This is a genomic window from Streptomyces spinoverrucosus (genome assembly GCF_015712165.1).
Classification (GTDB): domain Bacteria; phylum Actinomycetota; class Actinomycetes; order Streptomycetales; family Streptomycetaceae; genus Streptomyces; species Streptomyces spinoverrucosus_A.
Window position 1 is genome coordinate 1 of the sequence record NZ_JADPZX010000004.1, and the last position, 56,354, is coordinate 56,354.

The 56,354-nt window shown below is 73.0% G+C and carries 52 protein-coding genes and 5 pseudogenes (1 of these 57 running past the window's edge); 30 read left to right on the forward strand and 27 right to left on the reverse strand.

Annotated elements, in window-relative coordinates; genetic code table 11:
- Positions 1-306 precede the first annotated feature (306 nt).
- Both crcB (I2W78_RS39570) and crcB (I2W78_RS39575) read left to right on the forward strand, forming a co-directional pair.
- Positions 307-747 carry a fluoride efflux transporter CrcB gene (gene crcB / locus I2W78_RS39570; RefSeq protein ID WP_196465604.1) on the forward strand — a complete coding sequence of 147 codons (441 nt, stop codon included), beginning with the start codon at positions 307-309 and terminating at the stop codon, positions 745-747.
- Positions 744-1,139 (forward strand): fluoride efflux transporter CrcB, encoded by a 396-nt coding sequence (gene crcB, locus I2W78_RS39575; protein ID WP_196465605.1) that lies wholly within the window; start codon positions 744-746, stop codon positions 1,137-1,139. The genes crcB (I2W78_RS39570) and crcB (I2W78_RS39575) overlap by 4 nt, the downstream gene beginning before the upstream one ends.
- A gap of 64 nt (positions 1,140-1,203) precedes the next feature.
- On the opposite strand, the gene I2W78_RS39580 is transcribed toward crcB (I2W78_RS39575), so the two are convergent.
- Entirely contained in the window at positions 1,204-2,265 is a 1,062-nt protein-coding gene (locus I2W78_RS39580; protein ID WP_196465649.1) for a fatty acid desaturase family protein, read from the reverse strand.
- Between the two features lie 219 nt (positions 2,266-2,484).
- On the opposite strand from I2W78_RS39580, the gene I2W78_RS39585 reads away from it, so the two are divergent.
- From I2W78_RS39585 to I2W78_RS40990, 6 genes are all read left to right on the forward strand, one after another.
- A complete protein-coding gene (locus I2W78_RS39585) occupies positions 2,485-3,156 on the forward strand; it encodes a FadR/GntR family transcriptional regulator (protein WP_196465650.1) in 672 nt (223 codons plus the stop codon).
- Positions 3,157-3,200: 44 nt separating this feature from the next.
- Positions 3,201-4,211 carry an asparaginase gene (locus I2W78_RS39590; protein WP_196465606.1) on the forward strand — a complete coding sequence of 337 codons (1,011 nt, stop codon included), beginning with the start codon at positions 3,201-3,203 and terminating at the stop codon, positions 4,209-4,211.
- Between the two features lie 105 nt (positions 4,212-4,316).
- Complete coding sequence (gene aspA, locus I2W78_RS39595) at positions 4,317-5,726, forward strand: aspartate ammonia-lyase (RefSeq protein ID WP_196465607.1); 1,410 nt, start codon at positions 4,317-4,319, stop codon at positions 5,724-5,726.
- 45 nt (positions 5,727-5,771) lie between these two features.
- Complete coding sequence (locus tag I2W78_RS39600; protein WP_374222762.1) at positions 5,772-6,695, forward strand: glutaminase; 924 nt, start codon at positions 5,772-5,774, stop codon at positions 6,693-6,695.
- 90 nt (positions 6,696-6,785) lie between these two features.
- Positions 6,786-8,180, forward strand: coding sequence for a polyprenol phosphomannose-dependent alpha 1,6 mannosyltransferase MptB (mptB, locus tag I2W78_RS39605; RefSeq protein ID WP_196465608.1), 1,395 nt, complete (start codon positions 6,786-6,788; stop codon positions 8,178-8,180).
- Positions 8,177-9,532: a glycosyltransferase family 87 protein gene (locus I2W78_RS40990; RefSeq protein WP_230887176.1), complete on the forward strand. Its 1,356-nt coding sequence runs from the start codon at positions 8,177-8,179 to the stop codon at positions 9,530-9,532. Before mptB ends, I2W78_RS40990 begins: the two co-directional genes overlap by 4 nt.
- Positions 9,533-9,615: 83 nt before the next feature.
- On the opposite strand, the pseudogene I2W78_RS39610 reads toward I2W78_RS40990, so the two are convergent.
- Both I2W78_RS39610 and rho read right to left on the reverse strand, forming a co-directional pair.
- Positions 9,616-10,452, reverse strand: a pseudogene (locus I2W78_RS39610) (D-alanyl-D-alanine carboxypeptidase family protein); the annotation flags it as partial.
- Between the two features lie 126 nt (positions 10,453-10,578).
- On the reverse strand, positions 10,579-11,724 hold the full coding sequence (gene rho, locus I2W78_RS39615; protein WP_196465610.1) for a transcription termination factor Rho: 1,146 nt from the start codon (positions 11,722-11,724) through the stop codon (positions 10,579-10,581).
- Between the two features lie 367 nt (positions 11,725-12,091).
- Between rho and I2W78_RS39620 the strand changes: the two genes are divergently transcribed.
- A complete protein-coding gene (locus I2W78_RS39620; protein ID WP_196465611.1) occupies positions 12,092-13,300 on the forward strand; it encodes an MFS transporter in 1,209 nt (402 codons plus the stop codon).
- A gap of 10 nt (positions 13,301-13,310) precedes the next feature.
- On the forward strand, positions 13,311-14,072 hold the full coding sequence (locus I2W78_RS39625) for a class I SAM-dependent methyltransferase (RefSeq protein ID WP_196465612.1): 762 nt from the start codon (positions 13,311-13,313) through the stop codon (positions 14,070-14,072).
- Here the strand turns inward: I2W78_RS39625 and I2W78_RS39630 are convergent.
- From I2W78_RS39630 to I2W78_RS40995, 8 genes and pseudogenes are all read right to left on the reverse strand, one after another.
- Entirely contained in the window at positions 14,039-14,788 is a 750-nt protein-coding gene (locus I2W78_RS39630; RefSeq protein WP_196465613.1) for a GntR family transcriptional regulator, read from the reverse strand. The genes I2W78_RS39625 and I2W78_RS39630 overlap by 34 nt on opposite strands.
- 152 nt (positions 14,789-14,940) lie before the next feature.
- A complete protein-coding gene (locus I2W78_RS39635; protein ID WP_196465614.1) occupies positions 14,941-16,107 on the reverse strand; it encodes a serine hydrolase domain-containing protein in 1,167 nt (388 codons plus the stop codon).
- A gap of 89 nt (positions 16,108-16,196) precedes the next feature.
- A complete protein-coding gene (locus I2W78_RS39640; protein WP_196465615.1) occupies positions 16,197-16,601 on the reverse strand; it encodes a nuclear transport factor 2 family protein in 405 nt (134 codons plus the stop codon).
- Between the two features lie 9 nt (positions 16,602-16,610).
- The gene (locus tag I2W78_RS39645) at positions 16,611-17,579 is read right to left on the reverse strand and encodes an acetylxylan esterase (protein ID WP_196465616.1); all 969 of its coding nucleotides are present in this window, start codon (positions 17,577-17,579) and stop codon (positions 16,611-16,613) included.
- A gap of 194 nt (positions 17,580-17,773) precedes the next feature.
- Complete coding sequence (locus tag I2W78_RS39650) at positions 17,774-18,358, reverse strand: Rv1733c family protein (protein WP_196465617.1); 585 nt, start codon at positions 18,356-18,358, stop codon at positions 17,774-17,776.
- Positions 18,359-18,500: 142 nt separating this feature from the next.
- Positions 18,501-19,256, reverse strand: coding sequence for a ferredoxin reductase (locus tag I2W78_RS39655; protein WP_196465618.1), 756 nt, complete (start codon positions 19,254-19,256; stop codon positions 18,501-18,503).
- The gene (locus I2W78_RS39660) at positions 19,249-19,854 is read right to left on the reverse strand and encodes a sulfite oxidase-like oxidoreductase (RefSeq protein ID WP_196465619.1); all 606 of its coding nucleotides are present in this window, start codon (positions 19,852-19,854) and stop codon (positions 19,249-19,251) included. Before I2W78_RS39660 ends, I2W78_RS39655 begins: the two co-directional genes overlap by 8 nt.
- Positions 19,855-19,951: 97 nt before the next feature.
- Positions 19,952-20,044 (reverse strand): annotated as a pseudogene (locus I2W78_RS40995) (MarR family transcriptional regulator); the annotation flags it as partial.
- Positions 20,045-20,275: 231 nt separating this feature from the next.
- Between I2W78_RS40995 and I2W78_RS39665 the strand changes: the two are divergent.
- A complete protein-coding gene (locus I2W78_RS39665; RefSeq protein WP_196465620.1) occupies positions 20,276-21,058 on the forward strand; it encodes a putative protein N(5)-glutamine methyltransferase in 783 nt (260 codons plus the stop codon).
- An 89-nt stretch (positions 21,059-21,147) separates the two neighbouring features.
- Here I2W78_RS39665 and I2W78_RS39670 read toward each other — a convergent pair whose 3' ends face one another.
- Positions 21,148-23,226 carry a SpoIIE family protein phosphatase gene (locus I2W78_RS39670; RefSeq protein ID WP_196465621.1) on the reverse strand — a complete coding sequence of 693 codons (2,079 nt, stop codon included), beginning with the start codon at positions 23,224-23,226 and terminating at the stop codon, positions 21,148-21,150.
- Between the two features lie 307 nt (positions 23,227-23,533).
- Here I2W78_RS39670 and I2W78_RS39675 point away from each other — a divergent pair, with 307 nt between their 5' ends.
- The 4 genes and pseudogenes from I2W78_RS39675 (at position 23,534) to I2W78_RS39690 (ending at position 27,582) form a co-directional block, all read left to right on the forward strand.
- The gene (locus I2W78_RS39675; protein ID WP_196465622.1) at positions 23,534-24,406 is read left to right on the forward strand and encodes a hypothetical protein; all 873 of its coding nucleotides are present in this window, start codon (positions 23,534-23,536) and stop codon (positions 24,404-24,406) included.
- Positions 24,407-24,525: 119 nt separating this feature from the next.
- On the forward strand, positions 24,526-24,900 hold the full coding sequence (locus tag I2W78_RS39680; RefSeq protein ID WP_196465623.1) for a hypothetical protein: 375 nt from the start codon (positions 24,526-24,528) through the stop codon (positions 24,898-24,900).
- Between the two features lie 86 nt (positions 24,901-24,986).
- Positions 24,987-27,001: pseudogene (locus tag I2W78_RS39685) on the forward strand (FAD-dependent oxidoreductase).
- Between the two features lie 29 nt (positions 27,002-27,030).
- Positions 27,031-27,582 carry a PadR family transcriptional regulator gene (locus I2W78_RS39690; RefSeq protein ID WP_196465624.1) on the forward strand — a complete coding sequence of 184 codons (552 nt, stop codon included), beginning with the start codon at positions 27,031-27,033 and terminating at the stop codon, positions 27,580-27,582.
- 28 nt (positions 27,583-27,610) lie between these two features.
- Here the strand turns inward: I2W78_RS39690 and I2W78_RS39695 are convergent, their stop codons facing one another.
- Together I2W78_RS39695 and I2W78_RS39700 are read right to left on the reverse strand one after the other, a co-directional pair.
- Positions 27,611-28,144: a hypothetical protein gene (locus tag I2W78_RS39695; RefSeq protein WP_196465625.1), complete on the reverse strand. Its 534-nt coding sequence runs from the start codon at positions 28,142-28,144 to the stop codon at positions 27,611-27,613.
- A 168-nt stretch (positions 28,145-28,312) separates the two neighbouring features.
- Positions 28,313-29,293: a fibronectin type III domain-containing protein gene (locus I2W78_RS39700; protein ID WP_307784061.1), complete on the reverse strand. Its 981-nt coding sequence runs from the start codon at positions 29,291-29,293 to the stop codon at positions 28,313-28,315.
- Between the two features lie 351 nt (positions 29,294-29,644).
- Here I2W78_RS39700 and I2W78_RS39705 point away from each other — a divergent pair, with 351 nt between their 5' ends.
- Positions 29,645-30,349, forward strand: coding sequence for a glycoside hydrolase family 75 protein (locus I2W78_RS39705; protein WP_196465626.1), 705 nt, complete (start codon positions 29,645-29,647; stop codon positions 30,347-30,349).
- A gap of 55 nt (positions 30,350-30,404) precedes the next feature.
- Here the strand turns inward: I2W78_RS39705 and I2W78_RS39710 are convergent, their stop codons facing one another.
- The gene (locus I2W78_RS39710) at positions 30,405-31,166 is read right to left on the reverse strand and encodes an SDR family NAD(P)-dependent oxidoreductase (protein ID WP_196465627.1); all 762 of its coding nucleotides are present in this window, start codon (positions 31,164-31,166) and stop codon (positions 30,405-30,407) included.
- Between the two features lie 140 nt (positions 31,167-31,306).
- Between I2W78_RS39710 and I2W78_RS39715 the strand changes: the two genes are divergently transcribed.
- Positions 31,307-31,921, forward strand: coding sequence for a TetR/AcrR family transcriptional regulator (locus I2W78_RS39715; RefSeq protein ID WP_196465628.1), 615 nt, complete (start codon positions 31,307-31,309; stop codon positions 31,919-31,921).
- A gap of 72 nt (positions 31,922-31,993) precedes the next feature.
- Here the strand turns inward: I2W78_RS39715 and I2W78_RS39720 are convergent, their stop codons facing one another.
- The 10 genes and pseudogenes from I2W78_RS39720 to I2W78_RS39760 form a co-directional block, all read right to left on the reverse strand.
- Complete coding sequence (locus I2W78_RS39720) at positions 31,994-32,404, reverse strand: PTS fructose transporter subunit IIA (protein ID WP_196465629.1); 411 nt, start codon at positions 32,402-32,404, stop codon at positions 31,994-31,996.
- A complete protein-coding gene (dhaL, locus tag I2W78_RS39725; protein WP_196465630.1) occupies positions 32,397-32,996 on the reverse strand; it encodes a dihydroxyacetone kinase subunit DhaL in 600 nt (199 codons plus the stop codon). Before dhaL ends, I2W78_RS39720 begins: the two co-directional genes overlap by 8 nt.
- A 45-nt stretch (positions 32,997-33,041) precedes the next feature.
- On the reverse strand, positions 33,042-34,034 hold the full coding sequence (dhaK, locus tag I2W78_RS39730) for a dihydroxyacetone kinase subunit DhaK (RefSeq protein WP_196465631.1): 993 nt from the start codon (positions 34,032-34,034) through the stop codon (positions 33,042-33,044).
- Positions 34,035-34,541: 507 nt separating this feature from the next.
- Positions 34,542-34,811 carry a hypothetical protein gene (locus I2W78_RS41820; protein WP_374222763.1) on the reverse strand — a complete coding sequence of 90 codons (270 nt, stop codon included), beginning with the start codon at positions 34,809-34,811 and terminating at the stop codon, positions 34,542-34,544.
- A gap of 39 nt (positions 34,812-34,850) precedes the next feature.
- A complete protein-coding gene (locus tag I2W78_RS39740) occupies positions 34,851-36,122 on the reverse strand; it encodes an MDR family MFS transporter (protein WP_196465632.1) in 1,272 nt (423 codons plus the stop codon).
- Positions 36,119-37,950: pseudogene (locus I2W78_RS39745) on the reverse strand (ABC transporter permease subunit). The gene I2W78_RS39740 and the pseudogene I2W78_RS39745 overlap by 4 nt, the downstream one beginning before the upstream one ends.
- Positions 37,951-37,985: 35 nt before the next feature.
- Positions 37,986-39,494, reverse strand: a complete 1,509-nt coding sequence (locus I2W78_RS39750) for an ABC transporter substrate-binding protein (RefSeq protein ID WP_196465633.1) — start codon at positions 39,492-39,494, stop codon at positions 37,986-37,988.
- A gap of 74 nt (positions 39,495-39,568) precedes the next feature.
- The gene (locus I2W78_RS39755; protein WP_196465634.1) at positions 39,569-40,105 is read right to left on the reverse strand and encodes a GNAT family N-acetyltransferase; all 537 of its coding nucleotides are present in this window, start codon (positions 40,103-40,105) and stop codon (positions 39,569-39,571) included.
- Between the two features lie 135 nt (positions 40,106-40,240).
- Complete coding sequence (locus I2W78_RS41305) at positions 40,241-40,366, reverse strand: hypothetical protein (protein WP_269067032.1); 126 nt, start codon at positions 40,364-40,366, stop codon at positions 40,241-40,243.
- Positions 40,367-40,418: 52 nt separating this feature from the next.
- Positions 40,419-41,018, reverse strand: a complete 600-nt coding sequence (locus I2W78_RS39760; protein ID WP_196465635.1) for a TetR/AcrR family transcriptional regulator — start codon at positions 41,016-41,018, stop codon at positions 40,419-40,421.
- A gap of 162 nt (positions 41,019-41,180) precedes the next feature.
- Between I2W78_RS39760 and I2W78_RS39765 the strand changes: the two genes are divergently transcribed.
- Positions 41,181-41,828: a peroxiredoxin-like family protein gene (locus tag I2W78_RS39765; RefSeq protein ID WP_196465636.1), complete on the forward strand. Its 648-nt coding sequence runs from the start codon at positions 41,181-41,183 to the stop codon at positions 41,826-41,828.
- Positions 41,829-41,834: 6 nt separating this feature from the next.
- Here the strand turns inward: I2W78_RS39765 and I2W78_RS39770 are convergent, their stop codons facing one another.
- Both I2W78_RS39770 and I2W78_RS39775 read right to left on the reverse strand, forming a co-directional pair.
- Positions 41,835-41,975, reverse strand: coding sequence for a hypothetical protein (locus I2W78_RS39770; protein ID WP_196465637.1), 141 nt, complete (start codon positions 41,973-41,975; stop codon positions 41,835-41,837).
- Between the two features lie 119 nt (positions 41,976-42,094).
- Entirely contained in the window at positions 42,095-43,294 is a 1,200-nt protein-coding gene (locus I2W78_RS39775) for a hypothetical protein (protein ID WP_196465638.1), read from the reverse strand.
- Positions 43,295-43,385: 91 nt separating this feature from the next.
- Between I2W78_RS39775 and I2W78_RS39780 the strand changes: the two genes are divergently transcribed.
- The 12 genes and pseudogenes from I2W78_RS39780 to I2W78_RS39830 all read left to right on the forward strand — a co-directional run.
- Positions 43,386-44,363, forward strand: coding sequence for an ABC transporter substrate-binding protein (locus I2W78_RS39780; RefSeq protein WP_196465639.1), 978 nt, complete (start codon positions 43,386-43,388; stop codon positions 44,361-44,363).
- 104 nt (positions 44,364-44,467) lie between these two features.
- A complete protein-coding gene (locus tag I2W78_RS39785; protein WP_230887182.1) occupies positions 44,468-45,568 on the forward strand; it encodes a FecCD family ABC transporter permease in 1,101 nt (366 codons plus the stop codon).
- 71 nt (positions 45,569-45,639) lie between these two features.
- Positions 45,640-46,572 carry a FecCD family ABC transporter permease gene (locus tag I2W78_RS39790; RefSeq protein WP_230887183.1) on the forward strand — a complete coding sequence of 311 codons (933 nt, stop codon included), beginning with the start codon at positions 45,640-45,642 and terminating at the stop codon, positions 46,570-46,572.
- A gap of 17 nt (positions 46,573-46,589) precedes the next feature.
- A pseudogene (locus I2W78_RS39795) lies at positions 46,590-47,410 on the forward strand (ABC transporter ATP-binding protein).
- 56 nt (positions 47,411-47,466) lie between these two features.
- Positions 47,467-47,580: a streptamidine family RiPP gene (amiA, locus tag I2W78_RS41310; RefSeq protein WP_269067033.1), complete on the forward strand. Its 114-nt coding sequence runs from the start codon at positions 47,467-47,469 to the stop codon at positions 47,578-47,580.
- Positions 47,581-47,670: 90 nt separating this feature from the next.
- Positions 47,671-48,504, forward strand: coding sequence for a hypothetical protein (locus I2W78_RS39800; protein WP_196465641.1), 834 nt, complete (start codon positions 47,671-47,673; stop codon positions 48,502-48,504).
- On the forward strand, positions 48,501-49,982 hold the full coding sequence (locus I2W78_RS39805) for a CocE/NonD family hydrolase (RefSeq protein ID WP_196465642.1): 1,482 nt from the start codon (positions 48,501-48,503) through the stop codon (positions 49,980-49,982). Before I2W78_RS39800 ends, I2W78_RS39805 begins: the two co-directional genes overlap by 4 nt.
- A complete protein-coding gene (locus I2W78_RS39810; RefSeq protein WP_196465643.1) occupies positions 49,979-51,358 on the forward strand; it encodes a YcaO-like family protein in 1,380 nt (459 codons plus the stop codon). Before I2W78_RS39805 ends, I2W78_RS39810 begins: the two co-directional genes overlap by 4 nt.
- A gap of 10 nt (positions 51,359-51,368) precedes the next feature.
- A complete protein-coding gene (locus I2W78_RS39815; protein ID WP_307784062.1) occupies positions 51,369-52,565 on the forward strand; it encodes a nitroreductase family protein in 1,197 nt (398 codons plus the stop codon).
- Positions 52,562-54,301 (forward strand): ABC transporter ATP-binding protein/permease, encoded by a 1,740-nt coding sequence (locus tag I2W78_RS39820; RefSeq protein ID WP_196465644.1) that lies wholly within the window; start codon positions 52,562-52,564, stop codon positions 54,299-54,301. Before I2W78_RS39815 ends, I2W78_RS39820 begins: the two co-directional genes overlap by 4 nt.
- The gene (locus tag I2W78_RS39825; protein WP_196465645.1) at positions 54,298-56,049 is read left to right on the forward strand and encodes an ABC transporter ATP-binding protein; all 1,752 of its coding nucleotides are present in this window, start codon (positions 54,298-54,300) and stop codon (positions 56,047-56,049) included. The genes I2W78_RS39820 and I2W78_RS39825 overlap by 4 nt, the downstream gene beginning before the upstream one ends.
- A gap of 191 nt (positions 56,050-56,240) precedes the next feature.
- Positions 56,241-56,354: the beginning of a Y4yA family PLP-dependent enzyme gene (locus tag I2W78_RS39830; RefSeq protein WP_196465646.1), read on the forward strand. The gene runs 1,380 nt beyond the window's last position; the window shows 114 of its 1,494 coding nt (coding positions 1-114); its start codon is at positions 56,241-56,243; its stop codon lies beyond the right edge, outside the window.

The window sequence follows — 56,354 nt, forward strand, 5'->3', positions numbered from 1 at the left end:
GTGGCGGGGTGGCTTCGAAGTGATGATGGGCGCGGCATTGAAGTGATGGCGGGGGATGGGCTTCGAAGTGATGATGGGCGCGGCATTGAAGTGACGGCGGGTACGGCCTCGAAGCGACGCCAGGCGCGGTCCCCGATGTGACCGGGGCGCGGCCCCCGGGTTAGCCTGGCGTCCGGCCGCGTTGCGCGCGGCGCGGCGGTGGGGCCCGCCGTACCCGAACCGCGGCGTCGATGCCGCCAACGGTCCCTATTCGCGATGGCAGGTGCCCGCATGTCCGGGCCCCGGGCGAGTAGGAGACGTACGACCATGACAGCCCCGAAGCCCGAGCAGCTCGGCGTCCCCCGTCCCAGCCAGGCCCCCGTCCTCGTCGCCGTCGCCGTCGGCGGCGGGATCGGTGCGGCCGCCCGCTACGCGGCCGCCCTGTGGTGGCCGGCGCATCCCGGCGGCTTCCCCTGGGCGACGTTCTGGGTCAACGTCGTCGGCTGTGCGGTGATGGGCGCGTTCATGGTGATCGTCACCGAGGTGTGGTCCGGCGCCCACCCACTGCTGCGCCCCTTCTTCGGCACCGGTGTGCTCGGCGGCTTCACCACCTTCTCGACCTACGCCCTCGACATCCACAACCTCGTCGGGAGCGGCCACCCGCGCACCGCACTCGCCTACCTCGCCGCGACAGTGGCGGCGGCCCTGACGGCCGTATGGCTCGCCACCGCGGCCACCCGCGGGGCCCTCACCCGGAGGCGGCGATGATCGGGACCTGGCTGCTGGTCGTCGTCGGCGGCATGATCGGCGCCTCACTCCGCTACCTCACCGACCGCTACCTCACCGCCCGCGCGGTGCGGTCCCGGCACGACGCCCGCTTCCCGTGGGGCACCTTCGCCGCGAACGTCACCGGCTGCCTGGTCCTCGGCCTGCTCACCGGCGCCGCGACCGCCGGAGCCGCCGGTTCCCACCTCCAGGTGCTCCTCGGCACCGGCCTGTGCGGCGCGCTGACCACGTACTCGACCTTCTCCTACGAGACCCTGCGGCTCGCCGAGTCCGGGGCCCGCCTGCACGCGGCCGCCAACGTGATCGGCAGCGTGACGGTCGGGCTCGGCGCGGCGTTCCTCGGGGTGTCGATCGCCGAGGCCGTCTGGTCGTAGGGAGTGCGGGGGCGCGGACCACAGCCGCGCCACCGCGCCGAGGCAGCGTTCCGGTGGCTTGGTGTCAGTTGCCGCCGCTCCGCAGCGGCTCTCCGACACTCCTGAGGTGGCGCATCGCCTCTCGGTGGGAGGCCAGCAGCCCGGTCTGGTGGTACGGGATGCCCAGCTCGGCGCAGTACCGCTCGGTGATGACCTGGGCCCCGCCGAGCGCAGGCGTCGGCATGCTGGGGAAGAGATGGTGCTCGATCTGGTAGTTGAGTCCGCCCATGAAGGCGTCGATGAGCGCCCCGCCCCTGACGTTGCGCGAGGTGAGGACCTGGCGGCGCAGGAAGTCCAGCCGCGTCCCCTCCTCGATCATCGGCATCCCCTTGTGGTTGGGGGCGAACACCGAGCCGAGATAGATCCCGAACAGGCCCTGGTGGACGGCGATGAAAGCGAGCGCCTTGGCGGGGGACAGGACGGTGAACAGGGCTCCGAAGTACACCACGAAATGGACGACGAGCAGTGTCCCCTCCAGCGCCGGCCGTTTCATCGACGCCTTCCTCAGCGCCTTGAAGCTGGCGAAACTCAGATTCAGCCCTTCCAGGGTGAGCAGCGGAAAGAAGAGCGCGGCCTGGTGCTTTCCGATGAACCGGGGCAGCCCCTTTGCCTTGCGTGCCTGCCGCTGTGACCACACCAGAATGTCGGGGGAGACGTCCGGGTCCTTTGTCTCGTGATTCGGGTTCGCATGGTGCCGGGTGTGTTTGTTCATCCACCAGCCGTAGCTCATGCCCAGCAGCAGATTGGCGACCAGCAGACCGCCGGCCTCACTGGGGCGTCGGCGAGTGAAGACCTGCCGGTGGGCGAGGTCGTGGGCCGCCAGACCGAGCTGGCCGAAGACCACGGCCAGAAAAGCGGCGACGATCAGCTGGCTCCAGCTGTTCCCCAGCGCGAGAAACGCCCAGACGCCTCCCGTGAGAGAAAGGGCCACTGCCCCGAAACGCACGGTGTAATACAACGGCCGGCGCCGCAGCAGCCCGGCTTCTGTTATGCGGCGCGACAGTTCGGAAAAGTCGCTTCCCTTTTGCTGTTCGCGTTGTTCTTCGCGCGTGGACGAGTTCACCGGGAGCACCATTGGATTGGCCATGCGCTTCAGTATGTGAACCATTTCCCGGCGACAGAATGACGTCTTCCCCCCAAGTGGGGTGCGGGTAGCCCCACCGCCGGAACGGGGGGTCCACCGGTTTGCGGTGCCCTCGGGCCGCCGGCCACCGCTTGACACCACCCACCGACCACCCGGAGTATCACCCTCGTGAACCTGTCAGACAGCCAGACAGGTGGGATGGGCCCGCGGCGCGTCAGCGCCATGGAAGCGGTGCTCGCCCACCTTCGCGGCGCCATCGAGCGCGGCGAGTACGCGATCGGCGACAAGCTCCCCTCCGAGGCGGAGCTCTGCCGCACGCTCGAGGTCTCCCGGCCCGTGCTGCGGGAGGCCCTGCGCGCCCTGCAGACGATGGGGCTGACCGTGGCCAAGACCGGCAAGGGCACCTTCGTCGTCGCCAACAGCGTCGAGGACCCCACCTTCGGCGACTACTCGGCCAGCGACCTGCTGGAGGTGCGCCGCCACGTCGAGATCCCGGTCGCCGGGTACGCGGCGCTGCGCCGCACCCCGGAGAACCTCGACCACCTCGCCCACCTGCTGGACCGGATGGAGCGGGAGACGGACACCACCGCGTGGGTCGCGATGGACACCCTCTTCCACCTGGCTGTGGCCGAGGCCGCGCAGAACCCGGTGTTCCGCCGGGTCATCGAGGAGATCCGGGACGCGCTGGCCCGCCAGTCGGCGTTCCTGAACGAGCTGGGCGGACGGCGTGAGCAGTCCAACCGTGAGCACCGGGCGATCGTCGAGGCGCTGACCGACGGCTCCGAGCAGGACGCGGTCGAGGCCATGTCCCACCACCTCGACCGGGTCGAGACCACCCTCACCGACATCGTGCGCCCCGCGCGCACGGACACCTCCAGCGGATCCGGCGCGTGACCCGCGTACCGTCCCACCCCGACCCCTCAGTGAACCAGGCAGTGATGTACAGCAGCTCCGTCGCGGACGCACCCCTCGTCCGTGAGCCCCTCCACGCCCCCGTCGCCCACCTCATACGCGCCGGGATCGTCGAGGGCATCCACTACGGCTCCGTCGTCGTCCTCGGCGCCGACGGCGAGGTCCAGTTCCAGCTCGGCGACATCGAGGCGGCGTTCTACCCGCGCTCGGCGCTCAAGCCCGTCCAGGCCGTGGCCATGGTGCGCGCCGGGCTGCCGCTCGACGGCGAGCTGCTCTCCCTCGCCGCCGCCAGCCACTCCGGCGAGGAACGCCACCTCGCCGGCACCCGCCGCATCCTCGAATTGGCCGGACTCGCCGAGAGCGACCTGCGCAACGTCCCCGACCTGCCGTTCGACCCGGTGGTCCGGGACGCCTGGGTGCGCGAGGGCCGGATGCCCTCCCGGCTCGCCCAGAACTGCTCCGGCAAGCACGCCGCCATGCTGTACACGGCCAAGCTCAACGGCTGGTCCCTCGACGACTACCTCGACCCGGCGCACCCGCTCCAGCAGGCCATCGCCGAGATCGTCGAGGACCTCACCGGGCAGCGCGTCGCCCAGGTGACCGTCGACGGCTGCGGCGCGCCCCTCTTCTCCGTCTCCCTGCACGGCCTCGCCCGCGCCACCACCCGGATCGTCACCGCCGAGCCCGGTACCCCCGAGGCGCGTGTCGCCGACGCGATGCGCGAGCACGCCGAGATGGCCTCCGGCTCCGGGCGGGACGTGGCCGCGTTGATGCGGGCCGTGCCGGGGCTGCTCGCCAAGGACGGGTTCGAGGGTGTGCAGGTCGCCGCGCTGCCGGACGGCCGGGCCGTCGCCGTGAAGATCGCCGACGGGGCGAACCGGGCGCGGATTCCGGTTGTCGCGGCGGCGGTCGCTCGCGCGGGCGTTGATCCTGCGGTGCTCGGCGAGTTCGCGGGGGAGCCGTTGCTCGGTGGAGGCCGGCCGGTGGGGTGGGTGCGGCCGGTGCGGGCGTTGGACCCGGCGACTGCGTCCGTCTGATGTGACATCCGTTTCGTTCGCTGCTGCGGGCCGCCTGAGACTGGTCGCGCAGTTCCCCGCGCCCCTGGGAACCTCACCCTCACCCTCAGAAAGAAGAACCCCCTGATGACCGCCGCCACCCGCCGCGAGCACGACCTTCTCGGAGACCGTGACGTTCCCGCCGACGCGTACTGGGGGATCCACACCCTGCGTGCCACGGAGAACTTCCCCATCACCGGCACGCCGATCTCCGCCTACCCGCACCTCATCGACGCCCTCGCCGCCGTCAAGGAGGCCGCCGCCCTCGCCAACGAGGAACTCGGCCTGCTCTCCTCGGACAAGGCGGCCGCCATCGTCGCCGCCTGCCGGGAGATCCGGGACGGCAAGCTGCACGACCAGTTCGTCGTGGACGTCATCCAGGGCGGCGCCGGCACCTCGACCAACATGAACGCCAACGAGGTCGTCGCCAACCGGGCGCTGGAGCTGCTCGGTCAGGCCAAGGGCGAGTACGGGTATCTGCACCCCAACGAGGACGTCAACCTCGGCCAGTCAACCAATGACGTCTACCCGACCGCCGTCAAGATATCGACGGTCTTCGCGGTACGTGGACTGCTCAAGGCGATGGCTGTACTGCAGGACGCCTTCGCCCGCAAGGCCGTCGAGTTCCGCGATGTGCTCAAGATGGGCCGTACACAGTTGCAGGACGCGGTACCGATGACGCTCGGTCAGGAGTTCTCCGCGTATGCCGTCATGATGGACGAGGACCGCAGCCGTCTTGCCGAGGCCGTCGAGCTGATCCATGAGATCAACCTGGGCGCCACGGCGATCGGCACCGGACTGAACGCCCCCGCCGGATACGCCGAAGCCGCCCGCCGACACCTCGCCGCCATCACCGGCCTGCCGCTGGTGACCGCCGCCAACCTGGTCGAGGCCACCCAGGACTGCGGCGCGTTCGTCCAGATGTCCGGCGTGCTCAAGCGGATCGCCGTCAAGCTCTCCAAGAGCTGCAACGACCTGCGCCTGCTGTCCTCCGGGCCGCGCGCGGGCCTCGGCGAGATCAACCTGCCGCCGGTGCAGGCCGGTTCGTCCATCATGCCGGGCAAGGTCAACCCGGTGATCCCCGAGGTCGTCAACCAGGTCGCCTTCGAGGTGATCGGCAACGACGTCACCATCACCATGGCCGCCGAGGCCGGACAGCTCCAGCTCAACGCCTTCGAGCCGATCATCCTGCACTCCCTGTCCGAGAGCATCACCCACCTGCAGAGCGCCTGCCTCACCCTCGCCGAGCGCTGCGTCGCAGGCATCACCGCCAACACCGAGGCGCTGCGCGCGAGCGTGGAGAACTCCATCGGCCTGGTCACCGCACTCAACCCGCACATCGGCTACATGGCGGCCACCGACATCGCCAAGGAAGCCCTGGTCACCGGCCGGGGCGTCGCCGAACTCGTGCTGGAGAAGGGCCTGTTGCCGGCCGACCGGCTCGCCGCGCTGCTGAGGCCGGAGGTCCTCGCGGGCAGCGGCTCGCCCGCCGTCTGACCTGCGGATGCGCGCCGGGACCGGAGCGGAGGCACACTGGTGATCATGACGTCGTCGCTGAGCTACCAACCGGTCCTGGAGCGCATCGCCGAGGAGATCGAGCACACTCCGGGGCGCGGCCGCCCCGCCGACTACATCCCGGCGCTGGCCGCCCGCGACCCACGCAGCTTCGGCATGGCCGTCGCGGAACTGGACGGCACGGTGTACGGCGTGGGGGAATGGCGGGAGCCGTTCTCCGCGCAGTCCGTCACCAAGGTCTACACCCTCGCCCTCGACCTGGCCCGCGAGGGCGACGAGCTCTGGGAGCACGTCGGCCGCGAGCCCTCCGGCAACCCCTTCAACTCCCTGGTGCAGCTGGAGTACGAGAACGGCATTCCACGCAATCCGTTCATCAACGCCGGCGCGCTGGTCGTCACCGACCGCCTCCAGACCCGTACCGGCGACGCGGCGGGCACACTGCTTCAGTTCCTGCGCGAGGAGAGCGGCAACCTCGAACTGGACTTCGACCCCGAGGTTGCCGCCTCCGAGGCCGGGCACGGCGACCGCAACGCCGCGCTGGCCCACTTCATGGCCTCCTACGGCAACATCGACAACGCGGTGCCCCTGCTGCTCGACCAGTACTTCCGGCAGTGCTCGATCCGTGCCTCCTGCGCCGACCTCGCCCTGGCCACCGCCTTCCTGGCCCGGCACGGGGTCCGCGCCGACGGTTCCCGGCTGCTGAGCCGCAGCCAGGCCAAGCAGGTCAACGCGGTGATGCTGACCTGCGGCACGTACGACGCGGCCGGCGACTTCGCCTACCGGGTGGGCCTGCCCGGCAAGAGCGGAGTGGGTGGAGGAATCGTCGCCGTGGTGCCGGGCCGCTGCACGTTGTGCGTGTGGAGCCCGGGGCTCGACGAACGCGGCAACTCGGTGGCGGGGGTCGCTGCCCTGGACCGATTCACGACGCTCACCGGACTGTCGGTGTTCTGATCACACGGAGGTCATGCGCAGGCTAACCGCCGGAGGGCAACGCGTCGCTTTCCGGCCACCCGGCGTTGACACCCTGACCGAGTGTTGGCCATGGCTTCCTCCGTCGATCTCCGCCGCTGCCAGATGCTCGGTCTGGCCGGTACCGCCTTTCTCGCGTTGGGTGGTGAGACGGCCGGAGCCCTCCCGGTCCGCGAGCTGCTGTCGCCGTCCTCGGCCGGCGCCTCCCTCGGACTCGTCGGCGTCTACTTCGGCGTCGTCCTGCTGATAGCGGCCTGGGCGCTGCTCGGCCGGCTGCTCCGCGGCCCCGAACCACCCACACCCCGCTCCCTCCTGCTGGTCCTCGCCGTCTGGGCGGCCCCGCTGCTGCTCGCCCCGCCGCTGTTCAGCCGGGACGTCTACAGCTACCTCGCCCAGGGCGCCATGGTCGACGCGCACATCGACGTCTACACGCACGGCCCCTCCCGGCTCGGCGGCCCGCTCGCCGATGAGGTGTCCCCCGTGTGGCAGCACACGGCCGCCCCCTACGGCCCGGTGTTCCTCGCCGCCGCCTCCGCGCTGTCCGGCCTGACCCGGGGCGAACTCCCCGCCGGCCTCATGGGCATGCGCCTCATGGCGCTGCTGGGCGTCGCCCTGATGGCGGCCGCACTGCCCCGCCTCGCCCGGCACAGCGGCGCCGACCCGGCCGCCGCGCTGTGGCTGGGCGCCCTCAACCCCCTGGTGCTGCTGCACCTGGTGGCCGGCGCGCACAACGACGCCATGATGCTCGGCCTGCTCGGTGTCGGCCTGGTCGCGGCGCTGGGCCGCCGGCCCGTCCTGGGCGCCGTCCTCGTCACCCTCGCCGCACTGGTCAAGGCGCCCGCCGTGCTCGGTCTCGCCGCCATCGTCGTCCTCCAGATGCGCGCGGGCCGAAGCGCGGTGCGGGCGGTGCTGACGACCGCCGCCGCCTCGGCCGCCACCACGGTCGCCGCGACGGCCGTCGCCGGGACCGGATACGGGTGGATAGCCGCCCTCAACACGCCCGTCTCACCACAGAACTGGGCGCTCACCAGCCTCCTCGGCCGCGCCACCGGCGCCCTGCTGGAGCGGCTCGGCAGCGACCTCGCACCGCTCGCCGTCCCGGTCTGGCACATGATCGGCCTGGTGATCACCGCCGTCGCGCTGCTCGTCATATGGGTGCGGCTGCGCCCGCGCCCGGTGTACGCCCTCGGCCTGAGCCTCGCGGCGGTGGCAGCCTTCGGCCCGGCCATCCGGCCCTGGTACGCGCTGTGGGGACTGTTCCTGATCGCCGCCGCCGCGCCCAACACCTCGGTACGGCACCGGGTCGCCGCGGTCACCTGTGTGCTCGCCCTCGGTGTTCTGCCCAGCGGCGGCCCGGCCGACCTCGGGCAACTGGTGCTGGCCGTTTCCGGCGGCGTACTCGCCGTGGTCGTGCTGTGGCAGGCCCACCAGGCCGCGCACTCCCCGGTCCTGGGGCGTACGGCATGAGGACACCCCGCACCGACCGCGGGCGGCTGCTGCTCGTGCTGGTCCTCGCCGCCGCCGTCACCGTCTTCACCGCGACCGTGCCGCTCCTGCGCGACTGGTTCGACCTGCGCGTCTACCACGGCACCATCCACAGCTGGATCCACGACGGCGGCCGTATCTACGACTACCGGGTGCCGGGCACGATGTACGGCTTCACGTACCCGCCGTTCGCCGCCGTCGCCATGATGCCGATGGCCCTGGTCGGCATGCGGGCCGCGATCGTGATCGCGCTGCTGCTCAACCTGGCGGCCCTGACCGTGTCGCTGCGCGTGCTGACCGGCAGCGCCTGGCGCCGCCACGGCTGGTACGGCTGCGCACTGGCCGCCTGCGCACTCGCGTTGTACGAACCGCTGCGCGACACCTTCAGCTTCGGGCAGGTCAACGTCCTGCTGCTGGCGCTCGTCCTGGTCGACGCCTGGCTGCTCGCCACCGGGCGGGGCCGCTGGGCCGGCATCGGCATCGGCCTCGCGGCGGCCATCAAGCTCACGCCCGCCCTCTTCATCGGCCTTCTGCTGCTCGCCCGGCGCTGGCGGGCCGCCACCGTCGCGACGGGCGTGGCCGCCGGGGCGACCGGGCTCGCGGCCCTGGTGACACCGGAGGGGTCGCGCTTCTACTGGACGCACGCCATGTGGGACACCACCCGCGTGGGCCGGCTGGACTACGTCTCCAACCAGTCCCTGCAAGGCATCCTGGCCCGGCTGGACATCGACAGCCGCGCCGTCTGGGCGGCCACCGTGCTGCTGGTGCTGGGCGTGTGGGCGTGGCGCGCCCGCAGGGCCGTCGCGGCCGGCGACTGGTACGCCGCGTTCGCCCTCACCGGACTGACGGCCTGTCTGGTCAGCCCGATCACCTGGGTGCACCACCTCGTCTGGCTGCTGCCCGCCTTCGTGGTGCTGATCCGGGCCGGTCAGCCGCGGATCGCGGCCGTGCTGTACGCGGTGCTCTGCACCAGCGTGGTGTGGCTGTGGTTCGACGACGCGTCCGGCGTCGACGGGTTCCTCGGCAGCAACACGTACGCCTGGATCACCCTCGGACTGCTGCTGGCGTTGCCGGTCGGTCAGTCCTCGATGTGGAAGACCTTCAGCCGCAGGACCAGCACGACGGCCGCCGCGCCCAGACAGGCGGCGACCGCGATCGCCGCCGTCTCCGGCCAGCCGAGCTCGGGCCCCGGCGTGACCGCCGCGGCCACCGGCACGGGCACCGTCTCGGCACCCGGGCGGGGCCTGCTGCGCAGGGCTTCCAGCGAACCCACCGGGTCGACCCGGCCCGCCGCGCCGAAGCCCCAGTCGAGCAACGACCGGGCCTCCTCGTAGACGTCGAAGGGCCCGTCCGACTGGGGGTTCATCACCGACACGACCAGGGTGCGCCCGTCGCGTCGGGCGGCGGCGATGAGGGTGTGCCCGGCTTCGCTGGTGTAGCCGTTCTTGATGCCGATCAGGCCCGGGTAGCGGACCACGCCGTCGTCGCCGGTCAGCAGCCGGTTGGTGTTGCGGATGTCGTACGGCCAGCCGTCGCCCCCGGGGAACTTGGCCTCCTGGGTGGCGCAGTACCGGGCGAAGTCGGCGTTGCGCAGCCCCTCCCGGCCGAAGACGGCCAGGTCGTACGCCGACGACACCTGGCCCCGCGCGTCGTATCCGTCGGGTGACATCACCCGCGTGTCGCGGGCGCCGATGGCCCGGGCCTTGGCCTCCATCTGCCGGGCCGTGACGCGCCAGCCGCCGTTGAGCCGGGCCAGCACGCGCACGGCGTCGTTTCCCGAGCTGAGGAAGACCCCGCGCCACAGGTCCTCGACACGGTACGAGTGCCCCTCGCTGACGCCGACCAGACTGCTGCCCTCACCGACCTCGGACAACTCGCCGTACGTGACCCGGTGCCGGATGCCGCCGGGCAGCACGGGCAGCACGGTGAGGGCGAACAGGGCCTTGAGGGTGCTGGCGGGCGGCAGTTTGCGGTGCGCGTCGTGCGCGGCGAGCACCTCGCCGGTGCGGGCGTCGGCCACCACCCACGACCGGGCGGAGACGTCGGGGACCCCCGGCGCGCCGGGGCGCGGGCGCACCTGCGTGCCGGAGCGGTACAGCACGGCCGGCACGGGTGCCGTTCCGCGTGGTCCGCCCGGCGTTCCGGGGTCGGCCCCGGTCGGGGCGGCCGTCGCGACGGGCGCGAACGCGAGGGCGCCGACCATGCAGAGGCCACAGGTCGACACAGCCACCCGGGAAGAGAATCCGATCGTCATAGGATCAACCTAGGAATGGGCTCGCCTCGCGCCACGCGTCAGGGCCGAACGGACCCCGCGAGCACCCGGATGCCGCACGTGGACCCGGCGTGTCGCGTTTTCACGGCCCGGGATGCGTGGGGCTGCCTAGTCGGCCGGCAGCGTCGGCTGGATCCGACGCAGGAACGTGGCATTGTCGGGGGTCTGTCGCATCCGCTCCAGCAGCGTCTCCAGACCGGCCTCGCCGTCCCGGGTCCGCAGCGCCCGCCGCAGTCCGCGTACGGCGGTCAACTCGGCCGAGGACAGGAGCAGTTCCTCGCGGCGGGTGCCCGAGCCGGTGATGTCGACGGCCGGGAAGACACGGCGGGAGGCGAGTTCCCGGCTGAGCCGGAGCTCCATGTTGCCGGTGCTCTTGAGCTCCTCGAAGAAGAAGTCGTCCGCCCGGGAGCCGGTCTCGACCAGGGCGGTGGCCAGGATGGTCAGCGAACCGCCCTCCTCGGCCGACCGCGCCGCTCCGAAGAACCGCTTCGGCCCGAGCAGCGCTGCCGCGTCCACGCCGCCGGAGAGAGTGCGGCCGCCGGAGGCCGCCGCGTTGTTGTGCGCCCGGCACAGCCGGGTGAGCGAGTCGAGCAGGATCACGACGTCCTCACCGGCCTCGACGAGCCGCTTGGCCCGCTCGATCACCAGTTCGGCGAGCGCGATGTGCTGCTTGGGCGTGCGGTCGAAGGTCGAGGCGTACACCTCGCCCCGCACCGAGCGCCGCATGTCGGTGACCTCCTCGGGGCGCTCGTCGAGCAGCACGACCATCAGCCGGCACTCGGGGTGGTTGTCGGCGACGGCGGCCGCGAGCTGCTGGAGCAGCACGGTCTTGCCGGTCTTGGGCGGGGCCACGATCAGCCCGCGCTGTCCCTTGCCCACAGGGGAGACCAGGTCGGTGACGCGTCCGGTGAGGCCCGCCGACGGGTGTTCGAGGTGGAGCCGCTCGGTGGGGTGGAGGGGCGTGAGGTCCTGGAAGTGGCGGCGGCCCCGGGGCTGCCCGGGCGTGTGGCCGTTGACGCTTTCGACCTCGGTGAGGGCGCGCTGGGCGCCGCGTACGGCTTCGACGAGGTCGCCCTTGCGCAGCCCGTACCTGCGGATCAGGGCGGCCGGGAGCTGCGGATCGGTGGGCGAGGGCAGGCAGTCGGGGCCGCGCAGGTGTCCCTTGCCGCCCGCGTCGATGTCGAGGACACCGGTGACGACCTGGGTGGCCGGGGACGGCTGCCGAAGGGGCGGGTGTTCGAGTGTGATGGTCATGGTGGCGGTCCTTTCACGGACGCGGAGGCCTGCGGGAGGAAGGGAGCAGGGGGGAAGAGCCGCGCACGAGGCGTACGAACGTGCCTCCGGGCGGTGAGAACAGCACCTCGATGACGACCTGGAGGGCCCTGGACGAGGCGGTGCTGGGAAGCCGCTGCACCGGCCGACAGAAACCGGCGGGTGCCTCACGGGCTGAGGAAGGAACTGGCACTGGCGCCACAACGGGGCGTACACAAGTGCTGCCCGCACCCTACCACGTGACGTGCCTCTGCTGCTGTGACATGCGCCTCGATGCCTCGCGGGCAGCCGGCGTGCCGAAGTGGTTGGATGGCGCGGATCAACGTGGGTCGTGGAGGGCGTGCCGGGGATGGGGCAGGGGCGGTCGCTGGGGCGGCGGTTCGGATGGCTGTGGGGCGCCTACGCGGTCAGCACGCTGGGCACCTGGCTCGCCTTCGACGCGTTTCCCCTGATCGCCGTTCTGGTGCTGCATGCCGGGCCGGGCGAGGTGTCGGCGCTGGCCGCGGCCGGGCTGGTGGTGGGGGCCGTGGTGGCGGTGCCGCTCGGGCCGTGGATGGAGTTCCGCCGCAAGCGGCCGGTGATGGTCGCGATGGACGTGGTCCGGTTCGCGGCGCTGATGACCGTACCCGTGGCGTTCGTCCTCGGTGAGCTGAGCCTGGCCCAGCTGCTGGTGGTGTCGGTGGTCGTCGCGGCGGCGGACATCACCTTCACGGCGGCGAGCGGGGCCTGCCTGAAGGCGCTGGTGCCGCCCGGGGATCTGATCGTCGCCAACGGGCGTTTCGAGGCCACGATGTGGACCGCCTCCGTGGTCGGTCCGCCGCTCGGCGGGTTCGCCGTCGGGGTGTTCGGCCCGGTCGTGACCGTGGCGGCCAACGCGGTCAGTTTCCTGCTCTCGGCGGTGGGGATCCGCGCGATGGGCGGCGGGGAGCCGCGCCCGGCGGCGAAGGGTGAGGCATCGTCCCGGCTCCGGGCCGCCGACCTGCTCGACGGCTGGCGGTACATCCTCACCGACCCGGTGCTGCGCCCCCTGTTCTGCAACGCCGTCCTGGTCAACGGCCTGATCATGGCGGCCTCGCCACCGCTCGCCGTCCTGATGCTCGGTCCCCTCGGGTTCCCGCCCTGGCAGTACGCCCTCGCCTTCGCGGTGCCCTGCCTCGGCGGGCTGGTCGGCTCCCGGCTGGCCCCACGGCTCGTCGCACGGTTCGGGCAGCGCAGGATCCTGCTCACGGTGGGGACACTGCGCCCGTGCTGGCCGGTCGGGCTGGCCTTCGTCCACCCCGGCGTGACCGGGCTGCTGCTCGTGTGGGTGGTCGAGTTCGGGCTGATCACCTGCATGGGCGTGTACAACCCGGTGCTCGCCACCCGCCGGCTGGAGCGGACCCCGGCGGACCGGGTCGCGCGCACCCTGTCCGCCTGGTCCGTCTCGGTGAAGCTCACCATCGCGGCCCTCACCGCCCTGTGGGGCCTGCTGGCCGCCCTCACCAGCCCCCGCACCGCGATCGCCCTCGCCGGGCTACTGATCCTCGCCACACCACTCCTGCTGTCCAGGCGGGACTAAGCTGAAGCCGATGTTCAGCCCCCAAGGTCCCAGCCTGCGTGAACTGCTCGTCCAGGCGTTGTCGTCGGTCGAGCGCGGCTACGACCTGCTCGCCCCGAAGTTCGACCACACCCCCTTCCGTACGCCGGAATCGGTGCTCGACGCCGTCGCCTCGGCGCTGCGGGGGATCGGGCCGTTCGAGGACGGGCTCGACGTCTGTTGCGGTACCGGCGCGGGCGTCGGTGTGCTGCGGCAGGTGTGCGAGGGGAGCGTCACGGGGGTCGACTTCAGTGCGGGCATGCTCGCGGTCGCGCGGGAGCGTGTCCCGTCCGGCCCGCCTCGGGTGTCGTGGGTGCGTGCGGACGCCCGGGCCCTGCCGTTCCGCCCCGCGTTCGACCTCGCGGTGAGCTTCGGCGCGTTCGGGCACTTCCTGCCGCGGGAGGTGCCGGGGCTGTTCGCGCAGGTGCACTCCGTGCTGCGGCCGGGCGGCTGCTTCGTGTTCCCGGTCGTGGCCCCGCCCCGGGCGGGCTCCCTGACGTACTGCATGCTGCTGGGCTTCGATCTGGTGATGCGGGTGCGCAACGCCGTATGGCGGCCGCCGTTCGTCATGTACTACCGGGCCGTGCGGTTCGAGGACCTGCTGCGGGAGCTGGAGGGCGCCGGGTTCGAGGTGGATCTGCACGCGCTGCCCGAGTTCGGCCGGCGGCGGGACGGGAGCCCGCGGGTGCGGATGGTCGTGGCCCGACGCCTTCCCGTGGATCACCCGACAGCCGCCGGGAGCGTGAACTCGTAGACCAGTGTGTCCCGTTGGGCGTCCACGACGAGGTCAGTGACCTCCAGTGGCCGCTCGTACTGGTCGTGCACCAGGCGTGTCACCCGGACCGAGGGAGTGTCGGGGAGGCGGGTGATCGCGTCGCGGTGGTGCAGGGTCAGCCCCGCCCTGCGCATCCAGTCGTAGGCTCGGCGCAGTTGGGCCGAGGCGGTGCCGTCGGCGCGGTCGCGGTAGCGGGCCAGCTCCTCGACCTCGGACAGGGCCACCGCCGAGAAGGAGGTGACGGCCCGGCGCAGGCCGCGGCCGTCGGCGGAGGCGGACTCGTAGCGGTGCATCAGCGTCGGCCGGTGCGGGGCCAGCCCGAGAGCCGCCGCGTGCTCGGGCGGGGGCGTCTCCCAGGTGACGGTGGCCCGGTCGACGGCGCGCGGGTCGGCGGCGCGCCGGGCACCGACCGGGAAGGCCGACGAGGTCACGTGCTCGACCGGCGGGCCGGGCAGCGTGGCGTGGCTGCCGCGCCGGTCGGTGGCGACCAGGCCGTCCCGGCGCAGCACCTCCAGCGCCTGCCGTACGGTCTCCCTGCTGACCCCGAAGTGCTCGGCCAACTGCCGTTCGCCCGGCAGCCGTTCGCCGGGCGGGATCGTGCCGTCGCGGAGTTCGCCGAGCAGCTCCGTCGCGACCCGCCAGTACAGGGGCCGTTCGTCGGGGTGCGGGCGGTCGTGCGGGGTGGTGCGGGCCATGCCGCGCCCTCCTGTTGGTGACGTGCCGTAGCCGTGCGGGCTCATTGCGCCACCAGATCTAGCATTGGTCTAAACCACCAGGGAAGACCGGTCCGGCGGTTCGGCCGAAACCGACTGTGCGGGAAGCCGCCGCAGGAGGGCGCACAGAGTCCTCAGAGAGCGCCGTACAGGGCGTTCACCAGCGCCATCTTCCGTGGGTCGTCGGCGATGTGCGGTCCCATGCGGTTCATCACATAGCCGAGCGACACGCCCGCCTCCGGGTCGGCGAGCCCGCAGGATCCGCCGAATCCGTCGTGCCCGACGGCACGGGGATTGGGCCCGTACGAGCCGTTCGGCCCGCTGAGCCACAGCCCGAGGCCGACCTCCGTCTCCCCGTCGAACCCGGCGCCCAGCACCAGGTCCCGGCAGCTGCCCTGCCCCTCGCGCACTCGCTCGGCCGCCTCCGGGGAGAGGAGGCGACGGCCCTCGTACGTTCCCCGGCCCGCGACGATCCCGTACAGGGCCGCCACCGCCCGCGCGGTGCCGTGGCCGTTGGCCGCGGGTATCTCGGCGGCCCGCCACTCGGGCGTGTTGGCCTCGGTCGCACCCACCGCCGGGTTGGTCAGCGCGGCGAGCGCGGCCGGCGCCAACTGGCTGAAGACCGCCGCCTGTTCGCTGCTCGACGCGACCCGCCGATGCGTCAGCTCCGCCGCCCGCCCGGCGTCCTGCTCCGGCAGCCCGATGCCGAAGTCGATGCCGAGCGGCCCGGTCACCTCACGCTTCAGGAACGCGCCGGGCAGCAGCCCCGAGACCCGCCGGACGACCTCCCCGACCAGATGGCCGTACGTCAGCGCGTGGTACCCCGACCGCGTCCCCGGCTCCCACCAGGGCTCCATCGCCGCGAGCCGACGGGTCGTCACCTCCCAGTCGCACAGGTCGGCGAACGAGTGCGGTTCGCGCGGGCCGGACAGCCCGGCGCGGTGGGACAGCAGATGCCGTACCAGCACCTTCTCCTTGCCCGCCGCGGCGAACTCCGGCCAGTACGTGGCCACCGGCGCGTCGAGGTCCAGCAGCCCCCGGTCGGCGAGGATGTGCGCGCACAGGGCCACCGGGCCCTTGGACGTCGACCACACGTTGACCAGCGTGTCGCGCTCCCAGGGCCGGGTGCGGGCCGGGTCGGCCCAGCCGCCCCACAGGTCGACCACGCTCATGCCGTCGACCATGACGGTGACGGCCGCGCCCAGCTCCTGACGCTCCCGGAAGTTCTCCTCGAACGCCGAACGCACCGCCGCGAAGCGGGCGTCGCAGTGGCCGTGGATCTGTGGCTCGCGCTCGGACATGCAGCCTCCGTCGTTCGTAGGAAGCCCGGTCCGCGGCACTGCGGACCGGGGCTCCATGAACGTACCGACTGGTCGGACGGCGCGGTAGGTCAGCGGAAGAACAGTGTCCCCGCCGGCTCCAGGTGGCCGTCGACGGTGTGCCAGTAGTCCCGCGTCTCGACCGCCAGCCCGTCGGCGCCGAACCGTACGAAGACGCACCCGGCGAGGGTGGCCGGCTCGCCGCCCTCCTCGGACAGCACCCGGAACTCGGCCACCGCCACCCCGTCCTGGCCCACGACCGGCGCCGAGAAGCGCACGTCGGTGACTCGCTCGTCGGCGAACGACCAGCGCAGATACGCGGCGAGTGCGGCGCGCCCGCGGTGTGGCTCGCGGAACGGCATGGAGCGATGGACGCACTCCTCGGCGTACAGCGCGAGCAGCGCGTCCACGTCGTGCGCGGCCCAGCCTCGCTGCCACACGCGGACGAACCGCTCGGCGGCCTCCCGAGTCTCCATCACGGCCCCTCAGGCGTACGACCGCAGCCAGCGCATCCTGGCGACCTCCTGGAACGGGCCGCCGCCCTCGTGGTCGTTGAAGTCGTACACCTCGATCGCCTTCTCCTCGTGCGCCCAGGCGTTGAACGCGGCGAAGACCGTGGACGGCGGGCACGTCTGGTCCTCCAGCGCCGCCGAGAACAGGGCGGGGGCGCTCGCGCGGGCGGCGAAGTGCACGCCGTCGAAGTAGGACAGCGTCCGCAGCACCTCCTCGCTCCGGCCGCGGTGCGTCTTGAGGTAGAGGCCGATCTCCCGGTAGGGGTGACGGTCCGTCAGGGTGGCCGCGCGCGGGTAGTCGCACAGGAACGGCACGTCGGGTGCGACCGCCGCCAGGTCCGGGACCAGGCCACCGACGGCGAGGGAGATGCCGCCGCCCTGGCTGCCGCCCAGAGCGACGGTCCGGGCCGGGTCGGCCAGCGGATGCGAGCGGGCCGCCTCGACGGCCCGGACCGCGTCCGTGAACACCCGGCGGTAGTAGTAGTTCTCGGGCGCGTCGATGCCGCGGGTCATGAAACCGGGGTACGCCGGCGCGCCGCCCACCGGGTCCGGGGTGCCGCCACCGCCGCCCCAGGCGCTGCCCTGGCCGCGGGTGTCCATCACGAAGTGCGCGCGGCCCGTGGACGCCCACAGCAGACGCTCGTGCGGCAGCCCGCGCCCGCCCCCGTATCCGACGTACTCGACGACCAGCGGCAGCGGTTCCTCAGCGGCGGCGGGCAACGTCAGCCAGCCCTTCACCGGGTGACCGCCGAACCCCGCGAACGTCACGTCGAACACCTGCACGGTGGTCAGGCCGGTGTCGACCGGCTCGAACCGGGCGTCCAGGTCGTGCTCGCGGGCCTCCTGCAGCGTCTTGGACCAGAAGGCGTCGAAGTCCTCGGGTTCTGCGGAGGAGCTGCGGTACTCGCGGAGCTCGTCGAGGGGGAGGTCGAACAGGGCCATGCAGGACCGCCTTGGGTGCGACGACGTTGGTGATCACACCGTACGCGGGTGGTCGGACCACTCGCCAGACCCCGCGCCCGCCGTTGGCCTCGCCGAGGGAGGGCCGGGGAGGTTGCCCTTGAGGTGGTGGACGACGTCCAGGCCTTGTGCAGCAGCCAGCCCCCTTCCGACGGGTCGTCGCCAGCGACCGTGCGTCAGGCCCGCCGGCGGGTCCACTGCGGTTCCGTGTGCGCCCACGCGCGCTCCCACTCGGCCATCCGGTGCCGGTTCGCCGACCGGCGGACGGCCGCTTGGCCGAGCAGCACCACGGCGACCGTGCCGGCCGTGGCGCAGACCCCCATGGTCAGGCTGTGCTGCCAGATCGTCGAGTCGCTCGGGGGCGGCGGCACGCTGCGTCCGCGCCCGTCGAACCACACGTCGACCGTCTCCCCGGGCCGCGTCCCCGCCGGAACCCGCGCCGTGCCCGTCCGGGAACCCTCGCCGGGCTCCGTCCAGCGCACGGTCGCGCGGTAGGAGTACTCCCGGCCGCCCTGCACCGCGGGCAGCGTGTCGGGGATTCTGCCGACGACCTCGGCACGGACGTGCCGCCGGTCCTCCCGCTGGGCCGCCGCGGTCTGTCGTGCCTCGCCGTGGGCCCACCAGCCCGCCAGCGCCCCGGCCAGCGGCGCGCCCAGGAACAGCAGGACGGCGACGACCAGCACCGTCCACGCCTCGACGACGTCCGACCTGCGTCGCAGCGGATTGCGCCGCCAACGCCAGCCGCGCACCCGGGTTCGCATCTCCGCCTCCTCGCCGTCACCGGAGCCGGGGGAGCCGTACGGGCGCCCTCGGGCCCATGCACGCGTGCGAGTGCCACACCCCTCTCGTACCCCGTCCCACGGACTTCGTTCATCGGGACGGGGCGGCGAGGGGAGCCGATGCTCAGCCGAAGCGTTCGATCCGTATCCGGTCCACCGGCTGGCCCGCCGCGACGAGCAGGCGGGAGGCGTGCTCGGCGAAGGCGTTCGAGCCGCACACATAGGCCTCCCACCCGCCGGGAGGCGCCGCGTCCAGCAGCGGGGCCACATGCGCCGCGGTCATACGACCCACCGGTACGCCCCGTGGCGCCGCGCGCGTGAAGACGGGCGTCGTCTCGGCGCCGTACTCCCGCGCGTAGATCAGCTCCTCGGGACTGCGCGCGGACACCAGCAGCCGCACCGGCACGGACAGGCCGCTCGCCCGGTGGTGCCGCACCATGGACATCAGCGGTACGACACCGGATCCGGCGCCGACGAGCAGCGCGGCCCGGTCGGCCGGCCAGGCGAAGAAGCCGCTCAGCGGGCCGCGCACCTCGACCCGGTCACCGGGCCGGGCCTCGGTGTGGAACCAGCCGGAGACCTCACCGCCCTCGACGTGGTCCAGGGTCAGCTCGATGTGCCCGGAGTCGTCCGGTGCGGACGCGATCGAGTAGTGACGCTGCGCGGTGTAGCCGTCGGCGGCGGTCAGCCTGAGCATCAGGTGCTGGCCGGGCAGATGCCCCGCCCAGGCGGGCACCGCGAACCGGAAGGTGGCCGCGCGCGGGGTCTCGCGGCGGATCTCGGTGAGCGTGGCGGTCTGCCAGTGGCCCGCGGTGCCGTTGCTCACGGCGATCCGGCCGGGCACGGCGAACCGCGTCGGGGGAGTGAACGTGTCAGTCACCGGAGTACCGCTGCTCCTCCCACGGGTTGCCCCGCGCGTGGTAGCCGTTCTGCTCCCAGAAACCGGGCTCGTCGTGGTCGAGCAGGCGGATGCCCGCGATCCACTTGGCGCTCTTCCAGAAGTACAGGTGTGGCACCAGCAGCCGAGCCGGGCCACCGTGCTCGGGCGGCAGCGGCCGGCCGTCGTACTCCCAGGCGATCCAGGCCCGCCCGCCGGTGAGGTCGGCCAGCGGGAGGTTCGTGGTGTACCCGGTGTGCGCGTACGCGACGGCGTGCGTGGCGGCCGGCAGCGGGCGCACCTGCTCCAGGAACGCGTCCAGCGAGACACCCCCGAAGCGCACTCCGAACTTCGACCAGCTCGTCACGCAGTGGATGTCACCCTCGTACGCCGAAGCCGGCAGCGCGTGCGCCTGCTCCCAGTCCCAGGTGCGGGGCGCCTCCACCAGGCCGTCGACGCGGAAGGTCCAGTCGGCGGGGGCGAGGTCGGGGGTGACCTCGGCGGACAGGACTGGCCAGTCGTCGCCCGTGTCGTACTGCCCGGGCGGCAGCCCCGGGTTGTCGACGCGCGGGCGCCCGGTGAAGCCTCGGGTGACGTTCATGCGGGTGGTGCCTCCAGACCGCCGGTGCGGCGGCCCGCGGGTAGAGCGTGATCAGTGCGTACGCATACAACCGTACGGGGTGCGCGGACATGCCCCCTCAGCCGTCGGCGCCTGTGGCGTTGTACCGCTCCAGATATCCGGCGAACCGCCGCAGGTCCTCCTGTGGCCAGTCCGCGAGCCGCTCCCGGAAGCCGCCAGGCGGCTGGCGGTCGCACTACGCCCTGGACAAGTGAACGATCGCCGTCCGCCCGTGGGGTAGGGTGGCCGTCCGGCTGAGGGCGGTCCCAGCCGTGCGTGACCGAGGGGGTGAGACCCATTACCGCTGTGTCAGGTCGGGTGCTCTCCCCTCATGTCGGCGCGGATCACCGGCAGTAGACGACCGAGAGAGCGCCCTTCGGCTTCCGAAAGGCTCTCAATCCGTATGCCCCTACCGCTTTCCCCCTCCCGTTCCTCCGTGGTCGCCGCGCTGCGTGCCGCGGGCTGTGTCTTCGCCGAGGACGAGGCGGAGCTGATCCTCGGCGCCGCCCGCACCCCGGAGGAACTCGCCGCCATGGTGGACCGCCGCACCACCGGACTGCCCCTTGAACTCGTCCTCGGCTGGGCCGAGTTCAGGGGCCTGCGGATCGCCGTCGAACCCGGCGTCTTCGTACCCCGCCGCCGCACCGAGTTCCTCGTCGAACAGGCCCTCGCCGCCGCCCCGGACGCCTCGGTCGTCGTCGACCTGTGCTGCGGCTCGGGCGCGGTGGGCGCCGTCCTCGCCGCGGCCCTGGGCCGGATCGAACTGCACGCCGCCGACATCGACCCGGCCGCGGTGGACTGCGCCCGGCGCAATGTCGCCCGGTACGACGGCCGCGTCCACCAGGGCGACCTGTACGCGGCGCTCCCCGGCGAACTGCGGGGCCGCGTCGACATCCTCGCCGCGAACGTCCCCTACGTCCCCACCGCCGAGGTCGGTCTCCTGCCCGCGGAGGCACGTGACCACGAACCGTCGGTCGCCCTCGACGGCGGCGCCGACGGACTGGACGTGCTGCGCCGGGTGGTCGCGGGGGCGGCCGAGTGGCTCGCGCCCGGCGGCTGCCTGCTGACCGAGACCAGCGAGCGTCAGGCGCCGGATGCCGTCGCCGCCTTCACCGGGGCCGGTCTGACGACCCGTCTGGCGGTCTCGGAGGAGCTGTACGCCCATGTGGTGATCGGGACCGGCTGATCCCGTCCACAGCAGGACGGCCGGCCGGTCCACCTGCGCGGGGTCGAGCCCGTGGCAGGAGACCGGGCGGCCGTCGACGCGTCGCGGCGTCAGTCTTCCGTCTGCGCCCGGGCGATGAGTACGGCCACGTCGTCGTGGTTGTCGGGGTGGTGCAGGGTGCGGACGAGGAGGTCGCAGACGTCCTCCAGGGGGAGGGCCGGGTCGTCGAGGATGCTCAGCAGGGTGTCCAGGCGTTCGTCGATGGAGTGGCTCCGGGTCTCGACCAGACCGTCCGTGTAGAGGACGAGCTCGTCGCCGGGGTTGAGGTCGAAGACGGTGGTGGTGAACTCGACGCCGCCCACGCCCAGCGGCGCCCCGGTCGGCAGGTCGAGCAACTCCCGTGACCCGTCGACGCGGACGCGGACCGGCGGAAGATGGCCCGCGTTGGCGATCCGGCAGCACCGCTGACGTGGGTCGTGGACGGCGTAGAGGCAGGTGGCGATGGAGTGGTCCAGGCCCTCGGTGATCCGGTCGAGGTGTTCGAGGAGCACCGCGGGGTCGAGGCCGAGGGACGCCAGGGTGTTGGTGGCGGTGCGCAGCCGGCCCATCGTCGCCGCGGCGGTGATGCCGCTGCCCATCACATCGCCCACGACGAGTGCGGTCTTGCCACCGCCCAGGGGAATGACGTCGAACCAGTCGCCGCCGACCTCGGTGGCGGCACCGGCCGGCTGGTAGCGGGAGGCGACTTCGAGGCCGCCGGTGACGGGCGGGTGGCTGGGCAGCAGGCTGCGCTGGAGCGTGAGGGCGGTGTCGCGGGCGTTCTGGTACCAGCGGGCGTTGTCGATCTGCACCGCCGCACGGGCGGCCAGTTCCCGGGCGAGCAGGACGTCGTCCTCGCCGAACGGCAGCGGGTTGTGGATGCGCTTGAGGTCGAGCGCGCCGAGCACCTCGCCGCGCGCGATGAGCGGGACGGCGAGGTACGAGTGGACGCCGACGCGGGCCAGCAGGGCGGCCGCGGCCGGGGAACGGGCGATGCGCGGCAGGTCCTCGTCCTTGACCTGCGGGACCATCACCGGCCGGCCCGTGCGTACGCACTCGGTGACCAGGCGGTCGGGGCCGTAGCGGGCCACCTGTCCCGGCGGGTCGGCCGCCCTGAGGGCGTCCGGTGCGTCGTCCGCCCGCACGGCCAGGGCCCGGATCACGGCCGGCTCCGACGGGTCGGGGCTGCTGCGGCGGCCGCCCACCACCGAGTCCAGCAGATCCACGGCGGCCACGTCCGCCAGCTCCGGTACGGCGACGTCGGCCAGTTCACGGGCGGTGCGCTCCAGCTCCAGCGTGGTGCCGATGCGGGCCGACGCGTCGGCGATGAGCGCCAGCCGCCGCCGCGCGGCCTCCGTCTCGACGCCCGCCCGGTACTGCTCCGTGACGTCCACGACCGACAGGGCGACGCCCAGCACCGCGCCGCGGGCGTCCTCCAGCCGGTACAGCGAGACCGACCAGGCGTGGTCCTGGTGCGGGTCGGCCGGGGTGCGGCCGACGGTGGGATGGTCGACCAGGGGCTGACCGGTGTCCAGGACGTGTTGCAGCGCGGATTCCAGGGGCGCCGACTCCAGCATCGGCAGCACCTCGCCGATGGTACGGCCGATGTGCTCCTCGGCCGCGACGCCGTTGATCCGCTCCAGCGCCGCGTTCACGGACACGTAGCGCAGGCCGGTGTCCAGGACGGCCAGCCCGATCGGTGACTGCGCGATCACCCGCGTGGACAGCGCGACGTCCTGCTCCAGTCGGCGCACGGTCGTCTGGTCGGCGGCGAGGCCCAGGGCGTAGACGTCGCCCCGGTCGTCCATCAGGCGCATGTTGCGGAACTCCACCAGGCGGGTGCTGCCGTCCTTGCGGCGCACCGGGAAGGCGCCGGCCCAGCCCCGGCCGGTGGCCATGACGTCCGCGAACAGCTTCTTGACCAGGTCGAAGTGCTCCTCGTGCACCATCACCCGGGCGGCGTAGTGGCCCAGCGCCTCGTGCGCCGGGTAGCCGAACAGCTCCTCGGCCTGGGGGCTCCACAGGACGATGCGGCCCTTGGCGTCCAGTACCACCGAGGCCACGCCCAGCACGTCGAGCAGGCCGCTGGGCCGCGCCGGCTCACTGCCCGGCTCGGTCCCGTCGGCCACCGGTGGCCCGGTTGCACCCATCCCACGCACCGCCTTCACCTTCCGCACGGCACGCCGTCCCGTGCCGACTCCCCTGGCCGTACCGCGCTCAACCATCTCTCTCTTACGCCACGACCGCCCTACTCCACCATCCCTCAACATGACTGGGGGTGTCTGGCGATGGGGTGGGGTGGGGGTGGTCCATCCGAGGGGGCGGGCGGGTGAGGGAGCCCGGGAGCAGCGGTCGCCCGTAGGACAACCCCCGTTCTCTCATTGGTCTGTACATGACCATCCAGCGCCGCCACACTGTTCCGCCAAGCGCACCCACCCCCCGAACCGAGGAGCCTCCATGCCCTCACGCCGCCCGCGGCAACGTTGTCGCACGCTCTTGGCCGGGCTCGCCGCCTGTGCCCTCACGCTGCTCGCCGCCCCCTCCGCCACCGCCGCCGACACCTGGACCGAGGTCGGCTCCGACCGGGCCGATCCGCTCACCGAGAGCCAGGGCCTGACCTCGGTCGAGGTCCCGGCCGGCAGCCCCAACCGGTACACCGGCATCGGCACCATCCCCTCCTCCGTCAGCAGCCGCGGCTGGAACCACGTCGGCGACCCCGACGCCTCCTACGACGGCCACTACATCGAGCCGTACCAGCGGGACTCGGGTACCACCAAGATGTTCCGGGTGCAGTCGCCGGGCGGCACCTGGTCGGAGTACGTGCACACGCTCAGCGCGGGAGAGGCGCTGAACAACTCCTGGGTCGCGATCTCCCCAGGCGGCCAGTGGATGCTCGCGGGCGAGTACGGCACCATGAACCGCCTCCTGGTCTTCCCGACCCCCGGCGTCAATCCGGGCACCTCGCCCTCGGCCAACCTCCCGCAGGCCTCCACCGTGCACCTCGACCACGCCGTCCGTGACGTACAGGGCTGCGACTTCACCGGCCCGACCACACTGCTGTGCTCCTCGGACGACCCGGCCGGCACCCTCTTCGGCATCACCAAGCCGCTGCTCCAGATCGACCTGTCCGCCGCACCGAACGGCGCTTCCGACGTGTCGGGCCACGTCACCGCACTGCGTCAGCTCCCGCTGCGCAGCGGCTGCTCCGGCACCTACGAGACGGAGGGCATCGACTACGACCGCCGCACCGGCACCCTGCGCGTGATCGTCCTGTCGCCCGGCTTCTGCATCGTGACCGACAGCAAGACGTACCGCTTCACGAAAAGCTGAGCCGGCGCTCCTCTCGGGGCTGTACATCCCGGAATGTGGTGGTTTTCTGGGAGTGCGGCACGGCGCTGCGCGGGAACCCGCTGCCGTACCGCAGTGCGGCCACGAGAGGAGTCACCACGATGGACAGTGAGCGACTGCACCCGGAATCCGTCTCTCTGGAGATCAGCGGATGCAGCAAGGAGGACGCCCGGATCGTGTTCGACACCCTGTGCGCGTACTTCGACTCGGACCGGTGCTCCGACGACGTACCGCGCGAGTGGCACGAGGTCCGGCCGACGGTGTGGCTGGGCACCTTCGAGGTCTCCGCACCGCACGAGGGCGCTCACCCCGCCACCCCCCGGCTCTCGGCCTCCGTCGAGGCCGACGCGCACGGCGGCTACTGGGCGATCGACCGCTTCCGCACCACCCTGCACGACCTGTTCACGGTGCACGACCTCGCCACGGCCTCCGGCGACCAGGAGCGGGAGCTGCACGTGCGGCTGGAAAGCCGGTGACTTGGCTCCCAGTCATTGTGCAACTAGTTGCATAAACCGTGCGCGGTCCTCTACAACAGAGGCACGTCACCGCGCACGGAGGGGCCATGAGCCGATACCCGCACCTGCTGAGCCCGCTCGACCTGGGCTTCACCACCCTGCCCAACCGCGTCCTGATGGGCTCCATGCACGTCGGCCTGGAGGAGGCCGAACGCGGCTTCGAGCGCATGGCGGAGTTCTACGCCGCCCGGGCGCGCGGGGGAGTGGGCCTGATCGTCACCGGCGGCATCGCGCCCAACGACGAGGGCCGGCCCTACGAGGGCGGCGCCAAGCTCACCACCGAGCAGGAGGCCGATCAGCACCGGCAGATCACCGAGGCGGTGCACCGCGAGGGCGGCCGCATCGCGCTGCAGATCCTGCACTTCGGCCGGTACGCCTACCACCAGGACCTGGTCGCCCCAGCCCGCTCCAGGCACCGATCAGCCCCTTCCCGCCCCGTGAGCTCACCGACGAGGACGTCGAGCGGACCGTCGACGACTACGCCCGCGCCGCCCGCCTCGCCCGGCAGGCCGGCTACGACGGCGTGGAGATCATGGGCTCCGAGGGCTACCTCATCAACGAGTTCATCGCCACGCAGACCAACCAGCGCACCGACCGCTGGGGTGGCTCGTACGAGAACCGCATGCGCTTCCCGGTCGAGATCGTCCGGCGGGTGCGCGAGGCCGTCGGCGAGGACTTCATCCTGATCTACCGGCTGTCGATGCTGGACCTCGTGCCCGGCGGCTCCACCCTCGACGAGGTGATCACGCTCGCCAAGGCGGTCGAGGCCGCCGGGGCGACCATCATCAACACCGGCATCGGCTGGCACGAGGCCCGCATTCCCACCATCGCCACCTCGGTGCCGCGCGGCGCCTACACCTGGGTCACCAAGCGGCTCATGGGCGAGGTGTCCGTCCCGCTCGTCACGACCAACCGCATCAACACCCCCGAGCTGGCCGAGGAGTTGCTGGCCGACGGGTGCGCGGACATGGTGTCCATGGCCCGCCCGATGCTCGCCGACCCCGACTTCGTCGCCAAGGCCGCGGCGGGCGAACCGGACGCCATCAACACCTGCATCGGCTGCAACCAGGCCTGCCTCGACCACACCTTCAGCGGGCAGATCACCTCCTGCCTGGTCAACCCGCAGGCCTGCCATGAGACCGAGTTGGTCCTGTCCCCGACGCGTCGGCGCAAGCGCGTCGCCGTGGTCGGCGCGGGCCCGGCCGGCCTCGCCTGTGCCGTGAGCGCCGCCGAACGCGGCCACGAGGTCACGCTGTTCGACGCCGCGAGCGAGATCGGCGGGCAGCTCAACGTCGCCCGCAAGGTCCCCGGCAAGCAGGAGTTCGACGAGACACTGCGCTACTTCCGCCACCAGCTCGACGCGCGCGGCGTCGACGTACGCCTCGACACGCGCGTGACCGCCGCCGACGTGTCCGACTACGACGAGGTCGTCGTCGCCACCGGCGTCAGCCCACGCACGCCGGACATCCCCGGCGTCGACCACCCCAAGGTCCTCGGCTACCTCGACGTGCTGCGCGACGGCGCCCCTGTCGGCGACCGCGTCGCGATCCTCGGCGCCGGCGGCATCGGCTTCGACGTCGCCGAGTACCTCACCGACGGCGGCGACAAGGCCCACGAGGACCCGGCGACGTACTTCCGTCAGTGGGGCGTCGACATGACCTACGAAGGCCCCGGCGGCCTCGCCGCTCCCGAGCGGCCGGCCCCGCCGCGCACGGTCCATCTGCTCCAGCGAAAGACCACCAAGGTCGGCGCCGGCCTCGGCAAGACCACCGGCTGGATCCACCGCACCGAGCTGAAGCACCGTGGCGTCACCATGGTCCCGGGCGTGCGCTACGACCGCATCGACGACGCCGGACTGCACGTCACCGTCGGCGAGACCAGCACGGTCCTGGAGGTCGACACCATCGTGCTGTGCACCGGGCAGGAGCCGCGCCGGGACCTGTACGAGGAACTGGTCGCCGCCGGGCGCAGCGCGCACCTCATCGGCGGGGCCGACGTGGCCGCCGAGCTGGACGCCAAGCGCGCCATCAAGCAGGGCACCGAACTGGCGGCCGCGCTGTAGTCATGGGGGCCGTCCCTAGGATGGCCCCCATGTCACTCCCGCACGCGATCCTCACCGCCCTGCTCGAAAAGCCGTCCTCGGGCCTGGAGCTGACCCGCCGCTTCGACCGGTCGATCGGCTACTTCTGGTCGGCGACGCATCAGCAGATCTATCGCGAGCTGGGAAAACTGGAGGCCGACGGGCTGATCCGGGCCCTGCCGGCCGAACAGCCGGTGCGCGGGCAGAAGAAGAGCTACGAGGTGCTGCCCGCGGGTCGCGCCGAACTGGCCCGCTGGACCGCCGCCGCACAGGACCCGAGGCCGCACCGCGACCCGCTGCTGCTGCGGCTGCGGGCCGCGGCCGTGGTCGGCACCGAGGGGATCGAGGCCGATCTGCGCCGCCATCTCGACCTGCACCGGCTGCAGTTGGCGGAGTACGAGGAGATCGAGCGGCGCGACTTCCCGCCGGGCAAGGACAGCCCCCAGGACCGGGTCCAGCACCTGGTGCTGCGGGCCGGTATCGACCTGGAGACCTTCTGGACGCGCTGGCTGGAACAGGCCCTGGAGGAGTTCGCCGAACTGCCCACGGAACAGGGGCAGTAGGCAGGGCCGGAGCCGGCGGAAGTCTCGCTCAGAGCCGGTACGGCTTCGACTTGCGGCGCAGGAACCAGACCGTGGCGATCACCCCGGTCCCCACCAGCGCCCCGCCGCCCACGAGCGTCAGTGTGCCGTAGTTCCGGGTACCGCCGCCGACACCGCCGATCACACCCCGCGTGGGCGAGGGCGTGGAGGTCGCCGAGATGGTCGGCGTGGACCCGGCGGCGACGATGACGGACTGGGTGCCGGCGGTGTTGCCGTTGGAGCACATGACGACGACCGTGTACGTGCCCGGCCTGACGTTCGACCAGGCCGCGCTCTGCAACGCGGTCGTACCCGAGATCGGCACCTGGCGGCCCTGGGCGAAGTTGGCCTGGCCGCTGCTGAGCAGCGAGGCGGTGCCCCACCTGCCGTTCAGCAGGGTGCATGAGCTGGTGGTCACCGAGACCGTGGAGCCGCTCGTGCTCACCGAGATCCCGGAGACCGCGGCGGCCGGCCCGGCGACCAGGGCCAGCGGCAGCGCGGCGGCTGCCACGGCCGCCCCTAGCAGAGGCTGAGAAGTACGCATGGGACTGCCCTCCGGCGGCACGGTTGGCGGTACATCCCTTGCGCCGCCGAGGTCGGGGAACGCCCGTGCTGCCCTCAGGGGAAGCCAACGTGTCCCCGTCCCGTCCCGCATGCGGACCGCACCCGGACAGGTGACGGACTGCGGCGTCCGGGGGATGTCCGCGGACTCTCAGCGATCCCCGCCGGTCGTGACCGTCCGCTCCGCCGAGAAGCCACCCCAGGTGCCGTCCGGCAGCCGGGCGCGCAGCCGCACCCGATGGCTCACCCCGGCCTCCTGCCCGACGTAGAAGCTGTACGTCGCCCTGCCCCGGGGCGGGGTCCCGCCCCAGACGAGGGAGGTGGCCGGACGGCCGTCGAGCTGGATCTGGTACTCGGTGATCACCCCGTCCACCTCGGGCGGCAGCCACGACAGGTCGATGTGGTACGCCCCCTCGGCGCGCCGCGTCGTCGCACGGAAGTCGGTCGGCGCGGTGTCCCGCCCGTCGTCCGTGCCGGGCGCGGTGGTCAGCCGGACGGCGGCGCCGGCGGGGGAGACGTTGTCCGCCGCGTCCCGCGCCCGGACGGTGAAGGAGTAGCGGGTGCCCGGCCGCAGCCCCGTCACCACGGCCGCGGTCTGATCCCCGCCCACGCTGTGGATCTTCGTGTCGCCCTGGTAGATGTCGTACGACACCACGCCCCGGTCGTCCGTCGACGCGGTCCACGACAACTGCACCGCCCGGCTCCCGGCGGCCCGCCCCCGCGCCTCACCCGGCCGTGAGGGGGCGGAGGTGTCGGCTGCGACGGCGGCGGGTGTCCTCGCCCGCACCTCACGGCTGCGCGGCCCGAGCCGCCCCTCGGCGTCGCGGGCCCGCACGGTGAAGACGTACGTCGTCGACGGCTTGAGCCGGGTGACGTCCACCATGTGCTCGGAGCCGGGGACCTCCTCGACCTTGGTGGCGTCCCGGTACACCTCGTAGACGCTGACGTCACCCGTGGACACCGCGTTCCACATCACATGGACGCTGGTCGCGCTGCCCGCCGCCGCGGTGACCCCGGTCGGCGCGCCGGGCAGCCGTCCCTCGTCGCCGTCCGCCGTACCGCCCCAGCCGCAGGACGAGACGAGCAGGAGCATGCCGAGGGCCAGGGCAGCGGGCACGGGAAGACGTCGCACGACTCGGCCTCCAGGGACGGCATGCCGGCAATGGTCCGGACCAATATGGCGCGGCTGACGCGATCACATCAAGAGGGCGGTGTGTACGAAGCACCTCGCGCGGTTCCGTATGCTGAAGTGCGCACGGCCGAACTCACCCTGAGGGATGGGGAGTTCTGTGCTGAAGGCGCGGTCCGCTGTCGTCGCTGATCCCGCGCCGGCCGGGAGGCCGGAGTCGACACGGGCTCGGGCCCCCGGCCCCTGGTGCGCGTGGCGTGCACCGACCGGACCCCTCGGGTGGCCCCATGATCGGGGACAGCATCAGATGGTGCTGAGTGACGGTCAGTGTCCCCGGCAGAGAGTTTCCTCATCGTGCGTGTCCAGTTCCTCGCCTTCGCCACGGCAAGTGTCGCCGCCCTGCTCGCCCCGGCGACACCCTCGACCGCCCACCCGCCAGAGGAACCCCGATACCGGCACGACAGACCGACCGAGGAGGCCGTCCGGGCGGCCGACCTGCTGGCCAAGGTACGGGACTGCGCCCCCGTCTCCCGGGGCCGCTACCGCACCGACGCCGACAGGCCCGCGACCATCCCCGTCTGCGGCACCGAGGACGCCGTCTTCTGGACGGCGGACATGGACATCGACTGCGACGGCCGCCCCGGCCGCCGCTGCAACCGCCGCGCCGACCCGTACTTCGCCGCCAGTACGGCCTTCCAGGCCTCCGACGGCCGCCACCTGAACGCCGAACGCCTGCCGTACGTCGTGGTACCCGTCCCGAGCCGCATCTGGGACTACCGCGAACACGGCGTGCGCGGCGGATCGGTGGCGGCCGTCATCCACCGCGGCCGGGTGCAGTACGCGGTCGTCGGTGACACCGGGCCGCGCGAGGTCATCGGCGAGGCGTCGTACGCCGCCGCCCAGGCCCTCGGCATCCCGTCCGACCCGCTCGTCGGAGGAACGGACTCCAGCGTCACCTACATCGTCTTCAAGGGCTCGCGGGTCTCACCCTTGGAGAGCAACGCTGCCGCCGTGGCGGAGGGGGAGCGGCTGGCGCGGCGGTTCGTGGGTGGTGGGTGAGGCCGCACTTGGCGGTTGCGTGACCGTCGAGCCCGGTCTGGCGGTCGAGTGACCGTCAGACCGCGGACCAGCCGTCGTCGACGGGCAGGATCACACCGTTGATGTTGCTCGCCGCGTCCGAGGCGAGGAACACGATGGCGGCGGCCTGCTCCTCGGGCTGGGCCAGCCTGCCCACGTTGACGAAGTGCGGGCCCAGGGCCGTGGGCCCGTGCGCGCCCTGCTCGGCGTCCACGGAGATGCCGGTGCTGGTGCCGCCCGGGGCGATGGCGTTCGCGCGGATGCCCTGCTTCCGGTACATCACCGCCAGGGACTTCGTCAGGCCCGCCACCCCGTGCTTCGAGGCCGTGTAGGCGGCACCGGCCGCGCTGCCGCGCAGGGACGCCTCGGACGCGGTGTTGACGATCGCACCCCGGCCGGCGGCGAGCATGTGCGGCAGCACCGCCCGGGTGAGCAGGAACGGGGCGGTGAGGTTGACCCGGATGACCCGCTCCCACTCCGCGTCGCCGACGTCCGCGAGCGCCGACATGCGGTCCATGATCCCGGCGTTGTTCACCAGTACGTCCACCCCGCCGAAGCGCTCCACCGCCGTCCGCGTCACCTCGTCGACGACGGCCTGCTCGCTGAGGTCGCCCGTGACGGCGACGGCGGAGCCGCCCGCCTCCGCCATCTCCTTGACGGTCGCCTCCGCGCCCTCGGCGTTGAGGTCCGCCACCACGACCCGGGCGTCTTCGGCGGCGAAGGCCAGGGCGGCGGCGCGCCCGATGCCCGATCCCGCTCCGGTGACGATGACGCTGCGGCCGTCCAGTCCAGTGGTCATGGGGTTGCTCCTCGGGGTTGGGGGAGGGCGGCGAGCCCGGCGTGGGCCGTGCGGTCCTACCGTACGACTTAATGTCTCTGAGTGACATAAAGTCGTGGTGGAGAATTCCGGTAGACCGATCACCGGCACGGGAGGATCCGATGGCCGCAGCCCACGGACGCACGGGCAGACCACCGCTGAGCGAGGAACGCAAGGCCGAGATCCGGCTGGAAATCGCCCGCGCCGCGGTGAACCTGTTCGTGCGTCAGGGCGTCCACGCGACCACCGGCGAGCAGATCGGCCAGGCGGTCGGGGTCTCGGCGCGGACGGTGTGGCGGTACTTCCCGAGCAAGGAGAGCTGCGTACGGCCACTGTTCTCGGCCGGGATCGAGCTGCTCGCCGGATGCCTGCGCGACTGGCGCCCGGGACAGCCGCTGGTGGCGGCCTTCGACCGGGCGCTGGCGGGCGAGCCGGAACTGGTGGCCGGTCCCGAGCGCACGATCCTCGGCCCGCTGGTACGGCTGACCCGGACCGAGCCGGGCCTGCGCGCGGTCTGGCTCCAGACGTACGACGAGGCCGAACCGGCGTTCGCCCACGCCCTCGCCGAGCGGGCCGGGCTGCCGCTCGACGATCCGCGGGCGGCCATCCAGGCGGCGATGTTCAACGCGGCGCTGCGGGCGGCGGTGGAGCACTACGCGTGGCGGGGCGCGGCGGGAGATGATCTTGAGGCGACGGTGCGGTCGGCGTTGGCCGTCGTCGCGGAGGGGCTGCGTTGAGGTGGCGCGGCGACGGAGGGGGACGAGCGGGACGCGGCCGCCCGTTCAACCTCCGCCGCCACTGAAAGAGGCTCAGACCTTCCGGTAGCTGTACGCCTCCGAGGCCGCCGCCGCGACCCCGTCGAGGTCCGCTCCCGTGGCCGCCGTGACGACCGCGGCGACGGCGCCCTCCAGGAACGGACAGTCCACCAGGCGGGTCTGCGCGGGCAGTTCGTCGCCCTCGGCGAGCAGCGCCTTCACGGTGAGGACGGCGCTGCCGAGGTCGGTGAGCACGGCGACCCCGACGCCCCGGTCCACGGACGCGGCCGCGGCGGCGATCAGCTCCGCGCTCGTACCCAGCTCGCCGCCCTCGGTGCCGCCCGCCGGAGCGACGGGCACCGCCGCGGCGCCGCCCGCGAGCCCCTTCGCCAGCTCGGCCACGGACACTGCGACCTGCGCGCTGTGCGACACCAGCACGATCCCGACCAGCTTCTCGTCACTCACCGGCGGCCTCCGCGAGCCCCGCGACGAGCAGCGCCGACGACGTGGCGCCCGGATCCTGGTGCCCGATGCTCCGCTCGCCCAGATAGCTGGCCCGGCCCTTGCGGGCCTGCAACGGGATCGTCGCCAGCGCACCCTGCTCGGCGGCGTCGCGCGCCGCGCCGAACGAGTCACCGAGCGCGTCCACCCCCGGCACCAGCGCGTCGATCATCGTCTTGTCGCCGGGCGCGGCCCCACCGAGCGTCATCACGGCGTCCACGCCCGCCCGCAGCGCGTCGGCGAGCTGGGCCCGGTCGACCTCGGCGGCGTCGCCGAGTGCCTTGCCGGTGCGGCGCAGCAGCGTGCCGTACAGCGGTCCGGAGGCCCCGCCGACCGTCGAGATCAGCTGCCGCCCCGCCAGGATCAGGACGGCGCCGGGCGTGTCCGGGGCCTCCTTCTCCAGCGCCGCCGTCACGGCGGTGAACCCGCGTTGCAGATTGCTGCCGTGGTCGGCGTCCCCGATGGGGGAGTCGAGGGCCGTGAGCCGTTCCGCCTCGCGGTCCACGGACGCGGCGGTCGCCGTCATCCAACGGCGGAAGAAGTCGGCGTCGAGCACGGGGTCTCCTTGCCTGGTAGATGCCTTGATCGTCTCTCCGCCGTCTCACATACCCCAGCGCAGTCCCGGGGTCGCCACCGGCGCGTCCCACAGCCGCAGCAGCTCCTCGTCGACCTGGCACAGGGTGACCGAGGCGCCGGCCATGTCGAGGGAGGTCACATAGTTGCCGACGAGGGTACGGGCGACGGCGACCCCGCGCTCGGCGAGCACCCGCTGCACCTCGGCGTTGAAGCCGTACAGCTCCAGCAGCGGCGTCGCGCCCATGCCGTTGACCAGGACCAGGACGGGATTGCGCGGGCTCAGGTCTTCCAGGACGGCGTTCACCGCGAAGTCGGCGATCTCGCGCGAGGTCATCATCGCCCGCCGCTCCCGGCCGGGCTCGCCGTGGATGCCGATGCCCAACTCCAGCTCGCCGGGCGGCAGATCGAAGGTGGGGGTGCCCTTGGCGGGCGTGGTGCAGGCGCTCAGCGCCACGCCGAAGCTGCGTGCGCTCTCGTTGACCTGCCGCGCGATCGCCTCGACCCGCTCCAGCGGCTGCCCCTCGTCGGCGGCGGCCCCGGCGATCTTCTCCACGAACAGCGTGGCCCCGGTGCCCCGCCGCCCGGCGGTGTAGAGGCTGTCGGTGACGGCCACGTCGTCGTTGACCAGCACCTTGGCGATCTGGATGCCCTCGTCCTCGGCGAGCTCGGCCGCCATGTCGAAGTTGAGCACGTCACCGGTGTAGTTCTTCACGACGAACAGCACCCCGGCTCCGCTGTCCACGGCCGCCGCGGCCCGCACCATCTGGTCCGGCACGGGGGAGGTGAACACCTCTCCGGGGCAGGCGGCCGACAGCATCCCGGGGCCGACGAATCCGCCGTGCAACGGCTCATGCCCCGAGCCGCCACCGGAGACGAGCGCGACCTTCCCCTCGACGGGCGCGTCCCGCCGTACGATCACCCGGTTCTCCACATCGACGGTCAACTCGGGATGAGCCGCCGCCATGCCTCGCAGGGCGTCCGCGACGACGGTCTCCGCAACGTTGATGAGCATCTTCATGGGTACCTCCTGGTGAAGCTGGCAAATGGGCTCACGACTTGCGTTTTTGCAGGTCAGGGCGGGGTCAGGTCGGTAGTCGATCTTGGCGGTCGGAAGCGGGCCGGCGGGGAGGCTCCTGTCGGCAGTATCGACCTTGCGGCAGCGAAGGTCACGTGCGCGGAGGCTCCTGGGCGTGCCCGGTGCTCTGGCGGACATGCTGATTGCACCGTTTGGCGGCCACAATGGGGGCGGTGTGGCGTGCGGCCGGACTCTGCGGTCGCCATCAGGGGCAGCGCGGTCCAGTGCGCGTTGGCCGACAACTGGGCGGCGCCTGCCGTGACCGCCCTCGGTCCGCGCCCTCTCGACGTTCACACCCGCACGGGGCGTACGAGGCGTCCACACCGAGGGCGACGCGAACCGCCGGCTTCACCGCCGCCCCACCGAGGACGCGTCGGTCGACCCGGCGGTACAAGCCGGGGAGCCGACGTTCTCAGCGCTGTGCCCGGGGAAGTCAGCGCGGCGTCCCGCTCACCGGACCGACACTTCCACCGTCCCGGTGACACACGGCGTGCCGTCCTCCTTGAGGATCGACGCGTCGAGCAGCACCCGTACCCCCTCGTCGGAGTCGGTGACCGTGCGGACCGTCGCCGTCCAGGTGAGCGGTTCGTCGGCGACGGCGGTCGCGACCACAGCGGGCGCCACTTCACGGAACTGTCCGGTGGTGAACGCCAACGCGTGCTGCTGGCCCGCGCGTTCGCCCAGCAGCGGTCCTGGCGAGCCGACGAACCACCTGGACATCCGTCACAAGGTGGAACTGCTCCCCAGGCCCGATCACCGTCAGCGTGCTGCTTCCGGCCCGCGCGGCAGCAGCGCCACCGCCAGTGCCGGTACGGCGGCGAGGACCAGCCACGGCACGGCGGCCGGGAGGCCAAGGTCGAGGAGTGAGCCGGTGGCCGAGCTGCCGATGAGGACGATCAGGCCGGAGACGGAGGACAGCGCGCCGGTGTAGAGGCCGATGCGGCCCTCCTCGGCGAGGTCGGGTACCCAGGCGCGGGCGGCGGGCACGACCAGCATCTGGCCGACGGTGAGCAGGACGACGTACCCGGCGGCGGGCAGCAGTCCGGCAAGTCCCGTCCAGCCCGCCGGGCGCGCCGCTGCCACGACCGCGAACCCGGCCGCGATCAGCAGCAGGCCACCGGCCATGGAGCGGCGCAGGTCGAGCCGGTCGCCCGCCCACCGGGTGACCGGGAGCTGCGCGCACACGACGAGCAGGGACGACAGGGCGAACAGCCAGGACAGCGGCGCCTGCGAGCCCGTCGCGCGTTCCACCTCGTCGGGCAGGGCGAGGTAGAGCTGGTTGTAGGCGAGGAGATAGCTGCCGTAGGCGCAGCACAGGGCGAGGAAGCGGCGGTTGCGCAGCAGCACGCGCAGGCCGCCCCGGTCCCGTATCCGCACCCGGCCGGGGATGTGCTGCGGCATCAGCCACGCGTGCCCGGCGAGGACGAGAACGAAGACTCCGGCCCCGGCGAGGCAGGCCGTACGGAAGTCGACGGCGAGCAGCAGAGCGCCGAGCAGCGGTCCGACGAAGGCTCCGGCCTGGCCGGCCGCGGACAGCAGCGCCAGCACGCGGGTGCGGGAGCCGTGGCCCTCCTCCTCCCACACCACCGCCTGGCGGGCCACCTCCGACTCCACGGCCGGTGAGAACAGCGCGGCGGCGAAGCCGATCAGCAGCACCGAGCCGATGACCGACCAGGTCGCCTCGGCGAACCCCAGCCAGGCGAACCCGGCGATCCGCAGTACACAGCCCACCAGGACGACGGGCCGCACCCCATATCGGTCGACGAGCCAGCCCCCGACCACGAACAGCCCCTGCTGGCTGAAGGTTCGCAGCCCCAGGACGAAGCCGACCAGCCAGCCCGCCATGCCGATCGCGGTGCCGAGGTGCTCGGCGAGGAAGGGCAGTACGGCGTAGAAGCCGACGTTGAAGGCGAGTTGGGTCAGGATCAGCAGCTTCAGGAGCGGGGAGAGGTGCTTCCAGGTGCGCTCGCGGGGGGCCTTGGGGCCGGTGGCGGAGCGGTTGGGGAGAAGGCGGGAGAACAAGTCGGTCATCGTCCGGGGGTGTTGGTGAGAGAGGGGGAGGCCAAGGCGACGGCGGGCTGCGATTCCGCCGGTTCGGGCTTCACCGGCGGTACGGCCGGTGGGCCCGGCCTGCGCCGAGGCCGGGGCAGCCGCACCCCGCCCGCCGCCGTGACGGCCAGCGCGCCGAGGAGGGCGAGGACGGCTGCGGGGCCAGGACGGCCCAGGGGGCGCGTTCGACGTACGGCTGGTTCTCGGCGAGCAGCAGGCCCCACTCGGGGGACGGCGGCTGGGAGCCCAGACCGAGGAAGCCGAGCGCGGCCAGGCTCAGGGCGATGCCGGGCAGCCGGAGCAGGGCGTGGCGGACGACGGGCGGCAGGACGGCGGGCAGCAGTTCGTGCCAGAGCAGGTACCCGGGGCCGGCGCCGAGCGCGCGGGTGGCGGTCAGGTGAAGGGTGGCGCGTTCCTGTCGTAGGAGGGAGGAGGTGTGGGCGGCCAGCGGGGCCCATGCCACGACGGCCACCGCCAGCGCCGGTGTCCACGGGCCGCTGCCCGCGACGCCGGTGACGAGGAGGGCGGCCAGGACGGGGGGTACGGCGTTGACCGTGTCGACCAGCGGCCCCGACAGGCGGGGCAGGAGGCCCAGCAGGACGCCGGTCACCAGGGCGGCGGCGCTCACCGCGAGGGCGATGCCGAGGGTGCTGAGCGCGCCGTGCGCGATCCGCGCCAGCACGTCCCGGCCGAGCGCGTCGGTGCCGAACGGGTGCTCCCAGGAAGGGGCTTCGAGACGGGCGAGGGTGTCCAGCGCGAGCGGGTCGCGGGGCAGGCCGAGCGCGACGACGGCGGCGAGCAGCAGCCCGTAGACGAGAGGGGCGACGCGTGGCGTCGGCGGGGTGGGCCGGTGCAGGGAGTGCAGGGCGCCGTCGCGCAGCGCGGGCCCGATCAGCCACCGCACCCCCAGCCTGGCCAGCAGCGCGACGGCGGCCGCGAGGACGACCAGCGCGAGCGTGCCGGTCTGCAGGACGGGCAGGTCCTGGGCGAGGGCGGCACGCAGCGTGAGCCGTCCGAGCCCTGGGATGTCGAAGATCTGCTCGACCGCGACCGAGCCGCCGGTCAGACCGACCACGAACAGCCCCAGGTTGGGCAGCAGTCCGGGCACACAGCGGCGCACCGCCTGCCGCGCCACGGAGCCCGGTGGGACGCCGCGCGCGGCGGCGGCCAGCGCCCACGGCTCGGCGAACGCGGCGGGCAGCAGGTCGTCCAGCATCCGCCCGAGGACCGCCCCGGCGGGCAGCCCGAGCGCGAGCGACGGCAGGATCATCCACTGCGGGCCGTACCAACCGAGCGCGGGCAGCCAGCCCAGCTGTACGCCGACGACCGACGCCAGCACGGAGGCGACCAGGAACTCGGGCAGCGCGGCCAGCACCGCCGAGCCGGTGCCACCGGTGCCGCGCCCGCCGAGCCGCCGCCGGGAGCCGAGCCACAGGGTGCGCGCACACACGGCCCCGGCCGTGGCCACGGCGACGACGACGGCTCCCGCCATCAGCAGCAGGGACACCCCGAGGGCCTGGCCGGCGGCGGGCAGCACCTCGGTGTCCGACACCCAGGACCGGCCGGCGTCCCCCCGCAGCAGCCCGCCCAGCCACCGCCCGAGCAGCGCCAACGGGCCGTCGTCCAAGCCGAGCTGCTCGCGGATGGCGCGCAGCGTCTCGGGGGTCGGGTCCCGCTCGGCCGAGCGCGCCTTGAGCACGGTCAGCGCCGGGTCGGTGCGCGACAGCCACGGCAGCAGGCCGATCGCACACACAAGGGCGGCCGTCAGTACGGCCCGCCACAACAGCGTGAGGCCGCCGCCCCGCGCCAGAACGCGCAGGGCGGCGGTAGGCCTGGTCAGGGGGATCAGCTCCGGGTCCCGATGCCGACGAACTCACGCTCGTACGGGTCGAGGACGGCGCCCTTGACGGACGTACCGATGCCCGTGACGACCTTCAGGTGCACGAGGGGGATCACCGCGTCCGTGCCGAGGATCGCGGCCTCCGCCTTCATGGCCGCGTCCTGCCGCTTGGCGGGGTCGGTCTCGGCCTGCGCGGTGGTGACGAGCTTGTCCACGTTCTTGTCGCACAGGAACGACAGGTTGTTGGAGCCGTCGCAGGTGTAGTCGCCGTCCAGGACGGTGACCGGGTCACCGGTGTCCAGCATCATGTTGCGGGAGTAGACGGCGGCGTCGAACTTGCCTGCGAGCAGGTCGCTTTCGAGTCGCGCGTACGTACGCACCTCCAGCTTCACCTTGAAGCCGGCCTTCTGAAGCTGCTGCTGGAGCACCTGGGCGGCCTCCGGCAGTTCGGGCCGGTCGTTGTAGGTGGCGATGGTGATGCTCTTGCCCTTGGGGTCGGCTGCCTTCGCCAGGCCGGTGGGCTCGATCCGCTTGCCGGACGCCCAGGTCAGGGCCGGGCCGTAGAGACCCTGGGCGGGCTCGGCGTACCCCTCGTACACGCCCTTGGCGATCACGGAGGTGTCGACCGCCTCGCGCGCGGCGGCTCGCAGCCCCGCGTCCTTGAAGACGCCCGTCCGGGTGTTGAGGTACAGGCTGGTGTTTCGCGCGGTGTTGACCTCGTGGGCGGTGTCCTTGTCCAGCGAGGCGACCTGGGCGACGGGGACCGCCTCGGCGATGTCGACGTCACCGGTGCGCAGGGCGTTGGCGCGGGCGGTGCCGTCGGAGACGAACTTCGCGTCGATGCCGGACGCCTGGGCGCGGCCGCCCCAGTAGTCGTCGAAACGGTCCAGGGTGGCCGCGGTGTCACCGGTGATCTTGGTGAGCGCGAAGGGGCCGGTGGCGGTGCCGACCGGGCTCACCTTGCCGTCCTTGCCGTAGGCCTTGGGGGAGAACACCGCGAGGCTCGGGTTGGTCAGCCGCAGCGGCAGCACGGGGTCGGCGTCGGCGGCGGTGACCTTGACCTGGTCGTCGCCGACGGCCTCGGCGGTGAGCTGCACGCCGGATATGGCGGTGGGAGCGGGGTCGGCCTGGGCGGCGTGGGTGAGGGCGGAGGCGACGGCCTTGGCGGTGACGTCGCTGCCGTCCTGGAACTTGGCGTCCCGCAAGGTGAACAGCCAGCTCTTGCCGTCCTGCTCACTGCTCCACGACTCGGCGAGCGCGGGTACGGCGGTGCCGTTGGCGTCGAGCCGGGTCAGCCCCTCGGCGACTCCGAGCCGGGAGAGGATGAAGGCGTCCTGGCTGCCGTACGGCGAGTAGTTCTCCGTGGGCTGGAAGGCGAGCGCGACACCCAGACGGCCGCCCTCGCCGGAGCCGGAGGAGTCCGAGGACGCGTCGTCGCCGGAGGAGGAGAAACAGCCGGAGAGCAGCGGAGCGAGCAGCAGACCGGCTATCAGCCGAAGGCGGGGAGATCTCATGGTCCTCGTTCTGTCTTTCCAGGGCCGGGCACGTCGGCCGGCCTCGACCGACATCCTATGAACATGATTTTCGTTTAAACAAGTGGGATCTCGAAGTGCACGACGCCGCTGCCGCCGCCGGGCATCTCCTCCCGCTCCTCGCACACGACCTTGCCCAGCGTCTGCCACAGCCCCATCGCGCCGGGGGAGTGCGGGTACGTGTGCAGATACACGGCCTGGTAGCCGCCGTCCGCCCGGGCGAAGTCCAGCAGCCCGTCCACCAGCCGCTTGGCCAGCCCGCGCCGCCGGTGCTCGGGGCGCACGTACACCCGTCGCAACTGGGCGGTCACCCCCGACGGATACCGCTCGGCCAGCCACTGCGGGTTCGGCGGATGGGCCGGCCCGCGCGCGTCGAGCGCGGCCGTGGCCGCCACCGTCCCGTCCTCCTCGGCCACCGCGACCAGCAGGGTGTGCCGGGGTGGGGCGACGTAGAAAGACTCCGGATCGACGATGTCCGCGTGCCAGCGCGGCACGTACCCGGTGCCGAAGTCGCGGTACACCGTGTCGAGCATCACGGCCCGTGCGTCGTCGAGGTCCTCGGCCGTGGCTGTTCTGATGTGGTAGTTGAGCACCTGCAAATGATATGCAGGTGCTCAGATGCTCACTAATGGGAGGGCCGGTGCGAGGTAGGGGCGGAACGGTCCCCGTCCAGAACCCCTACTGGCGCATGTGCTTTCGGTCAACGGCTCGCCGGACGGCCCCCGCAGTCAGCAGAAGAAGTCCCAGGCCGATGACGGAAGGCCCGGGCCGGGCAGGACGTACATGGCCACGCCGACCATGGTCAGGGCGGTGCCGATCGACATCAGTACGACGCCGGGTCTGGACGGGGGCATGCTGCTCCTCGGTTGTCGGTTGTCGGTTGGCGCGGGTGCGTAGTCGCCGCCGTCAGGATGGTGCCCGGCCGCCGAGCGAGGAGAGCGCCGTGGTCACCGTCTGGCTCAGGTCGCGCTTGTTCGCCCCGGCGCGGGAACGGAGGTTGACGCCGTACGCGAGGAGCGCGAGTAGGTCGGCGGAGGAGTTGGGGTCGCAACCGGGGGAGAGCCGGCCCTGGGCCTCGGCGGTGGTGAGCGCCGCGTGCATCGCGTTGCGCAGTTCCTGGTGGTGGTGGTCGAGGAGGGCGCGGACCTCGGGGTCGTCGTTCTCGGAGCCGGCGTGCGCGTTGGAGATCATGCAGCCCCAGCGGGCGTACTCGCCGGAGCAGCGCGTTTCGATGAGCCCGTCGAAGAACTCCGCGACCGCGGGCAGCCCGCGCTCGTCGGCTGCGAGCCGCCGGAACGCCGGCCGGGACCGCCGCTCCATGTAGCGGCGCAGTGCGGCGAGGTAGAGCTCCCGTTTGCCGCCGAACGTGGCATACAGGCTGGAGCGGTTGAGGCCGGTCGCGGTCACCACGTCCTGGATACCGGTCGCGGCCATGCCCTGCCGCCAGAACAGCCGGACGACCGTGTCCAGGGCCGCGTCCGGGTCGAAGTGCTTGATGTCCGGCACGCCTCACTCCACAAACTTGAAACAGGGGTTCCAGGATACTGCCCAGTCCATTATCTTGGAATGGTCGTTCTCAGTTGTGTGCCGGCTGTGTTCCAGTTGCGTTCCCAGTTGCGTTCCCAGTTGCGTTTCGAGTTGTGTTCCGACCAGGAGGACTGACTTCCCATGACCCTCAACGCCGAGCTGCGCGCCTTCTACGCGTCCCGTCAGCGCCAAATCCCGGCCGAGATACGGGAGATCATGCGGCGAGCCGGCCAGGAACTCGCCGAGTCGGGCCAGCTCGATCGCGCCCTCGGCGTCGGCGACCGGGCCCCGCGCTTCAGCCTCCCCTCGGCGACCGGGGAGACGGTGTCGCTGGACGGCCTCCTCGCCGACGGCCCGGTGGTGCTGACCTTCTACCGAGGCGCCTGGTGCCCGTACTGCAACCTCGCTCTGCGCTCCCTGCAGCAGCACCACGACGCCATCACCACCAGGGGCGCCCGTCTGGTGGCCGTCTCCCCGCAGATCCCCGACGAGTCCCTGTCCCTGGCCGAGAAGCACCAGCTCGCCTTCGACGTCCTGAGCGACATCGGCTCCGACACCGCCAAGCAGTACGGCCTCGCCTTCGACCTCCCCGACGACCTCGCCGCCGTCTACGACAAGCTCGGTTTCGACCTCCAGCGCGTCAACGCCGGGCACCCGCGCACTCTCCCGCTGCCCGCCACCTACGTCATCGACCGCGTCGGCGCCATTCGCTGGGTCTTCGTCGACACGGACTACACCCGCCGCGCCGAACCGGCCGACCTCCTCGCCGCCCTGGACCTCCTGGACTGACGCGCGTCAGGTGCGGGCGAGTTCGGTGGCGCCGAAGGACACGTCGAAGCGGTCGCACCAGATGCTCACGCCGGCGCGGCCGGACGGGGCGGCCCGGCCGTTGTCGACGCGTTCGTAGCGGGTGTTGAGCCCAGTTCCGATCTCCACCACGGTGGCGGTGGGGGTGGGTGGCGAGGAAGTCCGCCACCCACCTGTCGAACAGGCCGGTACGCAGGACGGCGCCGATCAGACTCGGCAGGTTGTCGAAGCGGGTGAAGTCGCGGTTGTCACCGGCCCACGGGATCGCCTTCCGCGCCGTCGTTCGGCGTGCGCAGCATCACGTGGCCGCCGTGATGCAAGGGTGTGTCCAACTTCAGTCGGGCCGCTTCGCCGCCGGTTCGGGCGTCGAAGACGTGGACTTCGCCGTGGCCGCCGCGGGTGACGGCTATCCAGTCCGTGCCCGGTGAGGCGGCCAGCGCACGGCGTTGGACGCCCTCCCAGGGGGTGCCGCCGCGGCGGGGTGCGCCGTCCATGGCGGGGAGGGGGACGCGGCTGGCGGTGTCGTCGGCGTTCAGGAGGATCAGTTCGTCGCCGTCCGGGTGGATGCGGGTGAACGCGGTGTGGTGTCGGGCGAGGGCCAGCCGGAAGACCAGGCCGGGGCCGAGCTCCGTCAGGATCGTGCGGTTCGTCTCCAGCTCGTGGCGCCACGCCTGGTTGGTCCATTCCGGCCAGCGCAGCGGGTCCGCGGGACCGCCCCGCAGCGTCGACCACAGCGCCTGTCGCCGGGGATCGAGCCGCAGGTACCAGCCCCGGGCGGGCGAACCCCAGGGGATCGTCTGCCCCGGCACGAGAGTGTCGCCCTCGCGGCGTGCCCGGTGCACGCCCTCGCCGGTGGCCGCGAACACCTGGCCCCAGTGCGGGGCTTGGGCGTCTCCGTGTCCGTCGTCCGGCAGCGGAAGGAGGGCGTGGGGTGTGACCGGAGGGCAGCCGGGCGGTGCCCCGAGCAGGTCGGCGAACCGGTGGACGGCCAGGCCGCCGGGCTCCCGGTGCCGCAGGACGACCAGCGGATCGCCGTTGCCCAGGACCGTCACCCCTGGTTCGCCGACGCGCGTGCGTACCCGGGCCGCGTCCGACGTGGCGAGGTCGACGACCGTCAGCAGGTCCGACCACGGTTCGGCGTTCTCGCCCAGACCTGTGGTGACGGCGACCCACCGGCCGGACGGGTCGCAGGCCAGGTGCTCGGCCGGCACGGCGACCGGAATCGCGGTCTCCACCAGTTCGTCGCCGTAGGGGTCGAGCACCAGCAGCTCGCCCCTGCGGTCGTCCACGCAGGCCGCCCGCCCGCCCGGCAAGGCCAGGAACCCGGCGTGCTCGGAGAGGTGACGGCCGGTGAGGCGGCCTGTCTCGGTGCCGTCCGGCACGGTCAGTACGTGGACGGAACCCCCCATGTGGTCGGAGACGAGCAGCAGGGGAGGGGCGGCGGTCATCGATGCCTCCAGGAGAACAGGGTGCTGTTGAAAACGAATATCATGTATCTTCGGGGCGTTCCGGGGTTCCTGAGAAGAAGCGAGGGCATCGATGCTGCGCTCACCGTCGAGATTCGTCCGAAGCTGGATCACCGCGGCGCTGGTGGGTTCGGTGCTGGTCGGGTGCGGCTCTTCCGCCGAACCCGCGAGCGACAAGGCTGCCGCGGCCGGCCCGAAGACCGACGTGTCCGTCGAACCGATCAAGGCGGCGCGGGAGTTGACCGACGCGGGCGGTGTCAAGATCTCCCTCGAGAAGGAGCCCGAGCGCATCGTCTGCCTGTTCGCGCTGTGCGACGACATCCTGACCGAGCTGGGCATCGTCCCCACGGCCACGAACAGCGCGCTCCTCGCCCACCCCGACTTCCTGGGGGAGGAGAAGGCGAAGCAGGTCGACGTCATCCCCGGCGGGTTCATCGCGCCCGAGGTGGAGGCGATCCTCTCCCACAAGCCCGACCTCGTGATCGGCCTGGAGGACACCCACGGCAAGCTCGCCCCGGCCCTGAAGGACGCCACCACCTTCTGGCCCATGCAGCCCGAGACCTGGGAGGACAGCGTGGGCTACCTGCGCGATGTCGCCGCGCTCACCGGCCGCACCGGCGAGGGCGAGAAGGCCGAGAAGACCTTCCGCACCAAACTTGCCGAGGCCGAGAAGGCCCCGAGTGACAAGACCGCGCTCATCATCTACGGCAGCGACGAGAACTTCGGCGTCGCCACCCCGGGCACGGACGTGGTCGCCGGGCTGTTTCCGAAGTTTGCGGACTACCCCTGGAAGTCCCGTGGCGTGGAGGGGAGTTACAGCCTCGAAGAGATCCTCGCCCGTGACGTCGACGTGCTGTTCGTCGAGACGCTGAGCTTCGGCGAGGCGGACGGCAAGCTGTCGGAGAAGCTGGCGAAGAATCCCCTGTGGGGCAAGATCCCGGCGGTGCGGAACGGGGACGTCCACGAGGTGAACTCCGAGGTGTGGGCCAAGGGACGCGGTACCCGTTCGCTGGGCATCGTCCTCGATGAGGCGACGGCCGCGCTGCGGTGAGCGCGCCCACCGCGACGCACCTCACGCCAGGTGACCCCGCGCTGGGCGCCCGGCGGTCCGTGCGCCCGGCGGGCGTATGGCAACTGCCCGTCCTGGTCGTGCTGTTGGTCGCGTCGTCGGCCTGCGCGCTGAGCCTGGGCACGCCCTACGTCCCGCTGCATCGGCTGCCCGGTGCGCTGGTGGAGGGGGACACCACGCTCGCCGGGATCGTGGTCAGCGAACTCCGCGTGCCCCGGCTGATACTGGCGCTTGTCGCCGGGGCCTGTCTGGGAGCGGCGGGGCTCGTGCTCCAGGAGGCGCTGCGCAACCCGCTGGCCGTCCCCGAGATGCTGGGTGTGTCGTCGGGGGCCGCGCTCGGGGTGGCCGCGCCGCTGGTGCTGGCGGTGTCCCTCCCCGCCGCCGTCCAGCCCCTGCCGGCCATCGGCGGGGCCGCGCTCGGCGGCGGACTCACGCTGCTCGCCGCCGGGTTGGGGCGCAGCCCGTCCGCCGTGCTGCTCACCGGCGCCGCCGTCGCCGCCGCGTTGCAGGCCGCGCTGCTCGTGCTGATGGTGATGGCCGACCAGCTCGACCTCCAGCTGATCTACCGCTACCTGCTCGGTTCCCTCTCGGCCCGTACCTGGGACGACGTCACCGGGTTGTGGCCGTGGCTGCTCGTCGCGGTCCCCGCGCTCGTGTTGTGCGCGCCGGTGCTCTCGGTGCTGCGGCTGGGGGACGAGGACGCCGAGGCGCTCGGCGTGCGCGCCCAGCGGGCACGGCTGGCCGCGCTGGCCATCGCCGTCGTGCTGATCGCGCCCGTGACGGCCGTGTGCGGGCCGGTGGCCTGGGTCGGGTTCCTCGCGCCGCACCTGGCGCGGTGGTTCAACCCCGGAGCGGACGCGGTGCGCTGGCTGCCCTGGTCGGCGGCGTGGGGCGCCGTCGTCGTGGCCGTCGCCGACGTCCCGGCCCGCCTCGCGCTGGCGCCCGTGGAGACCCCGGTCGGCGCTTGGACGGCCCTGCTCGGCGTGCCCGCCGGGGTCGCCCTGCTCCGCTCGGGCAACCGCAGGCCGGCGGCCTCGCACCGCACGGCGGGCACCGCTGCCGCTTCACGCGGCGAAGCGACCGCGTCGGCGGGCACCGCTGCCGCCTCACGCGGCGAAGCGACCGCGTCGGCGGGCACCGCTGCCGCCTCACGCGGCGAAGCGACCGCGTCGGAGGAGGTCCGGTGAGCCGGCGTTTCGTGGTGCTCGGCGCACTGGTCGTCGTATGCGCCGGTGTCGAACTGGTGGCCGGGCGGGGCATGTCCCCGGCCGCGGTCTGGGATGTCCTCGGCGGGGGCGGCGATACGACGGAACGGCACATCCTGCTCCAACTCCGGCTGCCCCGGCTGCTGGTGGCCCTCGGTGCGGGGGCGTGCCTCGGCGTGGCGGGCCTGGTCCTGCAGTCGGCGCTGCGCAACCCGCTGGCCGGGCCCGAGGTGACGGGAGTGACGCCGGGCGCGGTGCTCGGAGCGGTCACCGCGACCGGGCTCGGACTCGCCGGGTGGGAATCGCCCCTCGCGGTCGTCGTCGCCGCGTGTGCGGGCGGCTGCGCGGGGGCCGCGCTGCTGTGGCTGCTCGCCGGGCGGGGACGGAGCGACCCGGCGCAGACTGCCGTGCACGGGGTGCTGGTGTCGGCGGTGCTCGGCGGGCTCACGGCCATGGTGCTGCTCGTCGCGCCGGGTGAGCTCGGCAGCGTCGTGCAGTGGCTCGTCGGCACCACGGAGGGGCGGGTGTGGCAGCACTGGCACCTGCTGTGGCCGTGGGCGCTGGCCTGGGGAGTGGTGGCGTGGCTGCTGTCCGGTCCGCTGACCCTGTTGCGCTGCGGGGACGACATCGCCCTCGCAGCCGGGCTGTCCGCCAGGCGGGCCCGGACCCTCGCCCTGCTGTGCGCGGTGGCGCTGACGGCGGGTGCGGTAGCCGCCGTAGGGGCACTGGGGTTCGTCGGACTGCTCGTACCGCACGTCGCCCTGGCCGTCTTCGGCGCCGATCTGCGGCTGACCCTGCCCGGCGCCGCCCTGGTGGGCGCGGCCGTGGTGTGCGGGGCGGACGCTGCGGCACAGCTGTCCTCGCGACTGCTGGCGGCCGCGCTCGACTCCGGGCGGCTCACGCTGCCGGTCGGGGCCCTCACCGCCTGCCTCGGGGCCGCCCTGCTGCTGGTCGTCGTGCGCCGCGCGCCAAGCCGTACGTTCTGATGTCGACGGAGGACAGCATGACCGAGTCCGTGGGGATCCGCGTCGAAGGGGTCCGCTTCGGCTACCCCGGACAAGCCGTGTTGCGGGGCGTCGACATGACCGTCGAGCCCGGTGAGCTGACCGCCCTCATCGGCCTCAACGGCTGTGGGAAGTCAACCCTGTTGCGGCTGGCCGCGGGGCTGCTGCGGCCGGACGAGGGGCGCGTGCTGCTCGGCGGGGACGACCTCGCCCGGCTGTCCCGGCGCGCCACCGCCCGACGGGTCGCGCTGCTGCACCAGTCCGCACCGGCTGTCCCCGGCATGACGGTGCGTCACCTCGTCCGGCAGGGGCGGTACGCGGCGCGTGGCCCGCTCGGCATGCTGCGCGAGGGGGACGACCCCGTCGTGCGCCGCGCGCTGCGCGACGTCGGCGTGGAGCAGTGGGCCGAGCGGGACGTCGACGCGCTGTCCGGGGGTGAGCGGCAGCGGGTGCGGCTCGCGATGGCGCTCGCCCAGGACACCCGTGTCCTGCTGCTGGACGAGCCGACCACCTACCTGGACCTGCATCACCAGCTCGACGTGCTGCAGACCGTGGTCCGCCTGCGCGAGGAACGCGGCCTCACCGTCGTGATGGTGCTGCACGACCTGGCCCACGCCGCGCGGTTCGCCGAACGGATCGTCGCACTGCGCGACGGCCTTGTGGTGGCCGACGGGACGCCGAAGGAGGTCGTCACACCCGGGTTGCTCGCGGACGTCCTCCGGGTGGCCGGCCGGGTCGGCCGGGACCCCGAGGGGGCTGGCCGGTGTGTTACCCGGATCACCCTCTCCCAGCACTAGAATATGAAAATCATACTCATTAGAGTGGTCGGCGGCGCTCACCCGAACGCCGTATCTCCCTGACCGACAAGGAGAGTTCATGGACAACGAGCAGGTCTTCACGCCGATCGCCGACCAGGGCCAGCTGGCCCACGCCTCGGCCTCCCACTCCAACGCGCTCGTCGAGAACCCCTTCGACGACACCGAGGAGTAAGCGAGGGTCCAACCCTCGACCGTGGGCCCGCCCGTTGCCTTCCGGGCGGGCCCACGCCCACCAAGGCCCCTTCCTCACAGGAGGATCGACGTGTCCCGCAGCCAGCTCGTACCCGGTGTCGAGGTCGTCGCCGTACCCGGGCGGGGTCTCGCCGTCCGTACGGCCGAGGGGGAGTTCCTCGCCGTCAGGACGCAGGGCGCGGACGAGGACGCCCTGCTGTCCCGCCTCTCCGGTACGACCGCGGGTGAGCCGGACGACGAACTCGACCGCCTCGTCCGGGCCTTCGAGGACGCCGGGTACCTGGCCGACGGACCGCGGAGCCCGCGATGGCCCGCCGATCGCCGGGACATCCGGCTGCTGGGCGACCCGGTACTGACCGAACCGCTGGCCGCGCTCCTGCGCGCGCTGGGCGCCGAGCCGGCAACGGCGGCTTCCGACAGCACGGCTGACGACCTGTCCGCCGACGAGCCCGCCGCGGTCGTGTGGTGCCTCGACGGGCCCGTGCCCGAGGGACTGTGGGACGCCGCCGACCGGTTGCCCGAGCGCGGCATCGCCTGGCTGCGCTGCCACCGCGAGGGCTGGCAGGCGTACGTCGAGCCGCCGGCCGCCGCCCCGGGGGACGTCACCTCGGCGCACGTCCGGGCCCGTCGGCTCGCCGCCACCCCCGCGCACCGCGAGCTGGCCGCCTACTGGAGCGGGCCCCGTACGTCCGGCGCGCCCGTTCACCTCACCGCCCCGGCCGCGGGGCTGCTGGCCGCCCTGCTCGCCGACGACCTGAGCCGGTGGGCCACCGGCGCGCCCGACACCGGCGACCTGCCCGCCCGGCGCCGGCTCCGGCGCGTCGACCTGCGCACGCTGACCGTCACCGAGCACCCCGTGCTGCCCGTGCCCGACGTCGCCCCGATGCCGAAGAAGGCCGGATGACGCCGTTCACCGTGGCCGTCGCGGCACTCGCCACCGACGTCCATCTCCCGGACGGCGACGGTCCCTTCCCGGCCGTCCTCATCCGTACGCCGTACGACCGGAGACGGCACCGGGCCGAGCTGCGCGGCTGGGCCCGCCGCGGGTTCGCCGCGATGGCCCAGGACGTACGGGGCCGGTATGCGTCGCCGGGGGAGTGGCACGCGTACGAGAACGAGGCCGCCGACGGAGCGGAGACCGCTCGCTGGGCGCGCGGGCAGTCATGGAACGACGGTCGGCTGGTCGCCGTCGGCGCCTCCTACGCCGCCCACTGCGCCCTCGCCCTCGCGCTCGACGCCCCCACGGACGCCCGGCCCGACGCCGTCATCGCCGCCGTTCCCGCGCTGGGCTCCGCCGAGACCGCACGCGAACCCTCGGGCGTGGAACGGCTGCTGGCCCGCGCCGGATGGTGGGCCGCCCACGGCGACCGGCCGGACTCCGACGAGAGCGCCCTGGACAAGGCTCTCGCGGCGGACCCCGGCCTGCTCACCCATCTGCCGCTGACCGGCCTCCCGGAACGGCTCGGCCGGAGCCTGCCCTCCTGGCCGGGCCTGTGGCGCCACCACGAACGCGGCCGGCTCCTGACGGAGGCGGAGCACGCCGGGATGCCGCTGCTCGCGGTCGGCGGCCACCACGACCACTTCACCGAGGACACCGTCGCGCTGTGGCGCCACTGGGGCGGTCCGTCGGCGCGGCTGCTGCTGGGCCCCTGGGGACACGGTCTCGTCGCCGAGCCGCACCCCGACGCCCGGCCCGCGCACCGGGTGAGCCTCGGCGACCTCTACGTGCGCTGGGCCCGGCGCGCCCTCGCCGGGGATCTCGGCCGCGGGCGCCGTGGCGCGGTGGGGCTGGGCGGCAGCCCCCTGTGGGTGCCCGCCGGCACGGAGGGCGAGCCGCGCGCGCAGAACGTACGGTTGCTGCACGGCGCCTCCTTCACGGCCGATCCCGAACACCCCGTCTCGTCCGCGGACCTGGCCGTCCCCACGGAGGGTCCGCCCGACCGCTGTCTGCTGGTCACCCCGCCACTGCCGCGTCCGCTGGACGTGGTCGGGCCCGTGGAGGTGCGGCTACGAGCGACCGCCCACACTCCGTCCGCCGACTGGGCCGTCCGGCTCGTCGCCCTCACGCCGGAAGGGGTGGCCCAGCGGCTCGCCGTCGGCGTCGTCCGACGCGAGGAACCTCCAGGCACGAACGCCGAGTTCACGGTAGGGCTCGGCCGGATCGCGCGGCGACTGCCCGCGGGCACCCGATTCCGGCTGGAGATCGCCGGTCACCACTTCCCGGCCCACGCCCGCAACCCCCACACCGGTCACGACCCGGTCACGGCCACCCGGCTGATCCCCTCCCGGCGTGAGGTCGACGCCGGGAACGTGGTGCTCCGGCTGCCCGTGCTCATGTCCCGTCCCCTTCCCACCGATCCCGCAGAGGAGATCCTGCGATGACGGCGCTGCCGCTGGAAGCTCTCGTCGACCCCGTCTGCGGCATCGTCCGCTCCGTCGAGCCCGTCGAGCACCCCGTGGGCGCCCCGCCCCGCTACACCGCGCTCACCGCCGAGATCGCCGACGCCCGGCGGCTCGGTCTGTGGCCCGCCGACCGGGTGTCGCTCGGCACCACCTTCGGCGACCCAGAGGGTGCCCGAATAGCCGCCATAGCGGAGGGCATAGAGCGGTACTGCGGCAACCGCGTCCCGCCGCCCGGTCACCCTGACGCTCCCCTGCGTGCCACGGCCGCCGAGCTGGCAGAGAAGGGGCTGCGGCTGTACGGGCCGGACGAACTGCCGACCTACGCCGACTGGCAGTACGCCCGGGAGAAGTTCCCCTACCGCCCCCTTACCGCCGACACGCCGTCCCTGTGGACGCGCGGCACCGAACGGCTGCCCGAAGGGCGGACCGCCGAGGTCTGGGCCCCGGTCGCGCTGACCCACCTCAACTGGCGCCAGGGCGAGCTGCGTTCACTGCCGCGCACCCACCACCTCAACTACGCGGGGATCGCCACCGGGCAGGGATTCGACGACGCGGTCGAGCGCGGCCTGCTGGAGATCGTCGAACGCGACGCGCTCGAACTGTGGTGGCACCTCGACGGCCCCACCCGCGGCATCGACCCGACCAGCGTGCCCGGCCTCACCGACGACCTCGCCGGATCCGCGCTCGACGTCCATCTCGTCGAGATGCCCTCGGAGTTCGCCCCCTGTATGGCCGCGCTCGTCCACGACCCCCGGCTCGGCCTCTACGCCGCCGGGTTCGCCTGCAAGTACGACCCGGCCGAGGCCGCTCGCAAGGCCGTCCTCGAAGCCGTCCATACCTGGGTCTTCACGCAGGGCCTCACCGACCCGGACGGCTGGGTGTTCCAGGCCGTCGAGGCCGGGCTGCTCGCGCGCGGGCTGTACCTGGACCACCAGGGCGACGGCCGCTATCTCGACGTGTGCGGCGAACAGTTCGAGCATGTGCGGGACCTGGGAGCGCACGTCCAGGTGTGGCTGGACGAGCGGATGGCAGCCGAGGCCCGCCGGTTCACCGAGCCCGCGCACAAAACCGTGCCCATCGACGCGGTCGAGCCCGGAAGCCGTGACCGGCTGGCACGGGCACTCCACGAGGACGGCCACCGCGTCATGACGTTCGACCTCACCACCGAGGACGTCGCCGAGACGTCCCTGCGTGTCGCCCGGGTCCTCGTCTCCGGACTCCTCCCCAACGCCCCTGCCGCCTTCGGCTACTTCGGCTGCCCGCGCCTCACCGACGCCGCCGTCGCGCGCGGGTGGCGCGCGACCGCACCGAGCGGACCGGAGGACTTCACGCTGGCTCCTCCTCCCCACATGTGAGGGCCGCCCCGTGACATACGCCCAAGAGGCAAGTGGGGGACTGGGACGTCCTACGGCGCACGCGGACGAGGACCGCCCGCCGGACCTCGTCACCGCCCTCGCCCGCGCCCGCTCCGCGGAGGATCCCGGCCCGGACACACCCGCCGGGCCCGCCGTCCGCGCCTGGCCGGGACCATCGCGCCCCATACCGGAGCCCGGTCCCGGCGAGCTGGACCTGCGGGCCCTGCTCCGTCTCTCCCTGGCGGCCTCGGACCGTTCCGGGCGGCTGCGGCCCGCCCCTTCCGCGGGCGCGCTGCACCCGGTGGACACCGAACTCGTCGTGGGTGCCGGCTGCCCGCTGCCGCCCGGACGCTACGGCTACGACCCGCTGCGCCACCGCGTGCACCGCCTCGGCCGGGAACCCGACGGCACGCCGCCCGGGGCGACCGTCGAACTCTCCGTCACCCCACGGCGCACGGTCTCCCACTACGGACACCGGGCCTGGCCGCTGATACTGCTGGACACCGGGCACGCTGCCGCAGCGCTGTGGCTCGCGGCGCGCGCGCTGGGCACGTGCGCCGCCCGGCTCAGGCTGGACGGTCTCGCCGAGTCCCCGCTCGCCGAGGTGCACTTCGACCTGCCCGAGCGGACGGATCAGGTTCGCCCACGCGACGGCACGCGATGGACCGATCCGTGTCTCGGCTCGGGCGCGCCCACGCCCGGCGCGCTGCTGGCCCGCCGCAGCGCGCCGCCACCGCTCACCGGCACCCCGTCCCGGGACGTTCTGCGGGCCGTGCTCGCGACCGCCGTCCAGGCGAGCGCCGGTGAGCTCTCCTGGTGCGCGGCCGTCGGCGAACCGCAGCCCGAGCTGGTCGAACTTGCGCCCGACGGCACACTGCGGCGGCTCGCGGCGGGGGAGGCCCGGCCGACGCTCGCCGTCTGGGCCGCGCGCCAGGCGTGGATCGCGGACGCGGGCGCCGTCCTGCTCGCGTACGGCTGCCCGGCGGACGCCGACGCCCCGAGGATCCGCCGAGCGCACCTGCGGGCCGGGTTCGCGGTCCATCTGGCGCAGGTGGCCGCCGTACGACACGGGCCGGCCGCGCGCCCCGTCGGCTCCTGGCAGCAGGCGGACCTGGGCGCGGCGCTCGGCACTCCACCGGGCCGGGACTGGATCGTCCACGGCCTGGCCCTCGGCACCACCCATCCCGACGAGGAGAAGACCTCGTGATCGTCCACCCCGAGCTGCGTCGCGCCACCCGGCACGCACGGCGCCCCCTGCTCGCGGCCACCCTCCTGCAGGCGGCCGTCACCCTCACCCACCTCGCGCAGGCCGTACTGCTGGCAGTCGCCCTCGCCGACCTGGCCCGCGGTGACACGAACCGGCTCCCGCTGCTCCTCGGCGCGGTGCTCGGCGTCGTCGCCGCACGCGCCGGGCTCGGCAACTGGCAGCGGCGCACCGCCACCCGCGCCGGGGCACGGGTCAGGGTGGCGCTGCGGGACGAACTCCTCGCCCACCTCGGACGGCTGGGACCCGCACACCTGACCAACGCCCGCGCCGGGGCTGTGCGCACCACTCTCGTCGACGGCGTGGAGGGCGTCGACGCCTACGTCTCCCGCTACCTGCCCCAGCTCCTGATCACCCTCACCGTGCCGCCCCTGCTGCTCGCGGCCCTGACCGCCGTCGAACCGGCCGCCCTCCTCGGCCTCGTCCCCGCTGTGCTCCTCGCCCTCGTCGGGCCGCGCGCCTGGGACCGGCTCCTCGCCCGGCGCGGCAAGGAGCACTGGGACACCTACGAGCACCTGGGCGCCGACTACCTGGAAGCCCTGCAGGGCATGCCCGCCCTGCGGGCCGCCGGCGCCGTCGGGCGCACCCGGCAGCGGCTGGAGAAGCGGTCGGCGGCGCTGCACCGGGCCACCGTCGCCAAGCTGCGCGTGTCCCTCGTCGACACCGGCATCACCGACCTCGCCATCCAGGGCGGCACCGCGGCCGCCGCGCTCCTCGCCTGCTGGTCGGCCGTCACCGGATCCACCACGGCGACCGGCACCTACCTGGTGCTGCTCCTCACCTCCGAGTGCTTCCGGCCCGTCCGCGACCTGTCCCGCGAATGGCACGCCGGGTACCTGGGCGTGTCGGCCGCGGACGGGCTCACGGCGCTGCGCACCGCCGACCCCGCCGTCCCCGACACGGGCACGGCACCGGCACACTGGCCGGACCCGCCCGAACTGCGCTTCGAGCACGTCGAGTTCAGCTACGACGGTGCCGACACGCCCGCGCTCCGCGGCGTCAGCTTCACCGCCGAGGCGGGCCGCACGACGGCGATCGTCGGCCCTTCCGGCGCCGGCAAGTCCACGCTTCTCGCCCTGCTCCTGCGCCACCACGACGCGCAGGGCGGCCGGATCACCCTCGACGGCCGCGACGTGAGGGCGTACGCGCTGGACTCGCTGCGCCAGAGCATCGCGGTCGTCTCCCAGGAGACGTACCTCTTCCACGCCACCATCGCCGACAACCTGCGCCTGGCCAGGCCGGACGCCACGGACGACGAGCTGACGCGCGCGGCACGCACCGCCGGCATCCACGACGAGATCGCCGCCCTCCCCGACGGCTACGCCACCGTCCTCGGCGAGCGGGGCGCCACCCTCTCCGGCGGTCAGCGGCAGCGGCTCGCCCTCGCGCGGGCCCTGCTGGCCGACACACCGGTGCTCGTTCTCGACGAGGCCACCAGCGCGGTCGACGAACGCCGTGAGGCGGACATCGTCGGTGAACTGCCGGCCGCCGCGGGCGGCCGGACCGTTCTGGTGGTCGCCCACCGGCTCGCCGCCGTCCGGCACGCCGACCGCATCGTCGTCCTCGACGGCGGACGGGTGGACGCCGTCGGCGAACACACCACCCTCGTCGAAGCGGGGGGCGTCTACGCGGAACTCGTCAAGGCGGGCCACACGTACGAAGAAGGGCTCGCCGCATGAGCAGCACCCCTGGCAGCTCTACCGCCGACGTGCCCGCGCGCGGCTCACTGCGCGCGCTGCTCCCCGCCCTCGCCGGGCACCGCGCCATGATGGCCCGCACCTGCGCCGCAGCACTCGTCGAACAGGGCTCGCTCGTCACGTTGCTGACGCTGGCCGCGCACACCGTCGGAACCGCCGTCATCGAGAACCGAGCCCCCTCGGCGGGTACGGTCGGCGCGCTGATCGTCCTCGTCCTCGTCCGTGCCCTGATGACCTGGCGCGAGATGGACCTCTCGCACGACCTGGCCTACCGGGTGCTTGCCGAACTGCGCGTGCGCGTCTTCGACGGGCTCGCCCGCAGTGCGCCCGCCCGTGTCGCCGGCCGGCGCAGCGGGGACCTGGCCGCCACCGCCATGGCCGACGTCGAGGCACTGGAGTTCTTCTACGCCCACACCACCGCCCAACTCCTCGCATCCGGTGTGGTGTTCACGGGCGGGGCCGCTGTTCTGGCCACGGTGGAGTCATGGCTGCTGGTGGCGGTCCTGCCGATCGCCGCGCTGCTCGCCGTGGCGCCCTTCGCCGACGCGCGCGCACGCGCGGCGCGCGGGGCCCGCACCCGGGCGGCCACCGCGAAGCTGTCGGCGGACACCGTGGAGTCCGTCGACGGGCTGCGCGAACTGCTCGCCTTCGGCGGGTTGGCCGAGCGGCGAGCCCGCCTCGCCGAACAGGGCCGCAGGGTGGGCGAGGCCCAGCGGGCCGAAGCCACCTGGGAGGCCACGGCAGCCGCCGTCCGTGATCTGCTCATCGTGCTGGCGTTGCTGGGCGTGGTGGCCGCCGCGGCGCAGTCCGTCACCTCCGGTCGGCTGCACGGCGCGTGGGCCCCGGCGGCGATGGCGCTGGCCCTGTCGGTGCTGGCCCCCGTCGCCGAGTCGGCCCGGGCACTGAGCCAGGCGGTGGGACTGCGCGCCGCGGCCGCCCGCGTCGACGCGGCCCTGAAGGCCCCCGCTCTCGCCCCGCCGCCCGCCTCACCCCAACCGCTTCCCCCGGGCCCCCTGGGCGTTCGGCTGCACCAGGTGAGCTTCGACTACGGAGGCCGGCCTGTGCTGGACGGACTTGAGCTGACGGTCCGCGCAGGGCAGACCCTGGCCCTGGTCGGTGTCTCGGGAGCCGGCAAGTCGACCTGCGCGCACCTGCTGGCCCGCTTCTGGGATCCGGCCGAGGGCGCCGTCCACCTGCTGCCCGGCGACGGCGATCCCGTCGACCTGCGCGACCTCAGCGACGCCGAACTCCGTCGTGCCGTCGCGGTGGTGGGCCAGGACACCCCCCTCTTCCACGGCACCCTCGCCGACAACCTGCGGCTCGCCGCACCCCAGGCGTCCGACGATCTCCTGGCCGAAACGGCCCGGCTGTGCGGAGTCGACGGGATCGCCCCCATGGACGCCCTCGTCGGCGAGCGCGGCTCCACCGTCTCCGGCGGCCAGCGCGCGCGGATCGCTCTCGCCCGCGCGCTGCTGGCCGAGCCGAGAGTCCTCGTGCTCGACGAGACCACCGCCCACCTGGACAACGTCAGTGACGCCCAACTCGCCACCGCTCTCGGCAGGGAAGACCGCACCACTGTCGTCATCGCCCACCGCCCCGCCACCATCCGCCGCGCCGACCGCATCGCCGTCCTGGAGGCCGGCCGCATCACGGAGGAGGGCACGTGGGACGAACTCACCTCCCGCCCCGACAGCGCGCTCAACCGCGTCCTGGCCGTCACCCCGTCCTGACCTCCGACGGCTGTACCGCGTCGAGTTCGGCACGGACGGCGCGTATGTGCCTCTCACCCCCCGGGCTTAAAGGCGTAAGTATTCGGAAATGATGTCCCCGAACGGTTGTCCGGGCCGCTGTCGACGCGTGGAGGCAGCGGCTCCGCAGCGTCGGGGGACGCGGTCGCCCGACGCACGGGGAGGAGCCTGTCGTGCGTGTGCCCTTGTACCTGCAGCCACGGCTCGAACCACCGCTCAGCTCTCTCCTGGACGCCCCGAACCTCCTGCACACGCTCGTCGACGCGCTCGGCTCCCCCCTCAACGTG

Coding starts and splice junctions, on each gene's coding strand:
- crcB (WP_196465604.1), top strand. CDS start 307: ATGACAGCCCCGAAGCCCGAGCAGCTCGGCGTCCCCCGTCCCAGCCAG.
- crcB (WP_196465605.1), top strand. CDS start 744: ATGATCGGGACCTGGCTGCTGGTCGTCGTCGGCGGCATGATCGGCGCC.
- I2W78_RS39580 (WP_196465649.1), bottom strand. CDS start 2,265: ATGGCCAATCCAATGGTGCTCCCGGTGAACTCGTCCACGCGCGAAGAA.
- I2W78_RS39585 (WP_196465650.1), top strand. CDS start 2,485: ATGGAAGCGGTGCTCGCCCACCTTCGCGGCGCCATCGAGCGCGGCGAG.
- I2W78_RS39590 (WP_196465606.1), top strand. CDS start 3,201: ATGTACAGCAGCTCCGTCGCGGACGCACCCCTCGTCCGTGAGCCCCTC.
- aspA (WP_196465607.1), top strand. CDS start 4,317: ATGACCGCCGCCACCCGCCGCGAGCACGACCTTCTCGGAGACCGTGAC.
- I2W78_RS39600 (WP_374222762.1), top strand. CDS start 5,772: ATGACGTCGTCGCTGAGCTACCAACCGGTCCTGGAGCGCATCGCCGAG.
- mptB (WP_196465608.1), top strand. CDS start 6,786: ATGGCTTCCTCCGTCGATCTCCGCCGCTGCCAGATGCTCGGTCTGGCC.
- I2W78_RS40990 (WP_230887176.1), top strand. CDS start 8,177: ATGAGGACACCCCGCACCGACCGCGGGCGGCTGCTGCTCGTGCTGGTC.
- rho (WP_196465610.1), bottom strand. CDS start 11,724: ATGACCATCACACTCGAACACCCGCCCCTTCGGCAGCCGTCCCCGGCC.
- I2W78_RS39620 (WP_196465611.1), top strand. CDS start 12,092: ATGGGGCAGGGGCGGTCGCTGGGGCGGCGGTTCGGATGGCTGTGGGGC.
- I2W78_RS39625 (WP_196465612.1), top strand. CDS start 13,311: ATGTTCAGCCCCCAAGGTCCCAGCCTGCGTGAACTGCTCGTCCAGGCG.
- I2W78_RS39630 (WP_196465613.1), bottom strand. CDS start 14,788: ATGGCCCGCACCACCCCGCACGACCGCCCGCACCCCGACGAACGGCCC.
- I2W78_RS39635 (WP_196465614.1), bottom strand. CDS start 16,107: ATGTCCGAGCGCGAGCCACAGATCCACGGCCACTGCGACGCCCGCTTC.
- I2W78_RS39640 (WP_196465615.1), bottom strand. CDS start 16,601: ATGGAGACTCGGGAGGCCGCCGAGCGGTTCGTCCGCGTGTGGCAGCGA.
- I2W78_RS39645 (WP_196465616.1), bottom strand. CDS start 17,579: ATGGCCCTGTTCGACCTCCCCCTCGACGAGCTCCGCGAGTACCGCAGC.
- I2W78_RS39650 (WP_196465617.1), bottom strand. CDS start 18,358: ATGCGAACCCGGGTGCGCGGCTGGCGTTGGCGGCGCAATCCGCTGCGA.
- I2W78_RS39660 (WP_196465619.1), bottom strand. CDS start 19,854: ATGAACGTCACCCGAGGCTTCACCGGGCGCCCGCGCGTCGACAACCCG.
- I2W78_RS39665 (WP_196465620.1), top strand. CDS start 20,276: ATGCCCCTACCGCTTTCCCCCTCCCGTTCCTCCGTGGTCGCCGCGCTG.
- I2W78_RS39670 (WP_196465621.1), bottom strand. CDS start 23,226: ATGGGTGCAACCGGGCCACCGGTGGCCGACGGGACCGAGCCGGGCAGT.
- I2W78_RS39675 (WP_196465622.1), top strand. CDS start 23,534: ATGCCCTCACGCCGCCCGCGGCAACGTTGTCGCACGCTCTTGGCCGGG.
- I2W78_RS39680 (WP_196465623.1), top strand. CDS start 24,526: ATGGACAGTGAGCGACTGCACCCGGAATCCGTCTCTCTGGAGATCAGC.
- I2W78_RS39690 (WP_196465624.1), top strand. CDS start 27,031: ATGTCACTCCCGCACGCGATCCTCACCGCCCTGCTCGAAAAGCCGTCC.
- I2W78_RS39695 (WP_196465625.1), bottom strand. CDS start 28,144: ATGCGTACTTCTCAGCCTCTGCTAGGGGCGGCCGTGGCAGCCGCCGCG.
- I2W78_RS39710 (WP_196465627.1), bottom strand. CDS start 31,166: ATGACCACTGGACTGGACGGCCGCAGCGTCATCGTCACCGGAGCGGGA.
- I2W78_RS39715 (WP_196465628.1), top strand. CDS start 31,307: ATGGCCGCAGCCCACGGACGCACGGGCAGACCACCGCTGAGCGAGGAA.
- dhaK (WP_196465631.1), bottom strand. CDS start 34,034: ATGAAGATGCTCATCAACGTTGCGGAGACCGTCGTCGCGGACGCCCTG.
- I2W78_RS41820 (WP_374222763.1), bottom strand. CDS start 34,811: ATGTCCAGGTGGTTCGTCGGCTCGCCAGGACCGCTGCTGGGCGAACGC.
- I2W78_RS39740 (WP_196465632.1), bottom strand. CDS start 36,122: ATGACCGACTTGTTCTCCCGCCTTCTCCCCAACCGCTCCGCCACCGGC.
- I2W78_RS39750 (WP_196465633.1), bottom strand. CDS start 39,494: ATGAGATCTCCCCGCCTTCGGCTGATAGCCGGTCTGCTGCTCGCTCCG.
- I2W78_RS41305 (WP_269067032.1), bottom strand. CDS start 40,366: ATGCCCCCGTCCAGACCCGGCGTCGTACTGATGTCGATCGGCACCGCC.
- I2W78_RS39765 (WP_196465636.1), top strand. CDS start 41,181: ATGACCCTCAACGCCGAGCTGCGCGCCTTCTACGCGTCCCGTCAGCGC.
- I2W78_RS39775 (WP_196465638.1), bottom strand. CDS start 43,294: ATGACCGCCGCCCCTCCCCTGCTGCTCGTCTCCGACCACATGGGGGGT.
- I2W78_RS39780 (WP_196465639.1), top strand. CDS start 43,386: ATGCTGCGCTCACCGTCGAGATTCGTCCGAAGCTGGATCACCGCGGCG.
- I2W78_RS39790 (WP_230887183.1), top strand. CDS start 45,640: ATGTCCCCGGCCGCGGTCTGGGATGTCCTCGGCGGGGGCGGCGATACG.
- amiA (WP_269067033.1), top strand. CDS start 47,467: ATGGACAACGAGCAGGTCTTCACGCCGATCGCCGACCAGGGCCAGCTG.
- I2W78_RS39805 (WP_196465642.1), top strand. CDS start 48,501: ATGACGCCGTTCACCGTGGCCGTCGCGGCACTCGCCACCGACGTCCAT.
- I2W78_RS39810 (WP_196465643.1), top strand. CDS start 49,979: ATGACGGCGCTGCCGCTGGAAGCTCTCGTCGACCCCGTCTGCGGCATC.
- I2W78_RS39825 (WP_196465645.1), top strand. CDS start 54,298: ATGAGCAGCACCCCTGGCAGCTCTACCGCCGACGTGCCCGCGCGCGGC.